54 protein-coding genes (2 of these 54 cut by a window edge) are annotated in these 57,671 nt (G+C 53.3%); 33 read left to right on the plus strand and 21 right to left on the minus strand.

The features are described from left to right. A protein-coding gene (gene rfaD, locus LBW88_RS23935; protein ID WP_224935018.1) for an ADP-glyceromanno-heptose 6-epimerase crosses the window boundary here: on the minus strand, positions 1-96 show its beginning. Its footprint begins 837 nt before the window's first position; only the first 96 of its 933 coding nucleotides appear in the window; it begins with the start codon at positions 94-96; its stop codon lies off the left edge, out of view. A gap of 231 nt (positions 97-327) precedes the next feature. Between rfaD and LBW88_RS23940 the strand changes: the two genes are divergently transcribed. Together LBW88_RS23940 and tdh are read left to right on the plus strand one after the other, a co-directional pair. Next, on the plus strand, positions 328-1,536 hold the full coding sequence (locus tag LBW88_RS23940; RefSeq protein ID WP_224935019.1) for a glycine C-acetyltransferase: 1,209 nt from the start codon (positions 328-330) through the stop codon (positions 1,534-1,536). Next, positions 1,533-2,561: an L-threonine 3-dehydrogenase gene (gene tdh, locus LBW88_RS23945; RefSeq protein ID WP_224935021.1), complete on the plus strand. Its 1,029-nt coding sequence runs from the start codon at positions 1,533-1,535 to the stop codon at positions 2,559-2,561. Before LBW88_RS23940 ends, tdh begins: the two co-directional genes overlap by 4 nt. A 34-nt stretch (positions 2,562-2,595) precedes the next feature. Here the strand turns inward: tdh and LBW88_RS23950 are convergent, their stop codons facing one another. After that, complete coding sequence (locus LBW88_RS23950) at positions 2,596-3,678, minus strand: glycosyltransferase (protein WP_224935133.1); 1,083 nt, start codon at positions 3,676-3,678, stop codon at positions 2,596-2,598. 186 nt (positions 3,679-3,864) lie between these two features. Between LBW88_RS23950 and LBW88_RS23955 the strand changes: the two genes are divergently transcribed. Next, positions 3,865-4,836, plus strand: a complete 972-nt coding sequence (locus tag LBW88_RS23955) for a deacetylase (protein ID WP_224935023.1) — start codon at positions 3,865-3,867, stop codon at positions 4,834-4,836. Here the strand turns inward: LBW88_RS23955 and LBW88_RS23960 are convergent. Then, positions 4,811-5,842 (minus strand): glycosyltransferase family 9 protein, encoded by a 1,032-nt coding sequence (locus LBW88_RS23960; protein ID WP_224935025.1) that lies wholly within the window; start codon positions 5,840-5,842, stop codon positions 4,811-4,813. The genes LBW88_RS23955 and LBW88_RS23960 overlap by 26 nt on opposite strands. Before the next feature lie 177 nt (positions 5,843-6,019). Between LBW88_RS23960 and LBW88_RS23965 the strand changes: the two genes are divergently transcribed. From LBW88_RS23965 to coaD, 6 genes are all read left to right on the plus strand, one after another. After that, positions 6,020-7,009, plus strand: a complete 990-nt coding sequence (locus LBW88_RS23965) for a glycosyltransferase (RefSeq protein WP_224935027.1) — start codon at positions 6,020-6,022, stop codon at positions 7,007-7,009. 73 nt (positions 7,010-7,082) lie between these two features. Further along, on the plus strand, positions 7,083-8,159 hold the full coding sequence (gene rfaQ / locus LBW88_RS23970) for a putative lipopolysaccharide heptosyltransferase III (RefSeq protein WP_224935029.1): 1,077 nt from the start codon (positions 7,083-7,085) through the stop codon (positions 8,157-8,159). Next, on the plus strand, positions 8,152-9,285 hold the full coding sequence (locus LBW88_RS23975) for a glycosyltransferase family 4 protein (RefSeq protein WP_224935031.1): 1,134 nt from the start codon (positions 8,152-8,154) through the stop codon (positions 9,283-9,285). Before rfaQ ends, LBW88_RS23975 begins: the two co-directional genes overlap by 8 nt. A gap of 85 nt (positions 9,286-9,370) precedes the next feature. Next, positions 9,371-10,645 (plus strand): lipid IV(A) 3-deoxy-D-manno-octulosonic acid transferase, encoded by a 1,275-nt coding sequence (gene waaA, locus LBW88_RS23980; RefSeq protein ID WP_224935033.1) that lies wholly within the window; start codon positions 9,371-9,373, stop codon positions 10,643-10,645. Positions 10,646-10,648: 3 nt separating this feature from the next. Then, entirely contained in the window at positions 10,649-11,425 is a 777-nt protein-coding gene (locus tag LBW88_RS23985) for a glycosyltransferase family 2 protein (RefSeq protein WP_224935035.1), read from the plus strand. Beyond that, entirely contained in the window at positions 11,422-11,907 is a 486-nt protein-coding gene (gene coaD / locus LBW88_RS23990) for a pantetheine-phosphate adenylyltransferase (RefSeq protein ID WP_224935037.1), read from the plus strand. The genes LBW88_RS23985 and coaD overlap by 4 nt, the downstream gene beginning before the upstream one ends. Here coaD and mutM read toward each other — a convergent pair whose 3' ends face one another. From mutM to radC, 4 genes are all read right to left on the minus strand, one after another. Then, the gene (mutM, locus tag LBW88_RS23995) at positions 11,908-12,717 is read right to left on the minus strand and encodes a bifunctional DNA-formamidopyrimidine glycosylase/DNA-(apurinic or apyrimidinic site) lyase (RefSeq protein WP_224935039.1); all 810 of its coding nucleotides are present in this window, start codon (positions 12,715-12,717) and stop codon (positions 11,908-11,910) included. 70 nt (positions 12,718-12,787) lie between these two features. Next, positions 12,788-12,955, minus strand: coding sequence for a 50S ribosomal protein L33 (gene rpmG / locus LBW88_RS24000; RefSeq protein WP_001051798.1), 168 nt, complete (start codon positions 12,953-12,955; stop codon positions 12,788-12,790). A gap of 18 nt (positions 12,956-12,973) precedes the next feature. After that, positions 12,974-13,210 (minus strand): 50S ribosomal protein L28, encoded by a 237-nt coding sequence (rpmB, locus tag LBW88_RS24005; protein WP_007885297.1) that lies wholly within the window; start codon positions 13,208-13,210, stop codon positions 12,974-12,976. A 243-nt stretch (positions 13,211-13,453) separates the two neighbouring features. After that, positions 13,454-14,110: a RadC family protein gene (gene radC / locus LBW88_RS24010; protein ID WP_224935042.1), complete on the minus strand. Its 657-nt coding sequence runs from the start codon at positions 14,108-14,110 to the stop codon at positions 13,454-13,456. Positions 14,111-14,299: 189 nt separating this feature from the next. On the opposite strand from radC, the gene coaBC reads away from it, so the two are divergent. From coaBC to slmA, 3 genes are all read left to right on the plus strand, one after another. Beyond that, positions 14,300-15,520: a bifunctional phosphopantothenoylcysteine decarboxylase/phosphopantothenate--cysteine ligase CoaBC gene (coaBC, locus tag LBW88_RS24015; protein WP_224935045.1), complete on the plus strand. Its 1,221-nt coding sequence runs from the start codon at positions 14,300-14,302 to the stop codon at positions 15,518-15,520. Beyond that, entirely contained in the window at positions 15,498-15,956 is a 459-nt protein-coding gene (gene dut, locus LBW88_RS24020) for a dUTP diphosphatase (RefSeq protein ID WP_162288453.1), read from the plus strand. The genes coaBC and dut overlap by 23 nt, the downstream gene beginning before the upstream one ends. A gap of 115 nt (positions 15,957-16,071) precedes the next feature. Further along, entirely contained in the window at positions 16,072-16,668 is a 597-nt protein-coding gene (slmA, locus tag LBW88_RS24025) for a nucleoid occlusion factor SlmA (protein WP_224935048.1), read from the plus strand. Between the two features lie 95 nt (positions 16,669-16,763). Here the strand turns inward: slmA and pyrE are convergent, their stop codons facing one another. Further along, positions 16,764-17,405 (minus strand): orotate phosphoribosyltransferase, encoded by a 642-nt coding sequence (gene pyrE, locus LBW88_RS24030; RefSeq protein ID WP_100702030.1) that lies wholly within the window; start codon positions 17,403-17,405, stop codon positions 16,764-16,766. A 49-nt stretch (positions 17,406-17,454) separates the two neighbouring features. Further along, complete coding sequence (rph, locus tag LBW88_RS24035; protein WP_100702031.1) at positions 17,455-18,171, minus strand: ribonuclease PH; 717 nt, start codon at positions 18,169-18,171, stop codon at positions 17,455-17,457. Positions 18,172-18,317: 146 nt separating this feature from the next. Between rph and LBW88_RS24040 the strand changes: the two genes are divergently transcribed. Next, positions 18,318-19,502 carry a NupC/NupG family nucleoside CNT transporter gene (locus LBW88_RS24040; RefSeq protein WP_224935051.1) on the plus strand — a complete coding sequence of 395 codons (1,185 nt, stop codon included), beginning with the start codon at positions 18,318-18,320 and terminating at the stop codon, positions 19,500-19,502. Positions 19,503-19,569: 67 nt separating this feature from the next. Here LBW88_RS24040 and LBW88_RS24045 read toward each other — a convergent pair whose 3' ends face one another. After that, entirely contained in the window at positions 19,570-20,013 is a 444-nt protein-coding gene (locus tag LBW88_RS24045) for a DUF3574 domain-containing protein (RefSeq protein WP_224935054.1), read from the minus strand. Positions 20,014-20,187: 174 nt separating this feature from the next. On the opposite strand from LBW88_RS24045, the gene LBW88_RS24050 reads away from it, so the two are divergent. The 8 genes from LBW88_RS24050 to LBW88_RS24085 all read left to right on the plus strand — a co-directional run bounded on the left by LBW88_RS24050 (position 20,188) and on the right by LBW88_RS24085 (position 28,180). Then, positions 20,188-21,051: a YicC/YloC family endoribonuclease gene (locus LBW88_RS24050; RefSeq protein ID WP_224935056.1), complete on the plus strand. Its 864-nt coding sequence runs from the start codon at positions 20,188-20,190 to the stop codon at positions 21,049-21,051. Positions 21,052-21,473: 422 nt separating this feature from the next. Continuing rightward, a complete protein-coding gene (lpxP, locus tag LBW88_RS24055) occupies positions 21,474-22,397 on the plus strand; it encodes a kdo(2)-lipid IV(A) palmitoleoyltransferase (protein WP_224935059.1) in 924 nt (307 codons plus the stop codon). A 138-nt stretch (positions 22,398-22,535) separates the two neighbouring features. Next, entirely contained in the window at positions 22,536-23,990 is a 1,455-nt protein-coding gene (locus LBW88_RS24060) for an efflux transporter outer membrane subunit (RefSeq protein ID WP_224935062.1), read from the plus strand. Positions 23,991-24,062: 72 nt separating this feature from the next. Then, entirely contained in the window at positions 24,063-25,205 is a 1,143-nt protein-coding gene (locus LBW88_RS24065; protein ID WP_414004113.1) for an alanine racemase, read from the plus strand. 217 nt (positions 25,206-25,422) lie between these two features. After that, positions 25,423-25,818, plus strand: a complete 396-nt coding sequence (locus LBW88_RS24070) for a polyketide cyclase (RefSeq protein ID WP_224935068.1) — start codon at positions 25,423-25,425, stop codon at positions 25,816-25,818. Between the two features lie 436 nt (positions 25,819-26,254). Next, positions 26,255-26,521, plus strand: a complete 267-nt coding sequence (locus tag LBW88_RS24075) for a hypothetical protein (protein ID WP_224935071.1) — start codon at positions 26,255-26,257, stop codon at positions 26,519-26,521. Positions 26,522-26,595: 74 nt separating this feature from the next. Further along, a complete protein-coding gene (locus LBW88_RS24080; protein ID WP_224935073.1) occupies positions 26,596-27,240 on the plus strand; it encodes an oligosaccharide flippase family protein in 645 nt (214 codons plus the stop codon). Between the two features lie 322 nt (positions 27,241-27,562). Then, a complete protein-coding gene (locus LBW88_RS24085; protein ID WP_034823853.1) occupies positions 27,563-28,180 on the plus strand; it encodes a trimeric intracellular cation channel family protein in 618 nt (205 codons plus the stop codon). Here LBW88_RS24085 and ligB read toward each other — a convergent pair. Continuing rightward, entirely contained in the window at positions 28,118-29,863 is a 1,746-nt protein-coding gene (gene ligB / locus LBW88_RS24090; RefSeq protein WP_224935075.1) for an NAD-dependent DNA ligase LigB, read from the minus strand. The two genes, LBW88_RS24085 and ligB, sit on opposite strands and share 63 nt — an antisense overlap. Before the next feature lie 239 nt (positions 29,864-30,102). Between ligB and gmk the strand changes: the two genes are divergently transcribed. The 5 genes from gmk to recG are packed head-to-tail and all read left to right on the plus strand — an operon-like array spanning position 30,103 to position 35,962. Continuing rightward, the gene (gene gmk, locus LBW88_RS24095) at positions 30,103-30,726 is read left to right on the plus strand and encodes a guanylate kinase (RefSeq protein ID WP_200577810.1); all 624 of its coding nucleotides are present in this window, start codon (positions 30,103-30,105) and stop codon (positions 30,724-30,726) included. A gap of 57 nt (positions 30,727-30,783) precedes the next feature. Next, entirely contained in the window at positions 30,784-31,059 is a 276-nt protein-coding gene (rpoZ, locus tag LBW88_RS24100; protein ID WP_013511051.1) for a DNA-directed RNA polymerase subunit omega, read from the plus strand. A gap of 20 nt (positions 31,060-31,079) precedes the next feature. Further along, entirely contained in the window at positions 31,080-33,188 is a 2,109-nt protein-coding gene (gene spoT / locus LBW88_RS24105; RefSeq protein ID WP_224935077.1) for a bifunctional GTP diphosphokinase/guanosine-3',5'-bis pyrophosphate 3'-pyrophosphohydrolase, read from the plus strand. Positions 33,189-33,191: 3 nt separating this feature from the next. Continuing rightward, the gene (trmH, locus tag LBW88_RS24110; protein ID WP_224935079.1) at positions 33,192-33,887 is read left to right on the plus strand and encodes a tRNA (guanosine(18)-2'-O)-methyltransferase TrmH; all 696 of its coding nucleotides are present in this window, start codon (positions 33,192-33,194) and stop codon (positions 33,885-33,887) included. After that, complete coding sequence (gene recG / locus LBW88_RS24115; RefSeq protein WP_224935081.1) at positions 33,884-35,962, plus strand: ATP-dependent DNA helicase RecG; 2,079 nt, start codon at positions 33,884-33,886, stop codon at positions 35,960-35,962. Before trmH ends, recG begins: the two co-directional genes overlap by 4 nt. Before the next feature lie 63 nt (positions 35,963-36,025). On the opposite strand, the gene LBW88_RS24120 is transcribed toward recG, so the two are convergent. Then, complete coding sequence (locus LBW88_RS24120) at positions 36,026-36,502, minus strand: MarR family winged helix-turn-helix transcriptional regulator (RefSeq protein WP_224935083.1); 477 nt, start codon at positions 36,500-36,502, stop codon at positions 36,026-36,028. Between the two features lie 70 nt (positions 36,503-36,572). On the opposite strand from LBW88_RS24120, the gene LBW88_RS24125 reads away from it, so the two are divergent. The 3 genes from LBW88_RS24125 to LBW88_RS24135 all read left to right on the plus strand — a co-directional run bounded on the left by LBW88_RS24125 (position 36,573) and on the right by LBW88_RS24135 (position 40,779). Next, positions 36,573-37,508 (plus strand): quinone oxidoreductase family protein, encoded by a 936-nt coding sequence (locus tag LBW88_RS24125; RefSeq protein WP_224935086.1) that lies wholly within the window; start codon positions 36,573-36,575, stop codon positions 37,506-37,508. Between the two features lie 92 nt (positions 37,509-37,600). Next, entirely contained in the window at positions 37,601-38,977 is a 1,377-nt protein-coding gene (locus LBW88_RS24130; protein WP_224935089.1) for a nucleobase:cation symporter-2 family protein, read from the plus strand. A gap of 122 nt (positions 38,978-39,099) precedes the next feature. Further along, positions 39,100-40,779, plus strand: coding sequence for an AsmA family protein (locus LBW88_RS24135; RefSeq protein WP_224935091.1), 1,680 nt, complete (start codon positions 39,100-39,102; stop codon positions 40,777-40,779). A gap of 130 nt (positions 40,780-40,909) precedes the next feature. Here LBW88_RS24135 and fabY read toward each other — a convergent pair whose 3' ends face one another. The 5 genes from fabY to typA form a co-directional block, all read right to left on the minus strand. Then, the gene (gene fabY / locus LBW88_RS24140; protein ID WP_224935094.1) at positions 40,910-41,857 is read right to left on the minus strand and encodes a fatty acid biosynthesis protein FabY; all 948 of its coding nucleotides are present in this window, start codon (positions 41,855-41,857) and stop codon (positions 40,910-40,912) included. Positions 41,858-41,916: 59 nt separating this feature from the next. Next, complete coding sequence (gene dtd / locus LBW88_RS24145) at positions 41,917-42,354, minus strand: D-aminoacyl-tRNA deacylase (RefSeq protein WP_224935097.1); 438 nt, start codon at positions 42,352-42,354, stop codon at positions 41,917-41,919. Continuing rightward, positions 42,351-43,205: a virulence factor BrkB family protein gene (locus LBW88_RS24150; RefSeq protein WP_224935100.1), complete on the minus strand. Its 855-nt coding sequence runs from the start codon at positions 43,203-43,205 to the stop codon at positions 42,351-42,353. The genes dtd and LBW88_RS24150 overlap by 4 nt, the downstream gene beginning before the upstream one ends. Before the next feature lie 18 nt (positions 43,206-43,223). Continuing rightward, positions 43,224-43,820, minus strand: coding sequence for a glucose-1-phosphatase (yihX, locus tag LBW88_RS24155; protein ID WP_100702050.1), 597 nt, complete (start codon positions 43,818-43,820; stop codon positions 43,224-43,226). A gap of 183 nt (positions 43,821-44,003) precedes the next feature. Next, on the minus strand, positions 44,004-45,824 hold the full coding sequence (typA, locus tag LBW88_RS24160; RefSeq protein WP_224935103.1) for a ribosome-dependent GTPase TypA: 1,821 nt from the start codon (positions 45,822-45,824) through the stop codon (positions 44,004-44,006). Between the two features lie 440 nt (positions 45,825-46,264). Here typA and glnA point away from each other — a divergent pair, with 440 nt between their 5' ends. From glnA to glnG, 3 genes are all read left to right on the plus strand, one after another. Then, positions 46,265-47,674: a glutamate--ammonia ligase gene (gene glnA, locus LBW88_RS24165; RefSeq protein ID WP_224935106.1), complete on the plus strand. Its 1,410-nt coding sequence runs from the start codon at positions 46,265-46,267 to the stop codon at positions 47,672-47,674. Positions 47,675-47,860: 186 nt separating this feature from the next. Further along, positions 47,861-48,910 carry a nitrogen regulation protein NR(II) gene (gene glnL, locus LBW88_RS24170; RefSeq protein ID WP_034823903.1) on the plus strand — a complete coding sequence of 350 codons (1,050 nt, stop codon included), beginning with the start codon at positions 47,861-47,863 and terminating at the stop codon, positions 48,908-48,910. Positions 48,911-48,917: 7 nt separating this feature from the next. Further along, complete coding sequence (gene glnG, locus LBW88_RS24175) at positions 48,918-50,327, plus strand: nitrogen regulation protein NR(I) (protein ID WP_034823905.1); 1,410 nt, start codon at positions 48,918-48,920, stop codon at positions 50,325-50,327. 36 nt (positions 50,328-50,363) lie between these two features. Here the strand turns inward: glnG and hemN are convergent, their stop codons facing one another. Together hemN and yihI are read right to left on the minus strand one after the other, a co-directional pair. Further along, positions 50,364-51,737, minus strand: a complete 1,374-nt coding sequence (gene hemN / locus LBW88_RS24180) for an oxygen-independent coproporphyrinogen III oxidase (RefSeq protein WP_224935111.1) — start codon at positions 51,735-51,737, stop codon at positions 50,364-50,366. Between the two features lie 235 nt (positions 51,738-51,972). Beyond that, complete coding sequence (gene yihI / locus LBW88_RS24185; RefSeq protein ID WP_224935114.1) at positions 51,973-52,494, minus strand: Der GTPase-activating protein YihI; 522 nt, start codon at positions 52,492-52,494, stop codon at positions 51,973-51,975. 550 nt (positions 52,495-53,044) lie between these two features. Here yihI and yihA point away from each other — a divergent pair. Then, positions 53,045-53,686 carry a ribosome biogenesis GTP-binding protein YihA/YsxC gene (yihA, locus tag LBW88_RS24190; protein WP_224935117.1) on the plus strand — a complete coding sequence of 214 codons (642 nt, stop codon included), beginning with the start codon at positions 53,045-53,047 and terminating at the stop codon, positions 53,684-53,686. Positions 53,687-54,095: 409 nt separating this feature from the next. Here the strand turns inward: yihA and polA are convergent, their stop codons facing one another. Both polA and dsbA read right to left on the minus strand, forming a co-directional pair. Beyond that, the gene (polA, locus tag LBW88_RS24195) at positions 54,096-56,885 is read right to left on the minus strand and encodes a DNA polymerase I (RefSeq protein ID WP_224935120.1); all 2,790 of its coding nucleotides are present in this window, start codon (positions 56,883-56,885) and stop codon (positions 54,096-54,098) included. Positions 56,886-57,252: 367 nt separating this feature from the next. Next, on the minus strand, positions 57,253-57,671 hold the 3' portion of the coding sequence (gene dsbA / locus LBW88_RS24200; protein ID WP_224935123.1) for a thiol:disulfide interchange protein DsbA. Its footprint extends 211 nt past the window's final position; only the last 419 of its 630 coding nucleotides appear in the window; its start codon lies beyond the right edge, outside the window; the stop codon is at positions 57,253-57,255.

Here is a 57,671-nt window from a genome sequence, read left to right on the forward strand (position 1 = left end):
ATTATCCACCACCAGAATATCGGTAAGACCGCGGTCGTTCAGCGCTTTAACAATGTTGCTGCCAATCATGCCAGCGCCACCGGTTACGATAATCATATGCTTTGCCTTTAAACAGTTGGGGTGAAACAGGAGGTTTCACACACGAATGCCTAACATCATAACATTTCAGCCCGAGACAGGCAGCCAGATGACTCCGTAACCGCTGCACAAATTACATCCACCGCGTGAACTATGCTGCAAAACGAAGATTTCTCTGGCGGAAATGTCGGCACGATGCGTCCTGATTAGTAATATGTGCCAAAGATTTGCTATCTGAGGAGCAGAATCATGTCCAGTCAGTTTTATTCGCAAATCCGTCAACAACTTGAGACAACGCGTCAGGACGGATTGTTCAAACAAGAACGTACGATTACATCGGCACAGCAGGCGGAGATCAATGTCGCCAACAGTCCGCCTGTTATTAACTTCTGCGCCAATAACTATTTAGGCCTCGCGAATCACCCAGCGCTGATTCAGGCGGCTAAAGAGGGCATGGATTCGCACGGCTTCGGTATGGCCTCGGTACGCTTTATCTGCGGAACCCAGGATATCCACCAGCAGCTTGAACATAAACTGGCTAAGTTTCTTGGGATGGAGGATGCCATCCTGTTCTCCTCCTGCTTCGATGCCAACGGCGGCCTGTTTGAAACCCTGCTCAGTACGGAAGACGCCATCATTTCCGATGCGCTCAATCACGCTTCAATTATTGACGGTGTGCGCCTGTGTAAAGCACAGCGTTATCGCTATGCCAATAACGATATGGCTGAACTAAGAAGCCGTCTGCAAGAAGCGCGTGATAAGGGTGCGCGCCATATCCTGATCGCCACTGATGGCGTGTTCTCGATGGATGGCGTGATTGCTAATCTGGAAGGCATATGCGATTTGGCCGACGAATTTGACGCATTGGTGATGGTCGATGATTCCCATGCCGTTGGTTTTGTTGGTGCAGCTGGACGTGGTACCCATGAATACTGCGGCGTAATGGATCGCGTGGATATCCTGACCGGCACTCTGGGCAAAGCGCTGGGTGGCGCTTCTGGTGGCTATGTGGCCGCAAAAAAAGAGGTGGTTGAATGGCTGCGCCAGCGTTCGCGCCCTTACCTGTTTTCCAACTCTCTGGCACCCGCCATCGTCGCAGCCTCATTGCGGGTGTTAGACCTGCTCAGTGAAGGCGATGGATTACGCCAGCGTCTGTGGGATAACGCCCGCTTCTTCCGCGAAAAAATGACTGCTGCTGGCTTTACGCTGGCAGGTGCCGACCATGCCATCATTCCAGTGATGCTGGGTGACGCAAAAGTGGCACAACAGTTTGCCAGCCTGCTGCAAAAAGAGGGTATCTACGTCACTGGCTTCTTTTATCCGGTGGTACCGCAGGGCCAGGCCCGCATTCGCACTCAGATATCTGCAGGTCATACACAGGCACAGCTGGAACAAGCCGTTGCCGCCTTTACGCGCATTGGTCAACAGTTGGGCGTGATCGCAGGAGCAGAACAATGAAAGCACTGGCCAAATTAAAAGCTGAAGAAGGCATCTGGATGGTGAAGGATGCGCCGATCCCCGAACCTGGTCACAATGACCTGCTCATCAAAATCCGCAAAACGGCGATTTGCGGTACCGACGTTCACATTTACAACTGGGATGACTGGTCGCGTAAAACCATTCCTGTCCCGATGATTACCGGCCACGAATATGTCGGCGAAGTTGTCGGTATGGGCGAGGAAGTAAAAGGTTTTGCCATTGGCGACCGCGTCTCCGGCGAAGGCCATATCACTTGTGGTCACTGCCGAAATTGTCGCGCCGGCCGCACACATCTGTGTCGTAATACCGTCGGTGTTGGCGTCAATCGCCAGGGCTGTTTTGCCGAGTATCTGGTGATTCCTGCATTTAATGCTTTCAAGATTCCCGACAATATTTCTGACGAGCTGGCGGCGATTTTCGATCCCTTTGGCAACGCGGTGCATACCGCGTTGTCGTTTGATCTGGTCGGTGAGGATGTGCTGATCTCGGGTGCTGGCCCCATTGGTATTATGGCTGCGGCGGTGTGCAAACATGTGGGCGCACGCAATGTGGTCATCACCGATATCAATCAATACCGCCTCGGCCTGGCCCGTCAGATGGGCGTGACGCGCGCCGTGAATGTGGCGCAGGAGAATCTGCGCGATGTGATGACAGAGCTGGGCATGACGGAAGGCTTCGATGTCGGACTGGAAATGTCTGGCGCTCCTCCCGCGTTTCGTACCCTGCTAGAGGTGATGAACCATGGTGGACGTATCGCCTTACTGGGCATTCCACCGGGCGAGATGGCGATTGACTGGAATCTGGTGATCTTCAAAGGACTGTTCATCAAAGGCATCTATGGCCGCGAGATGTTTGAAACCTGGTACAAAATGGCAGCGTTGATTCAATCCGGCCTCGACTTAACACCCATCATCACACATCGCTACCACATCGATGAATTCCAGCAGGGATTTGACGAGATGCGATCCGGGCGTTCCGGTAAAGTGGTGCTGAGCTGGGATTAAGGATTTACAGGGAGGCTTTCGAGCCTCCATCGTCTCACTTAATGAATGCCAGATATTGCTGACAGATTGCCGCAGTATCAAATTCCGCAAAGGCATCCGCTGGCAACAAAGGTGGATGCTGGTAGATGTCTCGCATTGTTTCTGCCAGCGATTCAGGATTGAGATCTGCCAGGCCGCGAGCCAAATCGCCTCGCAACAGCCACTGCGGGCCACCCGGACAACGAGTGCTGACAACAGGTGTGCCACACAACACGGCTTCGATCAGTACATTACCAAAACCTTCGCTATCCGAACTGACGATCAGCATTGTCGCCCGGCTAATCCACGCATAAGGGTTTTGTGTAAAGCCCTGAAAAATCACGCGGTCAGCAATACCTAACGCTTGCGCCTGGGCTTCCAAAGCGGCTTTACGCTGTGACGAACCCTGTCCTAATAACACTAAGGGCAGATGAATATTGCTTAATGCGTAAGCCTTTAACAGGCGGTCATGCCGTTTAGTTTCGTGGAAGCGCCCCACGTGCACCAGAAAACCAGACCCAGGCACCTCAGCGGGTTCTGCTGCCAGCTGCCGAATCATTGCAATGTCGAACGGATTGCCAATCACCGCTTCGCGGGTGAGCTGCACATCAAATTCCGCTTTCAAATCATCCAGCACGGCAGGTGAAACACCGATCACGTTACGCCCCTGATAGACCTGCTGGATCTTACGCGCCTTTAACCAGCGAGATAATCCAGTGCGATGTCCAAGATAGGAGGCTGAAAACACCCCATGCAGGCAAAACCAGGTTTTCTTCGCAGCCAGTGCACGGCTGCGACGCACTATACGGTCAGTTTTGTGCAGGTGAGACACGACCAGATCGAATTCACCCGCCGTCTTCTCCGCCTGCTGTACCGCAACGTCCAGCAAACGGGCTCGCCGACTGAGTTCAGTGATTTTGCGCCAGGGACGACGATTAGTGTCTTCAATGACCTGATAATCCACACCCGGCGGCAAGGGGTACTCACACACTTTTCTCAGGGAAAAAAGGGAAACGCGATGCCCTTGATCCAGCATACCGGTGACCAGCGTCAGAACCACTTTTTCAGCGCCGCCGCCCGGCAAACCATCTATCACCATAAGTATGCGTTTTGACAAAATACCCTACCTGTCTGAATGAAATAACGTGTGAGTGACCGCAGTGCTGGCCTGGATATTAGCGCAGATCCGTCATGATTTTCGCCTGTTTCCTGCTCGGGCAAATAGTTTTGCGTCACTGAATGGCTCAGCGTAACATTGCGATTTTATTGGCTTCAGGCGGCGAACATGACCCGGCACGCGTTCCTCATTACCATCGACACTGAAGGCGACAACCTTTGGCGCAATCATCGTTCAATCACCACCGACAACACCGGTTATCTGCCGCGTTTTCAAAACCTGTGCGAACGTTATGGTTTTAAACCCACCTGGCTAACCAACTATGAAATGGCGATGGATCCTGCGTTTGTGGAATTCGGCAAAGATGTCATCGCGCGTAATCAAGGTGAGATAGGCATGCATCTGCATGCATGGAACAGTCCGCCTGAAGCCCCGCTCACCGATGATGACTGGCGTTGGCAGCCTTACCTGATTGAATACTCCGATACCGTGCTGCGCGACAAAGTCGTTTATATGACTGATCTGCTGGAAGAAAAGTTCCAGACAAAAATGCTGAGCCATCGTGCAGGTCGTTGGGCGTTTGATGAACGCTATGCCGCCATTCTCACCGAATTGGGTTATCAGGTGGATTGCTCTGTCACTCCGCGCGTGAACTGGTCTTACACACGCGGCGCGCCACAGGGAAAAGGCGGTACTGACTATACCGATTTCCCGTTTAAACCCTATTTCATCGATCCGCAGGATATTTCACGTAGCGGCGACTCCTCACTGCTCGAAATCCCTATGAGCATTCAGTACAAATACTCGCCGCTGATGAATACCTTTAAACAGAGCATCTATCGACTGCGCGGCAAGCAGAAAAGTCCTGCGGTGCACTGGCTGCGTCCATCCGGGGGTAATCTTGCGGATATGCAGCGTGTTGTCGAAATGTCGCTGGCAGAAGGGAATAATTACACTGAATTTATGCTGCACAGCTCAGAGTTCATGCCAGACGGCAGCCCAACGTTTAAAAACGAGCCCGATATCGAACAGCTTTATGCGGATGTAGAGGCGCTCTTCAGTTGGTTAGCGCCTCGTTTCGTTGGCCAGACCCTGTCGGAATACCACGACAGTTTTAAGCTACAGCAGTCCGCACGTTAAGTTTCTGCCATGCCTGCCAGACCGTTTCCGGCGCGATATCGCTGCATTCACCGGAATCGGTCTGCATAATCTGGTACTCACCCGACCACGGATGCCACTGACTGGCATCCGTATCGCCAAAGAATACCACCTGCTTTTTATGCAGCCCGGCAGCGAGATGCATCTGCCCGCCATCGCTACACAAAATTTGCTCGCAGCAATCAAAGCCTGCGATGACTTCCCGCACCGATGCGGTGGGATAGCGCGCCACACGTTGTGAATTGACCAAATCCATCAACTCGTCAGCACGCGCCGCATCGCCTTTGTCATGGGGATCCAGCGTGCCCTGCGGTGACCAAAACACCAGAACGCGCGCCTGCTCATCTTCCAGCAGCTTATTAATAAAAGCCGCATAGCTGGCTATCGGCCAGCGACGCTTAGGGCTGCGGCTGCTGATGTGCACGCCATAGACCTGCCCCGGCGAGGCGAAGCTTTGTGCGACACGTGCTTTGGCCGCTTCACGTTCTGCATCTGTGAGATAAAGATTCACGGATGGCACGGCAGGCAAGCTATCAGTCAATGCCGAGAGGTAAGAGAAGGTGTGTTCGACCTGATGACTGCCCTGAAAATCGCTTTTATGGAAGGGATGGTCAAGCTCAACATCGGGCAAAGCTGCACCAATAATATTGTGTGCGCCTGCCATTTTTGCCAGCCGTAGGCTGTATTTGCACGGCACCGGATTGGCCAAAATCGTGGCATCAAAGCGCGTTTTACGCAGTGCCAGCATGATTTTGACCCGCTGCCAGTAAACGCCGAGCGTGGTTTCATTCTTGCCACGATGTTTGGCTTTCTTATAGACATACAGACGATCAACATGAGGATTATGGCTCACCACATCCTGCGCGATCTTATTAACCAATAGGGTGATTTTTGCGTCAGGAAAAGTGCGTTTCAAACCTTCCAGCAGAGGAGTGGTACACACCATATCGCCAATGTTATCGCGGCGGATAACAAGGATGTTTTTCATACTGATGCCCAGGGTAAAAAGGATTGATGCCAAACATTCCGGCCAGAACCGTTCCTAAAAGCGCAAAAATGCTAGCGAGCTAACTACTTTTGACCATTAATGTCCAAAAAGTTCTGAATTTCTTAGCAATAATTAACGTAAGAGAATCGTAAATAATTCATAAAACCCTTAATAACAATGTCGCTTGATAATCCCGCACTTTCCATCATTACTCCCATGTTCAACGCTGGCGCGATGTTCGAGACGTTTATGCAGTCTCTTTTAGCGCAATCGCTGACAGACCTTGAAATCATTATCGTCGATGATGGTTCCACCGATGGTTCCGGTGAACGCGCTGAGGCTTATGCGCGCCAGCATCCTCAGGTGCAGGTTATTCACCAGGCTAATGGTGGTGTATCCCGCGCACGCAATGCCGGATTAGCCGTCGCAAAAGGCAAGTACGTCACATTCCCGGATGCAGACGACACCATGAACCCGGCCATGTATCAAACGCTGGTTGAAATGGCCGAGCGTGACAATCTGGATGCCGCGCAGTGCAACGCGGAATGGTTTTTCAAAGCCAGCCAGACAACCAAACCGTTAATTCCCCTGGATCGCTTGACCAGCACCGGTGTGTTAAGCGGCCCAGAATGGTTGAACACCGCGCTGCAGACGCATCGATACATGCATGTGGTATGGCTGGGTATTTATCGTCGTGAACTGATTCAACAAAACAATCTCACCTTCGAACCGGGATTGCATCATCAGGATATTCCCTGGACCACTGAGTTCATGTTCAACGCCAAACGCGTACGCTACACCGATCACATGCTCTACCGCTATTACCTGCACGATGCCTCCATCAGTAACCGTAAACGCACCGGTCAGCGCAATGTGGAGTATCAGCGTCATTACCTGAAAATCGCGCAGATGCTGGAAGAGATCAATGCACGCTACCGCGATAAAGTGAAAATCTATTCCGCATTCCATTATCAAATTACGCGTGAAGCGCTGAGCGTCTGTCATTCCATTCGCCGTGAACCCGAAGAGAGCGCACGGCAGGCGATGATTGCGGATCTGTTTGCAACGCAAACCCATAAACGGATGCTGCGGAATGCACGCGGCGCGCGGCAGTGGTATCAACTGCTGCTATGGCTGAGCCGGATTTATCGCTGGCGTCACAAATAAGCGCCGCGGCTGGCTTTCGCCCTATAGGGGTTTGCCCTACAATCAGCTCACTGAAATTTGAGATCATTTGAGTATGGCAAGCCTGATTCCAGCCCAATTTGCACCGAAAAATATTCTGTTGATCAAGCTGCGCCATCACGGCGATATGCTGCTGACCACGCCCGCCATCAACGCGCTCCGTCAGCGTTATCCGCAGGCCAACATCGACGTCCTGCTGTACAAAGAGACGCGTCCGATGCTGGAAGCACACCCCGCTATTCGTCAGCTGCATATCATTGACCGTAGCTGGAAAAAGGAAGGCGGCTGGCAGAAATTCCGTCACGAGATGGCCCTGCTTTCTGCTGTACGCGCCTGTGATTATGATGTGGTGATCAACCTCGCCGACCAGTGGCGTAGTGCCATTATCACGCGGTTTTCTGCAGCTCCGGTGCGCATTGGTTTTGCCTTCGCTAAACGTGATAACGCCCTGTGGCGCTGGTGCCACAACCATCTGGTTTCGACTAAAAATCATAATCAGCTCCATACCGTCGAGCAGAATATGGCGGCGCTGGAACCACTGGGTATCAGTGCGCAAGGTGCAAAAGCCTCGATGCACTTCAGTGCGGCAGATAAACAGAAAGTGCAGGATGCATTGGCCCAGCAACAGGTCAGCGGGCCGTTTATCGTGCTGCAGCCAACATCACGTTGGGTGTTCAAATGCTGGGACGATGAGAAAGTCGCGCAGTTGATTGATACGCTCGCCGCCGATGGCCATACCATCGTGCTCACTGCCGCCCCAGATCAAAAAGAACAGGCGATGATTGCCCACATTCAGTCGCTGTGTCATAGCCAGAATGTGGTTTCACTTGCCGGTCAGCTCTCTTTACCGCAACTGGCGGCGCTGATTGATGCCGCGCAGCTGTTTATTGGTGTGGATTCCGCTCCCATGCACATGGCTGCTGCACTCGATACCCCCTGTCTGGCGCTGTTTGGGCCCACCAAATTACAACACTGGCGTCCGTGGGGTGAAAACAATCGCGTGATCTGGGCCGGTGATTATGCGCCGCTACCTTCGCCAGACGACATCGACACCAAAACAGAACAGCGCTATCTCTCGGCCATTCCGGTGGATGATGTGGTGGCCGCCGCAAGGAAATTTTTGCATGACTAAGTTACGCCTGGCGATTGTCCGGCAGAAATATCGTCCAGATGGCGGTGCCGAGCGTTTCATTTCGCGGGCGCTGGAAGCGCTCGACAGTGAGCAGCTCGACCTCAATATCATCACGCGTAGCTGGCAGGGCACACCGAATCCGGCGTGGCATCTGCATATCTGCAATCCGACTAAATTCGGGCGCGTATCGCGTGAACGCGGTTTTGCCCGTGCGGCACGTGAATGCTGGGAGCGTGAAAAATTCGATATCGTACAGAGCCACGAACGTATCGCGGGCTGCGATATCTTTCGCGCCGGTGATGGCGTCCATCGCGTGTGGCTGGAGCAACGGGCGCGCATTGTCTCGCCGTGGCAGCGTTTAAGTGCCACGCTGAGTCCCTACCATCGCTATGTTCTGCAGGCTGAAGCAGAGATGTTCAATGCAGCATCGCTGAAAGCGGTGATCTGTAACTCAGAGATGGTGAAGCAGGATATTTTGCGTCATTTCACGCTAGATGCGAGCAAGATCCATGTGATTCACAACGCCATTGATAGCCAACGATTCCAGCCAGCCACTGAAGCTCAGCGCCATGTCATGCGCGAGCAGTTAAAACTGCCGCAAGACGCCACGGTGATGATTTACGTGGGGTCAGGTTTTGAGCGTAAAGGTTTGAAAGCGGCAATTGAAGCGCTCGCCCATAGCGATCGCTATTTGGTTGTGGTCGGCCAGGACAAACAACTTTCACGCTATCAGCAATTGGCGAATCAGCTTAATTGCCTCGATCGTCTGCGCTTTGTCGGCGTGCAGCAGGATGTGCAGCCCTACTATCACGCCGCCGATGCGCTACTATTGCCAACGCTTTATGATCCTTTTCCGAATGTGGTGCTGGAAGCAATGGCGTGTGGTTTAGCGGTCATCACCAGCACTGGCTGCGGCGGCGCAGAATTTATTACTGCCGGTCAGGAAGGCTTCGTTTGTGATGCATTAGATATCAAGGCATTAAATGATGCCATTATTGCCACACCCGCGCTTTTGCAGAATTCTGCCATGGGCGAAGCCGCACGCCGCAGAATCGAACCTTTCGGTCCGCAGCGACTGGCGCAGTCCCTGACTTCACTCTATCAACATGTGCTGAAGACCAGCTGACGAAGTGGTATGAGCAGGCGGTCAGTTTCTGATAACATGCCGCCTTTCATGTGTTTTTTGACGCGAATCTGTCGTAACGATAACTATGACAACTCTATACACAGCCCTGCTCTATTTAATACAGCCACTGATCTGGCTGCGCCTGTGGCTGCGCGGTCGAAAAGCACCGGCCTATCGTAAACGCTGGGCCGAACGCTACGGCTACTGCGCGGGCAAAGTTGAACCGCACGGCATTGTACTGCACTCGGTTTCGGTGGGTGAGACGCTGGCCGCCGTGCCGTTAGTGCGCGCATTGCGCCATCGTTACCCGATGTTACCGATCACCGTCACGACCATGACGCCAACCGGTTCTGAACGCGCCCAGTCCGCGTTTGGCAAAGATGTGCATCATGTTTACCTGCCTTATGACTTACCCGGCTCGATTAACCGTTTCCTCGATACCGTTGATCCACGCCTGGTGATCATCATGGAAACCGAGTTGTGGCCGAACATCATCCGTATTCTGCACCAGCGCCAAATCCCGCTGGTGATTGCCAATGCCCGTCTGTCAGAGCGTTCGGCCAAAGGTTATAAAAAGCTTGGTGGCTTTATGCGTGATCTACTGCAGCGCATTACGCTGATTGCGGCGCAGAACAACGAGGATGCTGAGCGTTTCCTGAGCCTCGGCCTCAAGCGTACGCATCTCGCCGTCACTGGCAGCCTGAAGTTTGATATCTCCGTGACGCCAGAACTGGCCGCCAGAGCGGTTACTTTGCGCCGTCAGTGGGCATCGCGCCGCCAGGTGTGGATCGCCACCAGCACGCATGAAGGCGAAGAGACCATCATCCTTGATGCGCATCGTCGCCTGCTGCAACAATTCCCCGATCTGTTACTGATTTTGGTGCCACGCCATCCTGAACGTTTCAAAGATGCCTGCGACCTGACACAAAAACGAGGCTTCAGCTTTACTTTGCGCAGTAGTGGCGAGATTCCTTCCAGCGCAACACAGGTGGTGATCGGCGATACCATGGGCGAGTTGATGATGCTCTACGGCATTGCCGATATTGCTTTTGTCGGTGGTAGCCTGGTTGGACGCGGCGGTCACAACCCTCTTGAGCCTGCAGCACACGCCATTCCGGTACTGATGGGCCCACACATCTGGAACTTCAAAGATATCTGCGCCAAGTTGCAGCAGGCTGAAGGCCTGATTACCGTGACAGATGTGGTTTCACTGGAAAAAGAAGTCGCGAATTTGCTGCAAGATGATGATTACCGTCGCTATTACGGCCGCCATGCAGTTGAAGTGCTGCATCAAAATCAGGGCGCATTGCAGCGTCTGCTACAGTTACTCGAACCGCACTTACCGCCACGAGCTCATTAACGCATGCCACAACGCCAACGTCTCTCCGTGGTGATGATCGCCAAAAACGAAGCTGAGCTGCTGCCGGAGGCGCTGGCCTCAGTGAGCTGGGCAGATGAGATTGTGCTGCTGGATTCCGGCAGCCAGGATAACACCGCAGAAGTGGCCCGCACGCATGGCGCGCAGGTGTATCAGGCAGAAGGCTGGGCGGGCTTCGGCAAGCAGCGTCAGCGTGCTCAGGTACATGCTAGCGGCGATATGATTTTGATGCTCGATGCCGATGAGCGGGTTACGCCCGCGTTACGCCGTGCGATTGAAAACGTGCTGGAGCAGGCGCCCTCCAACACCGTTTATAGCCTGGGACGCAGCAATTTGTTTCTTGGCCGCTTTATGCGACACAGCGGCTGGTATCCGGATCGCGTGATGCGCCTCTACCCTCGTGCACTCAACTACAACGACAATCTGGTGCACGAATCTCTGGAAACTCAGGGCGCACCGGTGGTGGCGTTGCCGGGCGATCTCCAGCACCTCACCTGTCGCGATTTAATCGCATTCCAACGCAAACAGATGAATTATGCCGAAGCCTGGGCACAAGAGCGTTTTCAGCGAGGCAAGCGTTGTGGCATCTTCTCGATTTTCAGCCACACGCTGGGAGCATTCCTTAAGACGCTACTGCTGCGTGCCGGATTCCTCGACGGTAAGCAGGGCTGGATTCTGGCGGTGGTGAACGCGCAATACACTTTTAACAAATACTCAGCGCTTTGGGCGCTGCATCACACCTCAACAAAGGGTCGCGTATGAGCACCAAAGCGATTTATCCCGGCACGTTCGATCCCATCACGTTAGGCCATGTGGATATTGTGACGCGCGCGGCGCAGATGTTCGATCATATCGTGGTCGCCATTGCTGCCAGCCCCAGTAAAAAGCCGCTGTTTACCCTCGATGAGCGTGTAGATTTGGCACGACAGGCCACTCAGCACATCGCCAATGTTGAGGTGCTGGGCTTTAGCGATCTGATGGCGAACTTCGCCAAAACGCAAAACGCCAATGTGCTGGTACGGGGATTACGTGCGGTGTCAGATTTCGAATATGAACTGCAGCTGGCGCAGATGAATCGTCACCTGCTGCCTACGCTGGAAAGCGTGTTTCTGATGCCGTCCGAAGGGTTCTCGTTCGTGTCATCGTCGCTGGTGAAGGAAGTTGCACGTCATCACGGTGATGTGCAGGCATTTCTGCCTGCTGCGGTGCATCAGGCACTGCTGGCAAAACTGGCGCAGCCCTGATTAATGCTGACAGCGTGGGCACCAGAAGGTGCTGCGCTGGCCGTGTTTGCCGCTGACAATTAGCGTACCACAGGCACGGCAGGGTTCGCCTGTGCGGCCATACACCTGCAATTCCTGGGCAAAATAGCCGGGCTTGCCATCGGTTTGCAGGAAGTCACGCAGCGTGGTGCCGCCCTGCTCTATCGAGCGCAGCAATACGGCCTTTATTGTCGCCACCATCAACTCCGCTTCATCACGACTCAAACTCATCGCAGGTCGATCGGGTAAGATCCCGGCGGTGAACAGTGATTCGCTGGCGTAAATGTTGCCGACGCCGACCACCACTTTGTTATCCATCAGCCACTGTTTAATGACCGTGCGCTTTCCACGTGACTTCTCAAAAAGATAAGCACCATCAAATTCGCTGCTGAGCGGTTCAGGACCGAGATGTGCCAGTACGCTGCTGCCTTCAAGCTCAGAGGTCCACAGCCATGCACCAAAGCGACGTGGGTCGGTGTAACGCAGCACCTTGCCATTGCTCATCACCAAATCGACGTGGTCATGTTTAGCCGCGGGTTGCTCACCCGGTAACATGCGTAAACTGCCAGACATGCCGAGGTGAATGATAATCCAGCCGTGTGGCAGCTCCAGCAGCAGGTATTTTGCGCGCCGTTGCACACTCAATACCGGCTGGTCACTTAGCGCATGGATTTCATGCGAGACCGGCCAGCGCAGGCGTGAATTACGCACAATCGCATGCAAAATCGTTGCGCCCACCATATGTGGCTCAATACCACGTCGGCTGGTTTCTACCTCTGGTAATTCAGGCATGTCATCTCCTCAACAAAACGCAGAAACAAAAAACCCGGCCGGAGCCGGGTTTTTAGCAAGAACACCAAAATTACTTAATTTTAGCTTCTTTGTAGATCACGTGCTGACGTACAACCGGATCGAACTTTTTCAGTTCCAGTTTCTCTGGTTTAGTACGTTTGTTCTTCGTGGTGGTATAGAAGTGACCTGTACCAGCAGAGGAAACCAGCTTGATCTTCTCACGAATACCTTTAGCCATGATTCAATTCCTTAGTACTTAGTACTTCTCACCACGGGCGCGGATTTCGGTCAGAACCGTATCAATGCCCTTTTTATCAATAACACGCATACCTTTAGCAGATACACGCAGAGTAACGAAGCGCTTTTCGCTCTCAACCCAGAAACGGTGAGAGTGCAGGTTCGGCAGGAAACGGCGTTTCGTCGCGTTCATTGCGTGGGAACGGTTGTTACCCGTTACCGGACGCTTTCCAGTTACCTGGCAGACTCGTGACATTTCTATTCTCCAAAAATCAAATCAGCTCGAGCTTTAAAAACTAGGTTTTGGCCGCCTCGTCAGGCCTTAGCCCGCCCAAGCGAGTTCAATGTGAACCCGCTAAGCTGGCCCAAACGCCAAACCCGAGATTCTCAAAGGTGGCGTAGTATACGCCGCTCAGCCCAAGTGCTCAAGTCCCGAACAAATAAAGATCCCGCCGGATCGCGCGAAAATGCATCATTTCTGCTCAATCGGATGGTTATTTTACAGCCAACCGCGCTCAGCGAATGAGGTATACTCGCCGTGACCGATCACTAAATGGTCAAGTAAGCGAATATTCAGCAAGGCGCAAGCCTGCCCGACTTTACCCGTGATATCACGATCGGCGCGACTGGGCTCGGCTATGCCGGAAGGATGATTATGCGCCAGAATCACAGCAGCAGCGTTAAGTTTTAACGCTTCGCGCACAATTTCACGTGGATGCACTTCAACACTGGCAATGCTACCGGTAAACATCTTTTGCGCCTGCAAAACCCGATGTTGATTATCCAGAAACAGCGCCATAAAAATCTCTCGCTCCTGATGCGCCAGCACGCTTTGCAGGTAATGCCGTGTCACCTGCGGATTCTCCATCACATTTTCTCGCGCCAGCTGGCTAGCGAAAAAACGTCGTCCCAATTCAGCAATTGCATGCAGTTGGGTAATTTTGGCCATTCCTACGCCTTTAATCACGCTCAGTTCTGTTTCATTTGCAGTCATGATGCGATACAGCGAGCCAAACTCGTTAAGCATTTGCCGCGCCAGCGCCATGACCGGAATACCGTGGCTGCCAGTGCGCAAAAAAATCGCCAGCAATTCTGCATCGCTCAATGATTCAGCGCCTGTAATCGCCAGTTTTTCCCGTGGTGCCAGTTCCGTCATCGACTTATCCTCCCTGCGAAAGGGAGATTGTGCGCGTGTGCCATCGTGCAAACCAGCCAGCCGATTACATTTTCAGAGCTGTCTCGCAAAGGGCGCAGGCGCTGAAAAGGCGGCCAGTGGATTTTGTGATAAAGTTGCCTGCATCTGCCGCGTGACTGCGGCAATTCGTTTTGAGTTGAGGCAAAGAACATGACGGGATTAGCCGGAAAAAAAATTCTGCTCGGCGTCAGCGGCGGCATTGCTGCTTATAAAACACCCGAGCTGGTGCGTCGTCTGCGCGATCGCGGCGCTGACGTGCGTGTCATGATGACCGACGCAGCCAAAGCATTTATCACCCCGCTCAGCTTACAAGCCGTTTCCGGCTATCCGGTGCTGGATGATTTACTCGACCCCGCCGCCGAAGCCGCGATGGGCCACATCGAACTGGCGAAATGGGCTGATCTGATTGTATTGGCCCCGGCAACTGCCGATTTGATTGCACGCATCACTGCTGGGATGGCTAACGATTTGGTCACCACAGCTTGTCTCGCCAGTGCAGCGCCTCTGGCCATCGTGCCGGCCATGAACCAACAGATGTATCGCGCTGCTATCACCCAGGAAAATCTTCAGCGTCTGGATCAGCGAGGCGTTCTGATTTGGGGGCCGGATAGCGGCAGCCAGGCCTGCGGCGATATTGGTCCTGGTCGCATGCTCGATCCGCTGGCGATTGTCGCGCATGCGCTGGAATGGGCCGCGCCCGTCAACGATCTGCAACATCTCAACATTATGATCACCGCCGGCCCCACCCGTGAGGCACTGGACCCGGTTCGTTACATCAGCAATCACAGCTCCGGTAAAATGGGCTTTGCTATTGCTGCCGCGGCGGCAAAACGTGGCGCAACGGTGACGCTGGTGTCCGGACCGGTCACGCTGCCTACGCCCGCTGGCGTGACGCGCGTTGATGTGGGGAGTGCACTGGAAATGGAAGCGGCGGTGATGGCGCAAATCAGCCAACAACATATTTTCATTGCCAGCGCTGCCGTGGCAGACTACCGGGCGGCAAACATTGCCGCAGAGAAAATCAAAAAACAGGGTGGCGATGATAACGTCACGCTGCAGTTGGTGAAGAACCCGGATATTGTCGCAGGCGTAGCGGCATTGCAGAAACATCGCCCTTATGTGGTGGGATTTGCTGCCGAAACCCAGAATGTGGAAGAATACGCGCGGCAAAAACGGGTGCGAAAAAACCTCGACCTGATTTGCGCGAACGATGTGGCGCAGGCAGGACAGGGATTCAATAGCGACACCAATGCTCTTCACCTTTTTTGGCAGGAAGGAGAGAAAGTCTTACCGCTCAGTGATAAGACGCTCCTTGGCCAACAATTAATAGACGAGATTGTCAGCCGTTATGATGAAAAAAATCGACGTTAAAATTCTTGATGCGCGTGTGGGTAACGAATTCCCACTGCCGACTTATGCAACCTCGGGATCTGCGGGCCTTGATCTGCGCGCCTGCCTTGATGGCGCACTGGAGATCACCCCAGGCATGACCACGCTGGTGCCAACCGGTCTGGCGATTCACATTGCTGACCCTTCGCTGGCCGCCGTGATTCTGCCGCGTTCAGGTCTCGGCCATAAGCACGGTATCGTGCTGGGCAACCTGGTGGGCTTAATCGATTCCGATTATCAGGGCCAACTGATGGTTTCCGTCTGGAACCGTGGTCAGGATAGCTTCACGCTGCAGCCTGGCGACCGTTTGGCACAACTGGTCTTTGTTCCGGTGGTACAAGCCGAATTCAACCTGGTGGAAGATTTTGACACCAGCGATCGCGGCGCAGGCGGTTTCGGCCACTCTGGTCGTCAGTAATACGCGACACTTTTCGCAAGCCATCTTTTTATCTCTCGTCGCCACGGGCCAAGTCGCTTGTGGCTGACGAGGCTGTATTGCCTGTTTTTGGTGAATTTCAGGGGTCTTGAAGGTCATGGCAGAAAAAAAAGCCGCGAAACGGAATCGTCGCGAAGAGATTTTGCAGGCGCTAGCGCAAATGCTGGAGTCGGGCGATGGCAGTCAGCGTATCACCACCGCCAAGCTGGCCGCCAATGTAGGCGTTTCGGAAGCGGCACTCTATCGTCACTTCCCCAGCAAAACGCGTATGTTCGACAGCCTGATCGAGTTTATTGAAGACAGTCTGATTACCCGCATCAATCTAATCCTGAAAGACGAGAAAGAGACGCTCGCGCGACTGCGTTTAATCGTGCAGCTGATTCTGGGATTTGGTGAGCGTAATCCGGGGCTGACGCGTATTTTGACCGGCCACGCGCTGATGTTTGAACAGGATCGCCTGCAAGGGCGTATCAATCAGTTGTTCGAGCGCATCGAAATGCAGCTGCGTCAGGTGATGCGTGAGAAGAAAATGCGGGATGGCGAAGGCTTCCAGACCGACGAAACGCTGCTGGCGAGCCAGTTGCTGGCGTTCTGCGAAGGGCTACTGTCCCGCTATGTGCGCTCTGAATTCCGCTATCGCCCAACCACTGATTTTGACATTCGCTGGCCACTGATTGCTGCACAGTTAGTGTAGCGATGCATCAGGTGCGCGCATTCACGGGCGCCCGATAAAACGCAGTGGCGCATTCCACGGTCGTCAGCGATGGCGACCGTGTAAAAGCCGCGGTGTTAGATACCGTACTCTTTACGATACGCCCGCACTTTCGCCAGATGGTCCGCCATTTCCGGCTTCTCTTCCAGGTAATCAATCAGTTCCGCCAGCGTAATGATCGCCGTAACCTTACACTGATAGTCACGTTCCACTTCCTGAATGGCGGAGATATCACTGCGGCCGCGCTCCTGGCGATCCAGCGAAATCATTACGCCCGCCAGCGTGGCATTGTGCGCGCTGATGATGTCCATGGATTCACGAATAGCGGTACCGGCGGTGATCACATCATCCACCAGCATCACTTTGCCCTGCAGCGGGCTACCCACCAGCAAGCCGCCTTCACCGTGGTCTTTGGCTTCTTTACGATTGAAGCAGTAAGGCACATCGCGGTCGTGATGATCGGCCAGCGCAACGGCAGTGGTGGTGGCAATCGGAATGCCTTTATAGGCCGGGCCAAACAGCAAATCGAAATCAACGCCGCCATCCACCAGCGCCTGCGCATAGAAACGTCCCAGCAGCGCTAAGTCACGTCCGGTGTTGAACAAACCAGCATTAAAGAAGTACGGGCTTTTACGACCCGATTTCAGGGTGAATTCACCAAACTTCAGCACCCCTTTGTTCAGGGCGAATTCAATAAACTGACGCTGCCAGGCTTTCATTTCTCACTCCTCAAATAAAGAAAAGGCGACTCTATGGTCGCCTGTTATATCAATTTGTTAGCGCTGCTTTTTGCGCCTGAATCAACTGCTCAATGCCGCCTCGCGCTATCGCCAGCAGCTGCAGCAATTCCTCATGACTGAACGGCTCGCCTTCGGCGGTGCCCTGTACTTCAATCATGCGGCCATCTTCGGTCATCACCACGTTCATATCAGTATCAGCCGCAGAATCTTCCACGTACTCCAGATCACACAGCGCTTCACCGCCAACGATACCGACTGAAATCGCCGCCACCATGCCTTTTAACGGGCTGGCTTTTAATTTACCCGCAGCAACCAGCGCATTCAGCGCGTCGGCTAACGCGACGCAAGCACCGGTAATCGACGCGGTACGCGTGCCGCCATCGGCCTGAATCACGTCGCAGTCCAGCGTGATGGTGAACTCGCCCAGCGCGTCCAAATCCACAGCGGCACGCAGCGAGCGGGCAATCAGACGTTGAATCTCTAATGTACGTCCGCCCTGCTTGCCTTTGGCTGCTTCACGCGCCATACGGCTATGGGTGGAACGTGGCAGCATGCCGTATTCGGCGGTGATCCAGCCCTGGCCTTTACCTTTGAGGAAACGTGGCACACCTTCTTCAACGGTGGCGGTGCACAGCACTTTGGTTTCACCGAACTCAACCAGCACAGAACCTTCTGCATGTTTGGTGTAGTGACGAGTGAGGGTGACGGGACGCACTTCAGATGCGTTACGGCCTGCTGGACGCATGGTTTCTCTCCGGCTTGCTTAGGTTTGGCTGCGCATTATACGGACTTCGTGCGCGGCTGTCCTGCCTACATGCGGCACTTTTCCCGGATGAAATTTCGCCCCAGCTGTGGCTAAATGCGCCCTTTCCTCCCATAAAAAGACAAATGATGACAGCGATACTCCATTTCCTGCTGGCGCTGGTGGTGATCTTCGCCCTTGCGCTGTTGGTCAGCCATGACCGCAAACTGATTCGTCCGCGTTTTATTATTCAATTGTTGGTTGTCGAGGCTGCTCTGGGTTGGTTCTTCCTGCATTCAGCGGGCGGCCAATCAGTAGTGACCGCTGTCGGCGGCTTTTTCGAGACCTTATTGACCTTCGCTGCCCAGGGCACCGATTTTGTCTTCGGCAATATGGCGAAACAGGGGCTGGCGTTTATTTTCCTCGGCGTACTCTGCCCGATTGTGTTCATTTCTGCCCTGATCGGTATCTTGCAGCACTGGCGCATTCTGCCGCTGTTGATTCGTCTGGTGGGCACCTTGCTGTCGAAAGTGAACGGGATGGGCAAACTTGAATCGTTCAATGCCGTGAGTACGCTGATTCTGGGTCAGTCGGAGAACTTCATCGCCTATAAAGGCATCCTTGGCGATATCTCCGCACCGCGCATGTACACCATGGCCGCGACCGCGATGTCGACGGTGTCACTGTCGATTGTCGGTGCCTATATGTCGATGATTGATGCGAAATATGTGGTTGCCGCGCTACTGCTGAATATGTTCAGTACTTTCATCATCCTGTCGATCATCAATCCGACGCGCCCGGAAAATGAAGAACACATTGCGCTGGATAAGCTGCACGAAGACCAAAGCTTCTTTGAAATGCTGGGCGAGTACATCCTTGCCGGTTTTAAGGTAGCGATGATTATTCTGGCAATGCTGATTGGTTTTATCGCCCTGATTGCCGCCATTAATGCTCTGTTCGCCGCGGTGTTTGGTTATAGCTTCCAGCAACTGCTGGGCTATGTCTTCTATCCGTTTGCGTGGTTGATTGGCATCCCTTCCGCCGATGCCCTGCATGCAGCAAGCATCATGGCGACTAAGCTGGTGGCCAATGAGTTCGTCGCCATGATTGAGCTAAAGAAAGTCGCCGCTGAAATGACACCACGTGGTCTCGGCATTCTGTCCGTGTTCCTGGTGTCATTTGCTAACTTTGCTTCAATTGGCATTGTGGCGGGAGCGATTAAAGGTCTGAACGAGCGCCAGGGCAATGTAGTATCGCGCTTTGGCTGGAAGCTGGTTTATGGTTCCACGCTGGTGAGCCTGCTGTCAGCAGCGTTTGCGGGATTGTTTATTTAATGACAGCCGAGCGGCTAGCAAGCCGCTCTAAACAGGGCCGCGCTCATCAAAGCGGCCCCGTTCTGATTCAGAACGCGACACACACCAGCGAATCCACGCGCATCACCGACTCCTGATCGAAGCGCTTTTTATAAATATCGCGCAGCGCATTGATGCTGTCAGAACTTGTGCGGTCCGGCTGATGAATCAGCATCAACGCTTTGCTGTTTTCTCGTGCCAGCTTTCCACCCTCTCCCAGCCACTGGCCTTTGCCGTCATACACTGAAAGCCCGTCTTTAAATCGTGGCGTGACATCATTATCAACAAATTGCTGCCATTCGCTGCTGCTGACGACGCCGCCTTTCGGCTTGTTCATCCCAAACCACAGGGTGGTTTGCATCATGATGTCTCCTGAGCCGCACACGGCAACAGGAGCGGTATTGGGTGGGATCTGTTCACGAGGTGTAGCGGGTGTCTGGCATCCGGCCAGAAAGAAGACGAGCGCCAACGGCATCGCCAATTTATTCAGCATCATAGCCTCAGACTGTTTAGGTATCACACAGGACATCATAGGGGGTGAATGGATGAAACGTCACCCTTTTCACCAAAAGTTGCGCGCTGCGTTAGCTCATTGCGCTTATGCCTATCATGGTTTGGCTGCCGTCACTATAATGCGAGGAACATTCCTGAAAATGAGTACTAGCTTATGATCCGCAGCATGACCGCTTATGCCCGCCGAGAAGCAAAAGGCCACTGGGGCAGCGCCGCCTGGGAACTTCGCTCGGTAAACCAGCGCTATCTGGAAACCTACATCCGTCTGCCGGAACAATTTCGTAGCCTGGAGCCGGTGATTCGCGAGCGTATTCGTAATCGCCTGACGCGCGGTAAAATCGAGTGCAATCTGCGCTTCGATGCTGACCCAAGTGCGCAAGGTGAGCTGCAACTGAATGAAGCCTTAGCGAAACAGCTGGTGCGATCCGCCAACTGGGTCAAGATGCAGACCGATGAAGGCGCGATTAATCCGCTGGATATTCTGCGCTGGCCTGGCGTGATGTCGGCTCAGGAGCAGGATCTTGATGCGATTAATACCGAGTTGCTGGCCGCACTGGATGGCGCTTTGGATGATTTCATCGAAGCACGTGAAAGCGAAGGTACTGCGCTCAAGTCTCTGATTGAGCAGCGTTTAGAAGGCGTGTCGCTGGAAGTTAGCAAAGTTCGTGCGCAAATGCCAGAAGTGGTGAAGTGGCAGCGTGAGCGTCTGGTCAGCAAGCTGGAAGAAGCTGAAGTGCAGCTTGAAAATACGCGCCTTGAGCAAGAACTCGTTATGATGGCGCAGCGCATTGATGTGGCGGAAGAGCTGGATCGCCTGGATGCGCACGTCAAAGAGACCTACAACATCCTGAAGAAGAAAGAAGCCGTTGGCCGCCGTCTCGACTTTATGATGCAAGAGTTCAATCGTGAGTCGAACACACTGGCTTCTAAGTCGATTAATGCGGATATCACAGCATCAGCCATTGAGCTGAAGGTATTGATCGAGCAGATGCGCGAGCAGATTCAGAACATTGAGTAACACCCCATTCGGATGGTGTTAAAAAAGCCCGGTGATCCGGGCTTTTTTGCCCGCCGTCACGCCCAGCACGTTTCGCTTATTCTTTAGACCAATTTGCAGACTTTTCAATGTAAAGATTGTGAAAGCTTTGATGATTATGCATGTCAATGGCTGACCAAACATGACTGTGAATCAACCTTATGGACTCTCACAGCAAGAAATTATGATGTTGTTTTTCATTAATTATTTGTTTTCATTCCATGGATATTCCGTTGAAAATACGCTTCCTCAATGAAACCTCTCAATCCTAAAGATTGCAGAGATTACGTTTCTTTGAGGGCACTATTTGCTAATCTACTGGTCGTAATTAGCACAGCCGTACCGCCAGGAATTCATGGACACCCTTCTTTGTGCGATACACCCACTCTTTCCCTGAAGGCGTTATGAAGAAAAACGGGCAGTTCAATTCCAAACTTTTACACCCCCGCTACTGGTTCACCTGGTTTGGACTTGGTGTGCTGTGGCTGCTGGTGCAACTCCCTTATCCCATCTTGATCCGGCTTGGCGCGTCTGCTGGCAAGCTGTCACGCCACTTCCTTAAGCGTCGTGAGGGTATTACCCGCCGCAATATAGAACTCTGCTTCCCGAATATTAAAGAGGAAGAAACTGAGGTATTGATCGCCGGTAATTTTGAATCGCTGGGCATGGCGCTGGCAGAAACTGGCATTGCCTGGTTCTGGTCTGATGCACGCGTGCGCCGCTATTTCCAGGTTGAAGGCCTGCACAATCTGCAAAATGCACAAAAAAACCATCGCGGCGTGATGGCGATTGGTGTGCATTTTATGTCGCTTGAGTTGGGCGGCCGCATCACTGGCCTGTGTCAGCCCATGATGGCAATGTATCGTCCGCACAATAATCAGGCAATGGAGTGGGCGCAGACTAAAGGTCGTATGCGATCAAACAAGGCGATGATTGATCGTCGCGATCTGCGCGGTATGGTACAGGCGTTGAAACAGGGCGAAGCGGTCTGGTTCGCACCGGATCAGGATTACGGCCCGAAAGGCAGCGTGTTCGCACCGCTGTTTGCCGTGGAAAAAGCCGCCACCACCAACGGCACCTTTGTGTTATCACGTCTGGCTAAGCCAGCCATGCTGACCATTGTGCTAATCCGTAATGCCGATAAGAGCGGCTATCAGCTGATCATCCAGCCGGAGTTGCAAAACTATCCGTATGAAGATGAGGCAGCGGCTGCGGCTTACATGAACAAAGTCATTGAGAAAGAGATCCTGCGCGCGCCAGAGCAGTATCTTTGGCTACATCGCCGCTTTAAAACCCGTCCACCGGGTGAAGCCTCGCTTTACATCTAATCTGTTGATGCAGCAGGTGCTCGCCTGCTGCTCCTCTCTACCGCTCACATTTACCAACCATTCTTAACGAAAAACAGGTTTGTCAAAATTTGCACAGACTCATGTAATGGTCGGCTCTCTCCTCTTCTGACCGAAAACATGACTTTGCTATTTACCTCCAAACCACGCGCGCTGTTGGCGCTTGCCGTGGCCAGCGCATTGCTGGCCGGTTGTGCCAATCCGCACGGCTTACACCCTCATAATTCACCGCTCGATGCTAACTCTCTTCAAGCCAATAAATCGCTGAAAGGCGCGCGCTTCAGCGCAGCGAACTGGCCAAAAACGGAATGGTGGCAAAGTTTTAATGATGCACAGCTGAACCGGCTGATCGCCGATGCCATGACATCCAGCCCGGATTTACAGGTAGTTAACGCGCAGGCGGACAAAGCTAACGCACAAGTCATCGCCGCCGATGCTGAACGCTATCCCGATGTGGATCTCAATGCCGGGATTACGCGTTCGCGTGTGGCAAAAGTCGACGACCCACTTCTGCAAGGTAAAACTTACAGCACGCTGCGCACGGCCAATATTGGTATGAGCTACACGTTTGACCTGTGGGGCGGCAAAAAAGATGCGGCAGAAGCTGCGCTGGGTCAGGCGCGCGCCAGTGAATTAGATCGTCAGGCCAGCCAGTTGACGCTCGCCGTCAACGTAACGCGTGCCTGGAATAACCTCAATCTGGCCTGGTCCAACGCTGAACTGGCAAAACAGAATGCCGATCGTTCCAGTGGCATCGCCAAAATTCAGCAGCAGTATGTTAGCGCCGGTTTAACGTCGGACTATCAATATAAGCAGGCGCTGTCACAGCAAAAAACCGCTGAAGCGACCCTGACCGAAGCCAAACAGAATGTCACCGATGCGGGCATTCAACTCTCCACGCTGATTGGTAAAGGGCCGGATTACTGGCACCAACTGAAACCGGCGAAAATGGATGTCCCGATTGCCGCCACGCTGCCGGGTAACATTCCGGCGGAGCTACTGGGTCGTCGTCCGGATGTGGTGGCGGCGCGCTGGCGCGTTGAAGCGGCATCAAAGCAAATTGCCGCAACGAAAACCGAGTTCTATCCCAACATCAACCTGGTAGCGGAAGCGGGTACCCGTTCACTGCTCGGCGATGCATTCTTCGGTGCACCCAGTCAGTTCTTTAATGTTGGCCCAAGTCTGTCTCTGCCAATCTTCGATGCCGGTCAACGCCGCGCCGATTTAGCAGAAAGTGACGCTAACTATGATCTGGCCGTGGCGCAGTACAACAAGCTGCTGATTGGCTCCCTGGGTAATATCAGCGATACCATCACGCAACTGCAGTCGATTCAGGATCAGCTGGCGCAGCAGCAGAGCGCCAATCAGCTGATTCACAGTGCATGGGATGATTTAAACCGCGAATACACCGCCGGGTTGCGTCCGTACCTTGATGTGCTGACCATTCAGAACCAACTTATCGAGTCCGATCAGAAGCTGGTGGCGTTGCAGGCTCAGCAGATCAATCTGGCTGTGGTGCTGATTGAAGATCTGGGCGGCGGATTCCAGAATTCAAACGCTACGATCAAGGGATAAGCTGGCGGCTGGCATTCTCAAGCGCATTGATGAATGATAGTCCGCACCTGGAATACTCTGCGGACTATCATGATGGAACAGAATGCCAATGCTGGCTGGTTACGGCCTCTTATCGCTGACCGACTGACGCCTTATCTCGAAATTGATGCGGCGCGCCTGCACCGCAATCTGCAACATATGCAGCAAAAAGCCGATGCCGCTGGCGTCACGTTGCGCCCACATATCAAAACCCATAAAAGTGTCTGGATTGCCGAACAGCAACGCCAGTTAGGTGCGCGTGGGATTACCGTTTCAAAACCCAGTGAGGGCATTGCCTTTATCCTCGGCGGGGAGCGTGATTTGCTGCTGGCTTATCCGGTGGTTCACGCCGATACGCTGACGGAATTACTGGCCGTGGCACAGCAACATCAGGCGTGTATAACCTGCATTGTCGACTGCGATCTCGGTGTTGTGGCCATTGCTCAAGCCCATCAACTGCAGCCTGGCTGTGCATTGTCGATCGCCATTAAAGTGGATGTCGGATTGCATCGGGTGGGTATCGATCCACACAGAGATGCCGCCGTGGCATTGGCGCAGCAGATTAAAGCAGCGGGGTTACCTTTTGCCGGGCTGGTTTCGCACGCCGGCCATGCTTACGGCGCAGGTCATGCCGCGGCTATCGCTGAAGTTGCACAGCAAGAAATCATCTTGATGCGTCAGGTTCAGCAGCAATTGATCGCTGCAGGCTTTGCGCCTTGCCCCATTTCCGTTGGCTCCACGCCTACAGCACTGGCCGCGCCGGTGGCTGAAGGCAGCGACGAAATTCGCCCAGGAAACTATGCGCTGTTAGATCTCACCGCCTGGCGTCTGGGATTATGCACACCCGATGCGCTGGCGCTCAGCGTGGTAACGCGTGTGGTGACGGTGAATCCGCATTTCGCGATTATTGACGCCGGCTCCAAGATGCTCAGCTCCGACAAAGGTCCGCACGGCACCAACGCCAGCGGTTTCGGCATTGCCGTGGATGAACAGGGCCACCAATACGAAGTCCTGAAGCTATCGGAAGAACATGGTTTTCTGCAGTACGGAGATCATGCCCCGGCGCGGGGGACTCTGCTGCGCATCTTCCCCAATCACAGCTGCGCGGTCGTGGCTCAATCCGATGGCTTTGTTTTACGTCATGAGGACGGCACCGCAGAGACAATGGATATTCAGGGACGCGGCAAGTTTATCTAAGGATGAGGTTTTCACTGGAAACCTCTTATGCAGCACACTTCCACTATCCCGCCATTTGCAGCGGAATGCCCTTCAGTTAAGGTAATCTTTGCTGTAGGCAGTCTCATCATTCTGTAGGGTACGGCCTCAAGGCCGCCAATTTATTGTGGCGGCCATCATTCATCTCCTGAAGCCAGCTCTACAGACCCCTGCCTTTCTTTCGCTCAACGGAGGTTCCATGCTGCCATCTCAGACAGTCACGCTGACCATTCCCCGCAACTGGTTAGATTTATATGAAACCATCTGGAAACCTGAATGCTTTGCCAAGTGGGCAAGTGGGCTGAGTGCCAGTACGCTCACACAAGAAGGAAACTACTGGAAAGCCAAAGGGCCTGAAGGTTCAGTGAAGATTCGCTTCACGCCGCACAATCCTTTTGGTGTCATGGATCACTGGATTGACACCGGCAGCGGAAAAGAGATTTATATGCCGATGCGCGTGATTGCTAACGAAAAGGGAGCCGAAGTGGTGATAGTGGTTTATCGCCAACCCCTTATGTCTGATGAAAAGTTTGCTCAGGATGTTGCCTGGGTGAAACGCGACCTGGATCAACTTCTCCACCTGTTAACTCATTAGAATCAATGCATTATAAAAATCGTACTGCTTTAACTTTCGCTGGAAGCAATCAATAAAAAAGTCATCGTTTTCCACGCAATAGCGTTTAACTGTTTAACGATAATACCTGCTGCTTTTCGTGCTAATCACCAGTCTGGCTAAAGTCTTCTCACCAGGAAAATTCCTGGTGAGAGCACCGTTCGCGAATCTTAGTCCCTCTGATTTATCGGTGTTTTTTTTATCTTGTTCAACTCACTTGTTTGATCGCCTGCCAAAATGTCTGACAGGACTTATTAATCGTTAATCAATCGTCTTATCTATTCTGATGCAAAGTCTGAAACCATTTATTCCTGAAGTTCATTTATAGGAGTTTTCTTATGGTGTTAATTTAATTAAAACACGGTATAACTCATTCACACACAGCAATACCCGATAATAACAACAGCAGGGAAATAACATGGATCGCTCAACCTATCCTTTGTTGTCAGAAAAAGAATTTGTTGAGATTGCCAGTAGGATACTGGCCGGGGAATATAACAACTCAAAGGGATTTTATAATGATCTTGCGGATTTCCTCCGAGCAGGAGGAGATACCGCTGAGACAATTAAATATTTACGCGCCAGGGGCATCTCTTTAAATTCAGAGCATCATTTAATTGAATGCATCTTTACGTGGCAAACTCTGAAAGGCATTTCAGGGCTGCGTCAGGAAACGCTGCATTGATGTGATCTGTACTCTGGGCAGGCGCCCGGGTGAACCCTTAATTGCATTGGTACATGTACCATAACGAGCAGAACATGGCGATAAGAGAAAAAAGTTTGGCCAGTGCCAAATGGTCAATTTTGTCATCCATAAAAATCGTCGGCATTGGTGTTTTACAGCTTTCACTTCTGGCACAAATACTACAGGCAAACGAGTTAGATTTACTCGCGATTGCCATTGTTATTTTACTGATTATTGATACGCTTGCCGACCGTGGATTTGGTAATTCAGTTATCAGAAATATAAATCTCAATAATAGCGAGCTTTCCATTCTGTACTGGGGAAATGTGTTAAGCGGCATGATGATATTCGCCGTGCTATTTATTGGTAGTGATTTATACAGCAGAATAATGAATCAACCTGAAATGGCGATTATGCTGGAAATGATTTCTGTGATTTTCATTATTATCCCGCAGGGGCAACACTATCGCGCCATATTACAGCGTGAGAAACAATTCTCGCGTATCGCCTTCACAGAAACCTCATCGGTGCTGGTTGGCCTGGGTGTCACACTGTTTACCGTATGGCTGACCCCTTCAGTGTTGTGCGCTATCTGGGGTTACCTTGCCATGGTATCCATCAGAATGCTGGTCTACTGCTACTACGGTCGTTCCTGGTTCCAGCCAGAATACCGTTTTAGCCTGAAAAGTTTCGCCAACGTGCGAGCAAGAAACGGATAATAAAAACAAGTCTGTATGGTGGGCTCTGGGCATCTGAGAAGATGCGTTCGCGTGCTGGTCGCCAGCACGCTTTTTTCTTTTTTGATGTTGTTACACCCTCCTCAGCCTCACGTTCGAACTCCCACAAACTTGCACTACCGTACTCCTCACATCACATTTTTTTATGCGAATACGTAGCGCACTCACGATTTATCAAGCGGGTTAAGCCTGTTAGCATGTGCGGCATCAACACGGCTAATCCGATGGCGCATTTCTTAGAAAAACTCAGTGTTCGATAACTGAGGAAATCTTTAGGCTGGCCGCCAATCTTTTGGAGTGCTCTATGTTATTAACCGTTCTCTATATTATTGGTATCACCGCCGAAGCCATGACCGGCGCGCTGGCCGCTGGCCGCCGCAAAATGGATCTGTTTGGCGTCATCATCATTGCTTCCGTCACCGCAATCGGTGGTGGCTCGGTGCGTGACATCCTGCTCGGGCATTATCCATTGAGTTGGGTTAAAAACCCGGAGTACATCATGATTGTGGCGGCTGCTGCAGTGGTGACCACTTTTGTTGCCCCTTTGATGAATCATCTGCGTAAAGTGTTTCTGGTGCTGGATGCGCTGGGCCTGGTGGTGTTCTCCATTATTGGCGCGCAGGTCGCACTGGATTCTGGCCATGCCTCGATCATTGCCGCTATTGCCGCCGTGATCACCGGCGTATTTGGTGGCGTGCTGCGTGATATGTTCTGCAACCGCATCCCGCTGGTGTTCCAAAAAGAGCTGTACGCCGGTATCGCGTTTGCCGCAGGTTGGCTCTATATCCTGTTGCTCAAAACGCCGCTTCCGCATGAAGCTGTGGTGATCATTACCCTGCTGGCCGGTTTCTTTGGCCGTTTATTGGCGCTGCGTTTCCGCCTTGGCCTGCCGATCTTCAACTATCCCCACCCCGAGCATTAAAGATGCAGCAGGAATCTCCTGCTGCTGTAAATAACGGATAAGCTCAAGCAATTCATCATCCTGCAGCATTTTGACAATCCGCTCAGCCAGCGTGCGTCCGACACCGGGCAACTGCTGCCACTCCTCTGCTGAGCGAGCCAGCAACGTTGCCCAGTCATTATCCGGCAAGGCTTGTAATGCGGCTCGAGGTAACGGCAAACCTAATGCGCTCACCCAGCGCCGAAAGGGTTGTTGACGTGTCTTTTGGAAACGCTGCCAGATCTCTTGTGCCCGCGCGGCGGATATCCCGCTGGCCTGCGCGATCTCTTCAGGTGTTAACGTCAGCCAGGAGAACAGATGGGTGATCGCGCCACTGTTCAGTAACCGCTGCCAGCCGCTGCGCTGCACGCCAGGAATATCCAATACCGCTTTCTGACTAAGCCAGCTTAAGCGTGATAAAAATTGCAGGCGGCAATCGTGGCTGAAATGTAAACAAGACAGTGGATTAAATTCGCCCTGCTGCGGTGCGGCTGGATAATCACGCCCTGCCACACGCCAGATCACTCGCTCTAAGCGGGGAATTCCCTGACCGGCTAATGTCACTATCACCTGATCGCCAGCGATGACATCCAGCTCCCGCCAGCGCCGCAGCGACCCAAGATTCACTCTGCGCACGGTTTTATCATCGAGCTGAACGGGGATGAGGTTGAGCACCACGGCAATTTTCCCGGTGCGCCCAACGTTGAAATCTACGGACAACACTTCGCTGCTCACTTCAACAGGCTGATATTTCCACGCGGCCGACCAATGTCCCTGGCCAGGCTGCCAATCGCGCCCGGCACTGGCCGGTGATTGATGGATTACAACGCCATCGGTGACAAACGGCAACGAGGCACGGAACCAGCGGTCGCGCCATACTTCCGCCTCCTCTTCATTGTTGATCTGCCGACTCCAGGTCTGAGACAAGCCCAATCCCCAGCGGGATAGCTGCGCCAGTCGAACCGGCATCGGGTTTGGACCATCAGGCCATGCCCAGATAAAAATGCCCAGTTCGGCCAGCAGCGGGGAAGCTTCATGGCGCATCATCGCGCCCGCGACCTGCGCTCTGGCGTTTCGCCCCCCATCACGGGCCTGCTGATGATCGGTCATAAGCAGAAACAGCTCGCCTTGCAGCACTACCTCTTCACGATCGGTTTCAATCTTCGTCGGAATCATTGGAATATGGCGGGCTTTGGTTATCCACTCTTCGCCACGCAAGCCATCGCCGCGACTCACCAGGGAAACCAGTTGCCCGCGCCGATACACCAGCGTCACGGCTACGCCATCGACTTTCGGCTGAATCCACAGTGGGGATTTATCCTGCATCCAGTACGCCACCGCCAGTTTATCGCGCAGTTTACGTAACCCGGTATGTGCTACCGGATGGCGGGTGCTGCCGTCCGTTGTGAGCTGAGCCTGGTCAGGCAATTGATTCGGTGTGAAACAGCGCTGCCACTGCCGTAAGCGCTGCTGCAGGCTGTCATAATCCCCATCGCTAACCAAACTCGTGCCCTTGCGATAGTAGGCATCATCCCAGTGCCGTAACTGGCTTTGTAATTGAACAATTTCCTGCTCGGCACGCACCGGGGACCAGTTAGGGCACAGTGCTTTAGCTCCGCAAGCCGCAGTGAAAAACCAGCAGCATAGAAACCCCCATCCTTTCATCGTTGCTCTCCTTTTTGTCTATTGGAGAGTGCGGCAACGACGATGACCAGTGTTGAAGGTGAAAAAGTACAGGCGGATTCCCTGCGTTTTGAGGTGTTTGCAACGGCTTAACATGCTGCCTGGCGCGGGTTCACAGAAAAAGAATTACCTTAGCCCAACGGCAAACGCTGCGTGGCACCGTTAAGCCGTGTATACTGTGCAGGAAATCGACTCCGCTCTTTACTCAATTCAAGATAAACATGGCTCAAGGCACGCTTTATATTATTTCCGCTCCAAGCGGCGCGGGTAAATCCAGCCTGATTCAGGCGCTGTTAAAGACACAACCGCTGTACGATACGCAGGTGTCTATTTCTCATACCACCCGTGGCGTGCGTCCCGGTGAAGCCCATGGTGAACACTACTTCTTCGTCTCCAAGCCCGAGTTCGAGACCATGATTGCCGCTGACGACTTCCTCGAACACGCGGAAGTGTTTGGCAATTACTACGGCACCTCACGCGCGGCCATTGAGCGCGTGCTGGCGACTGGCGTTGATGTGTTTCTGGACATCGACTGGCAAGGTGCACAGCAAATTCGTCAGAAAATGCCCGCAGCACGCAGCATTTTTGTGTTGCCGCCGTCGACTGAAGAGTTAGATCGTCGCCTGCGTGGCCGTGGTCAGGATAGCGAAGAGGTTATCGCCCGCCGTATGGCGCAAGCCGTGGCGGAAATGAGTCATTACGCTGAATACGATTATCTGATCGTGAATGATGATTTCGACCTGGCATTGACAGACCTGAAACACATTATTCGCGCAGAACGTCTGCGTATGAGTCGCCAAAAATCGCGACATGATGCTTTAATCAGCAAACTATTGGCAGTCTGAAGTCACTTTCAGTATTATGCCCAGTCATTTCTTCATCATCTGTGGAGTAGCACACCTATGGCACGCGTAACCGTTCAGGACGCAGTAGAGAAAATTGGTAACCGTTTTGACCTGGTGTTGGTCGCTGCACGTCGTGCACGTCAGATGCAGGTTGGCGGCAAAGATCCGCTGGTTCCAGAAGAGAACGATAAAGCCACCGTTATCGCCCTGCGCGAAATCGAAGAAGGCCTGATCACCAACCAGATTCTGGATGTCCGTGATCGTCAGGAGCAGCAAGAGCAGGAAGCCGCTGAGTTACAAGCCGTTACCGCTATCGCTGAAGGTCGTCGTTAACAGCACTTCGCAGGTCAACCTTGTATCTGTTTGAAAGCCTCAATCAACTGATTGAAAAATACTTGCCTGAGGAGCAGATTAAGCGCCTCAAGCAAGCTTATCTTGTCGCGCGTGATGCCCACGAGGGTCAAACACGCTCCAGCGGTGAACCCTACATCACCCATCCTGTTGCTGTTGCCTGCATTCTGGCCGAGATGAAACTCGACCATGAAACGCTGATGGCCGCACTACTGCATGACGTGATCGAAGATACACCCGCCACCTACCAGGATATGGAACAGCTGTTTGGCAAAAGCGTTGCAGAACTGGTGGAAGGCGTGTCGAAACTCGACAAGCTGAAGTTCCGTGACAAGAAAGAAGCGCAGGCTGAAAACTTCCGCAAAATGATCATGGCGATGGTGCAAGACATCCGCGTCATTCTGATCAAACTGGCTGACCGCACGCACAACATGCGCACGCTCGGTGCGTTACGACCGGATAAAAAACGTCGTATCGCACTGGAAACGTTAGAGATATACAGTCCTCTGGCGCATCGCCTCGGTATTCATCACCTGAAAACAGAACTGGAAGAGCTCGGCTTTGAAGCGCTCTATCCTAATCGTTTCCGCGTGATCAAAGAGGTGGTGAAAGCGGCGCGCGGTAACCGTAAAGAGATGATTCAGAAGATTCTTTCTGAAATCGATGGGCGCTTACAGGAAGCAGGCATTCCCTGCCGTGTCAGTGGCCGTGAAAAACATCTCTATTCGATTTACCGAAAAATGCACCTGAAAGAGCAGCGATTTCACTCGATCATGGATATTTACGCCTTTCGCGTTATCGTGAAAGACCTGGATACCTGTTATCGCGTGCTCGGTCAGATGCACAGTCTGTACAAGCCGCGTCCCGGACGCGTCAAAGATTACATCGCGATTCCCAAGGCCAACGGCTATCAATCTTTGCACACCTCGATGATTGGCCCGCACGGCGTGCCGGTCGAAGTGCAGATCCGTACTGAAGATATGGATCAGATGGCAGAGATGGGGGTAGCGGCACACTGGGCCTATAAAGAGGCCGGTGAAAACGGTACAACCGCCCAGATTCGCGCCCAGCGCTGGCTGCAAAGCCTGCTGGAGCTGCAACAAAGCGCCGGTAGTTCGTTTGAATTTATCGAAAGCGTGAAATCCGATCTCTTCCCTGATGAGATCTACGTATTCACGCCGGAAGGCCGTATCGTCGAACTGCCTGCTGGCGCCACGCCAGTAGACTTTGCCTATGCTGTGCATACCGATATCGGCCATGCCTGTGTGGGTGCTCGTGTCGATCGCCAACCTTATCCGCTGTCACAATCGCTGACCAGCGGTCAAACTATTGAAATCATCACCGCGCCTGGCGCACGTCCTAATGCGGCGTGGCTTAACTTTGTCGTCAGCTCAAAAGCGCGCGCCAAGATTCGTCAGCTGCTGAAAAATCTGAAGCGTGAAGACTCCGTCAACCTTGGTCGTCGCCTGTTGAGCCATGCGCTCGGCGGCAGCAAGAAGTTAGCTGAGATCCCGCCAGAAAATATTCAGCACGAGCTGGAGCGCATGAAGCTGGCCGGCATTGAAGATTTGTTGGCGGAAATCGGCCTTGGCAATGCCATGAGCGTGGTGGTGGCGAAGAACCTGCTGCAGTCTGGCGCTGAGCAACCGCAAAGCAACAGCAAACGCAAAAAGCTGCCGATTAAAGGTGCTGATGGCGTGCTGATTACCTTTGCCAAGTGCTGCCGCCCTATTCCAGGCGATCCGATTGTCGCGCACGTCAGCCCGGGTAAAGGTCTGGTGGTGCATCACGAATCCTGTCGAAACATCCGCGGCTATCAGAAAGAGCCAGAGAAGTTCATGCCGGTTGAGTGGGACAAGGTTATCGACCAGGAGTTCGTCGCTGAAATTAAGGTGGATATGTTCAACCACCAGGGCGCACTGGCGAACCTGACGGCGGCGATCAACACAGCCGGTTCCAATATTCAGAGTCTCAACACGGAAGAGCGCGATGGCCGTGTTTACAGCGCCTTTATCCGCCTCACCGCGAACGATCGCGTCCATCTGGCCAATATTATGCGTAAAATCCGCGTAATGCCGGATGTGATTAAAGTTCACCGTAACCGTAATTAGTGCATGAACGCTCAACGTTTTGCTCGTATCCAGGAAATGCTGGCCATGCGCCAGCACGATCTCACCGTCTGCATGGAGCAGGTGCATAAGCCGCATAACGTCTCAGCGGTGATTCGTACGGCTGACGCAGTCGGTATCCACGAAGTACACGCCGTCTGGCCTAGCGTGCGCATGCGCACCATGGTGTCTGCATCTGCAGGCAGCAATAGCTGGGTGAAAGTACAGACGCATCGTCATATCGCGGAAGCCGTACGTCACCTGAAAGATCAGGGTATGCAGGTGCTGGCCACCAATCTGTCGGCGAACGCGGTGGATTTCCGCGAGATCGATTACACCAGACCAACCTGCATTCTGATGGGTCAGGAAAAAACCGGGATTACCGCTGAAGCGCTGGCGCTCGCCGATCAGGACATCATTGTGCCGATGGTCGGCATGGTTCAGTCGCTCAACGTGTCCGTCGCTTCCGCGCTGATTCTGTATGAAGCGCAGCGCCAGCGTCAAAACGCTGGTATGTATAAACGCCAGCACAGCTTGCTGGACGCTGATGAACAGCAGCGTTTACTCTTTGAAGGCGGTTATCCGGTGCTAGCGCGGGTGGCGAAGCAAAAAGGTCTGCCTTATCCGCATATCAACGCCCAGGGCGAGGTGGAAGCCGATGCCGACTGGTGGGCCACCATGCAATCCACAGGTAAAAAATGAAAGGCCGTCTGCTGGATGCCATACCGCTCAGTACCCTGACCGGCGTCGGCGCCAGTCAGGCGGGGAAACTGGCTAAACTTAGCCTGTTCACCATTCAGGATTTATTGCTGCATCTGCCGCTACGCTACGAAGATCGCACCCAACTCTACAAGATTAATGACCTGCTGCCGGGCGTCTGGTCCACGGTGGAAGGTGAAGTGCTGCACAGTGAGATCACGTTTGGCCGCCGCCGCATGCTGGTGTGCCAAATCAGCGATGGCAGCGGTGTGCTCACCATGCGCTTCTTCAATTTTAATGCCGGGATGAAAAACAGTCTGGCGCCAGGCCGCCGCGTCACCGCTTACGGTGAAATCAAACGCGGCCAGCGCGGTGCTGAAATCATCCATCCCGAGTATCGCGTGCAGGGCGAACAAGGCGGCGTGGAGCTACAGGAAACCCTGACACCGGTTTATCCCACCACCGAAGGTATTCGCCAGGCAACGCTGCGCAATCTCACCGATCAAGCGCTGACATTGCTGGAGAGCTGTCCGATTGCCGAGCTGCTGCCGTCAGAACTGAGCGGCGGCTTGATGAGTTTGCCGGATGCATTGCGCACGCTGCATCGCCCGCCACCCGATTTACGTCTCAGCGAGCTGGAAACCGGTCGCCATCCCGCACAAAAGCGCTTAATTCTCGAAGAGCTGCTGGCGCACAATCTCAGCATGTTAGCCGTGCGCGCCGGTGCACAACGTCATCATGCGTTGCCAATGCCTGCAAAGCATAAACTGGCGGATCAATTGCTGGCCGCGCTACCCTTCTCACCCACTGGCGCGCAAAAGCGTGTGGTTGAGGAGATTGAGCGCGATTTAGCCAATGATTTCCCGATGATGCGTCTGGTGCAGGGCGATGTTGGATCGGGTAAAACGCTGGTCGCGGCGCTGGCAGCGCTGGATGTCATCGCGCATGGCAAACAGGTGGCGCTGATGGCACCAACCGAATTACTGGCCGAGCAGCATGCCAACAATTTCCGTCAGTGGTTTGCGCCGCTAGGCATTGAGGTGGGTTGGCTAGCTGGCAAGCAGAAAGGCAAAGCGCGTGAAGCCCAGCAGGAAGCGATTGCCAGCGGACAGGTGGCGATGGTGGTCGGCACCCATGCGTTGTTCCAGGAGCAGGTCAAATTCAACGGCATGGCGCTGGTGATCATTGATGAACAGCATCGCTTTGGCGTGCATCAACGCCTCGCACTGTGGGAAAAAGGCGAAGAGCAGGGTTTCCATCCGCACCAGCTGATCATGACCGCCACGCCGATTCCACGTACCCTGGCGATGACCGCCTATGCCGATCTCGATACCTCCACCATCGATGAATTGCCGCCCGGCCGCACACCGGTCACCACGGTGGCCATTCCGGATACCCGCCGTGGCGATATCATCGAGCGAGTGAAAAATGCCTGCCATGAAGGTCGCCAGGCTTACTGGGTGTGTACGCTGATTGAAGAGTCGGACGTATTGGAAGCCCAAGCGGCGGAAGCCACCTGGGAAGAGTTAAAAGTCGCGCTACCAGGCTTGCAAGTTGGGCTGGTGCATGGCCGCATGAAACCGGCAGAAAAACAGGCGGTGATGGCGGCCTTCAAAGCCAATGAGATTCAGTTGCTGGTCGCTACAACGGTGATTGAAGTCGGGGTTGATGTGCCCAATGCCAGCCTGATGATCATCGAAAACCCGGAACGCTTGGGTCTGGCTCAGCTGCATCAGCTGCGTGGCCGCGTCGGTCGTGGCGCAGTGGCCTCGCATTGCGTGCTGCTGTACAAAGCGCCGCTCAGCAAAACTGCGCAGAAGCGGTTGCAGGTGCTGCGTGACAGCAACGATGGCTTTGTCATCGCTCAACACGATCTGGAAATTCGCGGGCCTGGTGAAATGCTCGGTACGCGCCAGACCGGCAACGCGGAATTTAAGGTCGCAGATTTACTGCGCGATCAGGGCATGATCCCGGAAGTGCAGCGTGTGGCGCGCCATATCCACCAGCACTATCCAGAACAGGCGCAGGCGTTAATTGAACGCTGGCTCCCAGAGACCGAGCGTTACAGCAACGCTTAACGGTAGGCGCACCTGACCGTGCTCAAGCGTGATAAATATCTCGCACTCCACGCCTGATCGACCCTACGCGTTACGATCAATCGCCATAAAATCCCCGACAAACTTCTGCAACAGGCGCGCCAATTCGGTGCGCTCGCTGTCCTGCCAGTTCTCAAACAGATGCTGATAAATCTGCGCTCGTGCGGCATCGATTTTATCGGTCATCGTCTTACCCGCTGCGGTAATCACCGCTTCGTTCACCCGCTTGTCTCTGGCATTTTTCTGCCGCTGCGCCAGTCCCAGCTCTTCCAGTTTCGCGACCTGACGGCTGACGGTGGTGTAATCACGCCCGGCGCGCTCGGCCAGTTCCACTACGCCAATCGGACCAAAGCGACCAATCTGAATCAGCAGCGGGAATAAGGCCCGATCGAGCTGAATGTTGGACTCTTTTATCAGTAACTCATCACGTTGCGGGCGATTGAAGGTGCCCACAATCATTAACAGCGCGTTATGCAGATCATCAAACTCTGCACTATTATGTGTATTTTGCACACTTTTCATTGACGTTATCCCGAGGCAGAACTAATGTGTGCATATTACACATATTATCCGATTACCCAAAGGTGAAAACATGAAAGCAGCAATCGTATCTGCAGCAGGCGAACGGCCGGTTTACGGTGATTTTCCAGAGCCTCAGGCCGAGGGCGATCACGTTGTGGTATCCGTGAAAGCCGCGGCTATCAGCCAACTGGCAAAATCACGCGCGGCCGGCACTCACTACAGCGCAGACTCACACTATCCCTTTATCACCGGCATTGATGGCACGGGCACCCTGAGTAATGGCGATCCGGTCTATTTCCTGGCTTTCAAAGCCCCGTGGGGCAGCATGGCCGAGAGAACTTTGGTACCCGCCGCCGCCGTTGTGCCGCTGCCAGCCACGCTGGATCCTGTATTAGCGGCAGCCATTGCCAATCCCGGCATGTCCTCATGGGCAGCACTCACTCGGCGCGCCCAGTTAGCGGAAGGGGAAACGGTGCTGATCAATGGCGCAACCGGCACGTCAGGTGGATTGGCGGTACGCATTGCACGACATCTCGGCGCGGGAAAAATCATCGCCACCGGACGTAATCGTGAAGTGCTGGAACAACTGCGTGGCCAGGGAGCGGACATCACCCTGACGCTCGATGAACTGCCCGGAGCACTGCCTGCCCTGATGAAAGAAGGCATCGACGTGGTGCTGGATTACCTGTGGGGCCAGAGTGCGCTCGATATCATGCAGGCAGCTGTAGCGGGCGAGGAAAAAGTGGTGCGCTTCGTGCAAATCGGCTCGCTGAGCGGTCAGGAAATCTCGCTGCACAGCAAGCTGCTGCGCTCATCCGGCCTGACATTGATGGGCAGCGGATTAGGCAGCGTGTCCGATGCGGAACTGATTGCCTGTATTAGCGAGATGCTGAATGCCGCCGCTGAAAGTGATTTCTCTATCGCCTTCCAGATGCGCCCACTGAGCGACGTGGCACAGGCCTGGCAGGAAGATGACAGCCGAAGCCGCACCGTGTTTACGCTCTAAATCAATGTAAGTGAAAAGGGGCATTGCAAACGATTGCTTTCACAACGCAACCGTTTAAAATCGCCCCTTTGTTGTTATTGAGAACGCCCACCATGTCCGTCAATACTGCTGAATCTCATCAGCCAATCACTGCAAAAAGTGAACTGATTTACCGCCTCGAAGATCGTCCACCGCTGCCGCAAACGCTGTTTGCTGCCTGCCAGCATCTGCTGGCGATGTTCGTAGCGGTGATTACGCCCGCGCTGCTGATCTGCCAGGCGCTGGGTTTACCGGCTCAGGATACGCAGCACATCATCAGCATGTCGCTGTTTGCTTCGGGCGTCGCCTCGATTCTGCAAATCAAAACCTGGGGGCCGGTGGGCTCAGGCCTGCTGTCGATTCAGGGCACCAGCTTTAACTTTGTGACGCCGCTGATTATGGGCGGTATGGCGCTGAAAAATGGCGGTGCCGATGTGCCGACCATGATGGCCGCACTGTTTGGCACGCTGATGGTGGCGTCCTGTACCGAAATGGTGTTGTCTCGCGTGCTGCATCTGGCGCGTCGCATTATCACGCCGCTGGTATCCGGCATTGTGGTGATGATTATTGGCCTGTCACTGATTCAGGTTGGCCTGACCTCGATTGGCGGTGGTTTCGCGGCAATGAGCGATCACACCTTCGGCGCGCCAAAAAATCTGTTGCTGGCTGGCGCGGTGTTGGTGGTGATTATTCTGCTTAACCGCCAGCGTAATGCGTATCTGCGCGTTGCCTCACTGGTGATTGCCATGGCAGTCGGTTATGCACTGGCCTGGGCGCTGGATATGCTGCCTGCTGCCCCTGCTGTCACTTCTCAGCCACTGGTCGCCGTGCCAACCCCGCTCTACTACGGCCTGGGATTTGACTGGAACCTGCTGATCCCGTTGATGCTGGTGTTTATGGTGACCTCACTGGAAACCATCGGCGATATCACCGCGACTTCTGACGTTTCAGAGCAGCCCGTTACCGGCCCGGTGTATATGAAGCGCCTTAAAGGCGGCGTGCTGGCTAACGGCCTCAACTCATTTGTATCCGCATTGTTCAATACGTTTCCGAACTCCTGCTTTGGGCAGAACAACGGCGTGATTCAGCTGACCGGCGTTGCCAGCCGTTATGTGGGTTTTGTCGTGGCGCTGATGCTGATCGTACTCGGCCTGTTCCCGGCAGTGAGTGGTTTTGTGCAGCACATTCCTGAGCCGGTGCTGGGTGGCGCGACCATTGTGATGTTTGGCACTATTGCCGCATCGGGCGTGCGTATCGTTTCGCGCGAGCCGCTGAACCGTCGCGCCATTATGATCATCGCACTGTCGCTGGCCGTTGGTCTGGGTGTTTCGCAGCAACCACTGATTCTGCAATTCGCTCCGGACTGGCTGAAAACCCTGCTCTCCTCGGGCATTGCTGCCGGTGGTATCACCGCAATTGTACTTAACCTCGTCTTTCCACAGGAAAAGTAACCCATAAGGCAGGCTGCGGCCTGCCTGTTATTTATCCGCTTTTACATCCAGGCTGTTGAGGTGTAACGGTAATTCAGGCATAACAACCTCTTACCGGATAAATATCGGGATGGATGGATGCGATGAAATTTTTAGGCAAGTTTTTCCTTACCTTACTGCTGCTGATTCTGCTGGGGCTGGTAGTCCTCTATGTCTTGCTGCAGACACAGTGGGGCGCAGGTTGGTTTAGCCGTTGGGTAAGTGATAAGACCGCCTGGCATCTCTCTCTTAGCAAGATTGAACACAACTTCTCTTCTCCCTCGCACATCATGCTGGATGATTTCAGCTTCGGTCATGATGGTCAGCCAGCCGTTTTAGTGGCTAAACGCGTCGACCTCGGACTGGCACTGGTGCAATTCAGTGACTGGCTGCATTTTGATAGCATCGATGTGCGTGATGGCGAGATTAATCTCGCGAATCAGACGCCCGATACCACACTGCCCATTCAGGCCAATCGCCTGCAACTGAATAACGTGCGCATTGATAGCCCGCACAGCATGCTGCCGATGATCGCTGAGCGAGTTAACGGCGGAATTATCCCATGGAAACCGACCCCGACAGATATGCTGGGCAGCGATGCACAGTTCCAGATGAGTGCGGGCATGCTGACTCTGGATGGGGTTCCCGGCAATAATGTGCTGCTGCAGGGGAGTGTTAAGCAGCATCGTATGATATTCAGCAATATCGGGGCCGATCTCGCGCGCGGTTCGATGACCGGCAACGCCGAGCGCGACGCGCAAGGCAACTGGAAGATTGATCAGTTACGCCTTAACGATATTCGCCTGCAGACCCATCAAAATCTGAGTGATTTCCTCAATCCTCTGCGCGATGTGCCGTCAGTGAGCATCAACCGGCTGGATATGACCGATGCACGCCTGCAGGGACCTGATTGGGCCGTCACCGACCTCGATTTAACCCTGAAGAATATTACACTGCGTGGGGATGACTGGCAGAGCGATGATGGCTCGCTGTCGATGAATGCCGGCAACTTCATTAATGGTGGTTTTGAGCTTAACGATCCGATTGTGAATGCCAACTTCTCGGCGCAGGGCATTGAGTTAGCCCAGTTCAGTTCACGTTGGGCCAATGGCGTAATCCGTGCCAGCGGCAACTGGACGCGCAGCGATAAACGCCTGACGCTGAGTGATTTAGCCATTGCCGGGCTGGAATATACCTTACCGCAGAACTGGCGCGATCGCTGGCAGCAAGCGTTGCCCTCATGGCTGGATAGCGTGCTGGTGACGCACGCAACAGCCAACCGTAATCTGGTGATCGATATCAACCCGGCCTTCCCGTTCCAGATGACCGCGCTGGATGGTAACGCCGATAACCTGCTACTGGCGCGTCAGCATCAGTGGGGAATCTGGGGCGGTAAAGCGAGCTTTAACGCGGCGGAAGCGACCTTTAATCGCACCGATCTGCGCCATCCCTCCATTGCCTTTAATGCTAACGATCAGCAGATTCAGGTGACGGAAATGAGCGCCTTTAACGGCAACGGTTTGCTGGAAGGGACCGCGAGTGTTGGGCAGGATGCACAGCGCCCATTGACGCTGAATCTCAAAGGCCAGGCGGTGCCAGCCAATGTGTTGCAGAACTGGGGCTGGCCTGCGTTGCCTCTCAGCGGCAACAGTAATTTGTTGCTGCAAGCGAAAGGCTCACTGAGTGCTGCAGCACCATTGCGCCAGAGCGTTGAGGGTAATTTATCCGTGACCACCGATACGCAATCGGTGCAGCAGACGATGCATGCGGGGCAGGTTCAATAGGTATTCAGCAACGGTCGCGGTGAGGGTTATCGCGCGTAACGGTTAGCGGCGTCCTGCCGCTGGCCGAGCTGCAATACAATGCGCCGCCACCGTTTGAGGTCCAACAGCTGCACAATGTAATGCGCCAGAACTAATTAATGCGCGCGCCCGAACCACCTTCTTCTAATGGGCCGTCTGAGTCGGCTGGCAAGACGATATACACCCCTTCAAACACCGCACCCAATTCATCATCACCAAACAGTTCCACTTCCATCTGCACACGTGCTTTACGGCCGCGCGCCAGACGATCAAGGTCGCCACTCAGTGAACCGAGATCGGCTATCGCCCCAGGACGCCCACTGATTGGCTTACTGTAACGAATGTGCGCATCGGCAAGGATGATGGTGCCGCCCAGATGGCGCTCGCGCAGCAACAGCCAAATCAGCCCCCAGCCAGTGAGCGTGGCCAGTGAGAACAGGCTGCCAGCAAATAAGGTGTGATGTGGGTTCTGGTTGCCCGTTTCAGGCATGGTGGTGACGAACTTCTGCCCGGTATATTGCAGAATGCGCACGCCCATTTTCTCACTGAGCGGAATATGTTCGTACCAGGCTTGCTGCAACTGACCACACCAGTCAGCTCGGTGCAGAATGTCATCCAGCGTCACCACCGGTTTAATCATCAGGAAATGGCGCACCGGCGTGGTTTGTGGCGCAGTAATTTCACCCTGGTTGACGTAGCCCAGCTTGGCAAAGAACTCCACGGCGTCTTCACGGGCGCTACAGGTCACGCGTTTCGCCCCTTCCTGACGCGCAACGGATTCCAGCGTCATCGCCACCAGCGTCCCTAATCCTTTGCCCTGCACCGAAGGGTGCACGGCCAGGAAGCGGATGGCGGCTTCGTTTTCGGCATTGATATAGAGGCGGCCAATCGCAACAGGAGCGCCCTGCTCATCGACCACCATCTGATGATGCGCCAGTGCATCCCACGCATCACGCTCAGAACCCTGCGGCTGACGCAGCGGCTTACGTAACATTTCCCAGCGGAACTGATAATAAGTATCCAGCTCTTCCGCCGTTTGCGGCACACGAAGATGATACATAAAGTGATTCTCTCGTTCGGAGCTTGCGTGGCTGATCCCTGGCCGCTCGGCTGAAAACCTCACACCTGCAACCAGAAGGTCACTGGACCATCATTCACCAGTGAAACCTGCATGTTGGCAGCAAAACGACCGTTCGCCGTGGTCACACCCTGTGCCCGGCAACAATCGCTGAAATTGTGATAGAGACGCTCGGCTTCCGCCGGTTCGGCACCACCCGAGAAAGAGGGACGCATGCCTTTGTTGGTGTCGGCGGCAAGTGTGAATTGTGAAACCACCAGCACGCTACCACCGGCCTGCTGTACGTTCAGGTTCATTTTGTCGTTCTCATCACCAAAGATGCGATAACCCAGCACGCGCTCAGATAAGCGCTGTGCCTTTTGCTCGTCATCGCCCTTCTCCACCCCTAATAACACCAGCAAACCGGCGCCAATCTCGCCCACCGTTGTGTCATCAACCACAACGCTGGCGCGACTGACGCGCTGAATCAAAGCAATCATGTTTCCTCTCGTTCTTTTTCGCGTTCCTGCTGTTTTAGCTGGCGATAGTCATCCAGGGTGACGGTGATTTCCGCGCCTAACAACACAATACACCAGGTCCAGTAAACCCATAAAAACAGAATCGGGATGACTGCCAGTACGCCGTAAATTAATTGATACGAAGGGAACATCGTAACATAGAGCGCAAACCCTTTTTTGCCCAGCTCAAACAGTAGCCCGGCGACAATCGCGCCGATCAGCGCATCACGCGTTGGCACCCGGCGCGTCGGGACGATGCTGTAGAGCAACCAGAACGCGAGGATGGCGAGCACCAGAGGGAAGATACGTAACACCTGATCGATAAGGCTGGTGACGCCGGTGACATTGACCCAGCGTAGCGATAGTAAGTAAGAACTGATGGCCAGACTGGCACCCGCCAGAATCGGGCCCAGCGTCAGGATCATCCAATAGACGGCAAAGGAGTAAACCATTGGTCGTGGTTTATCGCTGCGCCAGATCGCGTTGAGCGCACTGTCCACCGAGTGCATCAGCAGCAGTGCGGTAACGATCAATCCGACAATACCAACCGCCGTCATTTTATTGACGTTGGCCACAAACTGATCGAGATAGCGTTGGATGACGTCACCGGCTGCCGGCATAAAGTTGCTGAAGATGAAGTGCTTAAGTTGGACGCTAATCTCCGAAAACATAGGGAAAGCGGCGAAAAGGGCAAACACCACGGCAATCAGCGGCACCAAAGCCAGCAATGAGACGTAGGCCAGATTCCCGGCCTGCGTCGTCATGTTGTCTTCATCAACGCGGCGCCACAGCAGTTTGACCCACAGGAAAAACGCGTGCGCCGAATGGCGCATATGGTTACGTGTTACCACTCAGCGACGGCTCGCAAACCAGTCCGGCACGGTTTTCGCGTCTTCCACTAACACGCTCTCAATACCCAACGCGCGCGCGGCATCGATATTGGCACGGTTATCGTCAAAGAACACCGCCTGATCGGCGGTATAGCCTTCGTGCTCAAGCACATATTGATAGATGCGTGCCTCTGGCTTGCGCATACCGATATCCTGCGACATATAGACGTGGTCTGCCGCTTGCTGTACGTCAGGATATTGTGTTGGCCAAAATTCAAAATGCAGCTGGTTGGTGTTAGAGAGGATAACCACCCGTTCACCTTTTGCGCGTAGGGCGTTCATGATGGCCAGCGTTTCCGGACGAACATCCACGAACACCGCCTGCCAGCCCGCAGTGAATTGCGGGTAGCTCAAAGCGATATCCAGTTGATCACAGATACGTGCCGCAAACTCAGGATCGCTGATTTCACCACGCTCGTGTTTCTCGAACGCTTCATCCATCTGGAAGCGACTTTGTAAGGTCGCCAGCGGCACGCGTCCCAGGTCACTCCAGACGCCGAGCACACGATTAAAATCGATATCAACAATCACATTGCCTAAATCAAAGATGTACAGCATGACGCCTCTCCTTCTATTCCCTGGATCATTCACTCTAGCGGCAAAACTCAGTGCTGAACAGGTACGATGAGGGGGTAATCAGGATTTTGGAAGCGGGAACAATATTCAGAAAGCGAGGGTTGCAGCGGGTTGCAGGCATAAAAAAGCCCCGCAGTGCGGGGCTTAAATATCAGACTGTTTCGCTTAGTCTTTGCTGCCGCGAGAAGAACGCTTACGGTCGTTCTCGGTCAGGTGACGTTTACGAATACGTACTGACTGCGGAGTCACTTCTACCAGTTCGTCATCATCGATGAACTCGATAGCCTGCTCCAGCGTCATTTTCTGCGGTGGAACCAGAGTGGTCGCTTCGTCAGTACCTGACGCACGCATGTTGGTCAGTTTCTTACCGGTCAGGCAGTTAACTGTCAGGTCGTTAGAACGGCTGTGAATACCGATGATCTGGCCTTCATACACTTCCGCACCGTGACCCAGGAACAGCTTACCGCGATCCTGCAGGCTGAACAGGGCGAACGCTACCGCTTTACCCTGGCCGTTAGAGATCAGCACGCCGTTCTGACGCTGACCCACTTCGCCCTGACGAACGTCGTCGTAATGGCTGAAGGTGGAGTACAGCAGACCAGTACCAGAAGTCATGGTCATGAATTCGTTACGGAAGCCGATCAGACCACGGCTTGGGATCATGTAGTCGAGACGTACACGGCCTTTGCCATCTGGATCCATGTTTTTCAGATCGCCTTTACGCTCACCCATCGCTTGCATCACAGAACCCTGGTGGGTTTCTTCGATGTCGAGGGTCACGTTTTCGAATGGCTCTTGTTTACGGCCTTCGAATTCGCGGAAGATAACTTTCGGACGGGATACCGCCAGTTCGAAACCTTCACGACGCATGTTTTCGATCAGAACTGACAGGTGAAGCTCACCACGACCAGACACACGGAATGCATCAGAATCTTCAGTTTCTTCAACGCGCAGTGCCACGTTGTGTACCAGCTCTTTATTCAGGCGCTCCAGGATCTGGCGCGACGTCACGAACTTACCTTCTTTACCGCAGAAAGGTGAGGTGTTGACGTTGAAGAACATGGTTACGGTTGGTTCATCGACGCTCAGGGCTGGCAGCGCTTCCACTTTCTGCGTGTCGCAGATGGTGTCAGAGATGTTCAGCTCGCCCAGACCGGTGATAGCAATGATGTCGCCTGCTTCCGCCAGGGTGCTTTCGATACGTTCCAGACCGAGGTGGCCCAGTACTTTACCGACTTTACCGTTACGGGTTTTGCCTTCGCTATCAATGATAGTGACCTGCTGGTTCGGCTTAACCGTACCGCGCTTGATGCGGCCGATACCGATAACACCCAGGTAGTTGTTATAGTCCAGCTGCGAGATTTGCATCTGCAGTGGTGCTTCAACTTCAACCTGTGGTGGAGAAACGTGGTCGACGATCGCCTGATACAGCGGGGTCATGTCGTCAGCCATGTCGGTATGTTCCAGACCAGCGATACCATTCAACGCTGAAGCGAAGATGATAGGGAAGTCCAGCTGCTCGTCAGTCGCGTCCAGGTTAACGAACAGGTCGAATACCTGATCAACAACCCAATCAGGGCGCGCGCCCGGACGGTCAACTTTGTTGATTACTACAATCGGCTTCAAACCATGAGCAAACGCTTTCTTGGTTACGAAGCGGGTTTGCGGCATAGGGCCATCCATCGCATCTACAACCAGCAGCACCGAATCCACCATGGACATAACACGTTCCACTTCACCACCGAAGTCGGCGTGTCCTGGGGTATCAACGATGTTGATACGGTAGTCGTTCCATTTGATGGCGGTGTTTTTTGCGAGGATGGTAATCCCACGCTCTTTCTCCAAATCGTTGGAGTCCATTACGCGCTCAGTCGCTTCGGTACGAGCATCAAAAGTACCGGACTGTTGCAGCAGCTTGTCAACCAGGGTGGTCTTACCATGGTCAACGTGCGCGATGATGGCGATGTTACGCAAATTTTCGATCACAGCTTTGCCTCAGGCATTATAGAAATAACGCGGTATTGTACACGGATTAAGCGAAAGACTGAACATGATCACAGTATTCCCTTAAAGTTTCTCTTAGTGCTGTTTTTTAGCACCAATAACGGTGCATTAATCTGCACTGCGGTGGTGTTTTGCACCTTTTTGGGGCGATATTTGATCTATGAAGCACCAAATTAGTGCGCGTCATCCATACTGGTGCAGTGACCGACTCACGAAAGAGCGCGTCACAGCGCCATTTTTAACATTGTAATAAAGTTGGCACAGAATTCGCTTTATATCTTTCAAGCGAAAACGACAGTTCTACAACGGTTGAAAAGAGCTTGCCGAGATCTTGGTTAGGGGTGGTCAGAAAGCGTGACACATTCCAGGCAACGAAGTTCTCTCACCATGACGATTATGACCATTTCCAGGAGAGTTTAAGTATGTCCGCTGAACACGTCCTCTCGATGATGAACGAGCACGAAGTTAAGTTTGTTGACCTGCGTTTTACCGATACCAAAGGTAAAGAACAGCACGTTACTATCCCTGCTCACCAGGTTAACGCTGACTTCTTCGAAGAAGGCAAAATGTTCGATGGCTCATCCATCGGTGGCTGGAAAGGCATTAACGAATCAGACATGGTACTGATGCCGGATGCTACCACTGCGGTTATGGATCCGTTCTTCGAAGATTCTACGCTGATCATTCGCTGTGACATCCTTGAGCCAGGCACTCTGCAGGGCTACGATCGTGACCCACGCTCCATCGCTAAACGTGCAGAAGAGTTCCTGCGTTCTTCAGGCATCGCGGATACCGTGCTGTTTGGACCAGAGCCAGAGTTCTTCCTGTTCGATGACATTCGTTTCGGTTCTTCTACTGCAGGTTCACACGTTGCTATCGACGATATCGAAGCAGCATGGAACACCGGTAAAGCTTACGAAGGCGGTAACAAAGGTCACCGTCCAGGTCTGAAAGGCGGTTACTTCCCAGTACCACCGGTTGATTCAGGACAAGACATCCGTTCTGCCATGTGTCTGACCATGGAGCAGATGGGTCTGGTGGTTGAAGCCCATCACCACGAAGTAGCAACAGCTGGTCAGAACGAAGTGGCAACCCGCTTCAACACCATGACCAAAAAAGCTGACGAAATTCAGATTTACAAATACGTGGTGCACAACGTTGCTCACGCGTACAACAAAACTGCGACCTTCATGCCTAAGCCAATGTTCGGCGATAACGGCTCTGGTATGCACTGCCACATGTCCCTGTCAAAAGGCGGCGTGAACCTGTTCTCTGGCGACAAATACGGCGGCCTGTCTGAAGCTGCGCTGTTCTACATTGGTGGTGTTATCAAGCACGCTAAAGCGATCAACGCCCTGGCGAACCCAACCACCAACTCTTACAAGCGTCTGGTCCCAGGCTACGAAGCACCGGTCATGCTGGCTTACTCAGCACGTAACCGTTCAGCTTCAATCCGTATCCCAGTGGTTGCGAGCCCGAAAGCACGTCGTATCGAAGCGCGCTTCCCGGATCCAGCGGCTAACCCATACCTGGCATTCACCGCGCTGCTGATGGCGGGTCTTGACGGCATCATCAACAAGATCCACCCTGGCGATGCGATGGACAAAAACCTGTATGACCTGCCACCGGAAGAAGAAGCTGAGATTCCAAAAGTTGCAGGTTCTCTGGAAGAAGCACTGAACGCACTGAACGAAGACCGCGAGTTCCTGACCCGTGGCGGCGTGTTCACTGATGACGCTATCGACGCGTACATCGAACTGCTTAAGCCAGACGTTGACCGTGTGCGTATGACTCCGCACCCAGTTGAGTTTGAACTGTACTACAGCGTTTAATTTAAAAAATTTCAGCGCATTTCACGCCGCTTATTTGGCGGCGTAAATAACCTGAACGTTTTTTGTTGCCGTGGAAACTTTAGCCCATCTCCGGATGGGCTTTTTTCACCGCGAATTCATCGTTCGAATGATAGTTATCAGTCCCAAAAGGCTATAATGCACTAACTTAGTGCAGAGGAACGCTGTATGGCAACTGGCACACTGCCCGACGCGGGGCAGATTCTTAACTCTCTCATCAACAGTATTTTGCTGGTCGATAACGATCTGGTTATCCATTACGCCAACCCGGCGGCTCAGCAATTACTGGCGCAAAGCTCACGCAAATTGTTCGGCACGCCATTACCGGAATTAACCGGCTATTTTTCGCTGAATATTGAGGTGATGAGCGAGAGTCTTGGAGCAGGCCAGGGCTTTACTGACAGCGAAGTGACGTTAGTGGTCGATGGCCGCGCGCACATTATGTCGCTGACGGCTCAACGTTTACCCGATGGCCTTATTCTGCTGGAAATGGCGCCGATGGATAATCAACGCCGTCTTAGCCAGGAACAGTTGCAACATGCTCAGCAAGTCGCCGCTCGTGATTTAGTGCGCGGACTGGCGCATGAAATTAAAAACCCGCTGGGAGGATTACGCGGCGCCGCGCAGTTATTAACGCGTGCCCTGCCCGATCCTTCGCTGCATGAATATACCCGGATTATTATCGAACAGGCGGACCGCCTGCGTAATCTGGTTGATCGTTTACTGGGACCACAACAGCCCGGTATGCACGTCACACAAAGCATTCATCAGGTGGCTGAGCGCGTGGTCAATCTGGTGTCGATGGAGTTACCGGACAATGTCTCGCTGGTGCGTGATTACGACCCGAGTCTGCCCGAGCTGCCACACGATCCCGATCAGATTGAGCAGGTGCTACTCAACGTAGTGCGTAATGCGTTGCAGGCGCTGGGTGACGAAGGTGGCACTATCGTGATCCGCACCCGTACCGCGTTCCAGCTGACGCTGCACGGCACCCGTTATCGCCTGGTGGCACGTATTGATATTGAAGATGATGGCCCTGGCATTCCTGCTCAGCTACAGGACACGCTGTTCTATCCGATGGTGAGTGGTCGAGAAGGAGGCACCGGTTTAGGTCTCTCCATCGCCCGCAGCCTGATCGATCAGCATTCAGGAAAAATAGAATTTAACAGTTGGCCAGGACACACCGAATTCTCGGTTTACCTGCCTATTCGCCAGTGAGGTTTCTATGCAACGAGGGATAGTCTGGATCGTCGATGACGATAGCTCCATCCGCTGGGTGCTTGAACGTGCGCTCACTGGAGCCGGTTTGAGCTGCGCCACATTTGACAGCGGCAATGAGGTGCTGGATGCACTCTCAAGTAAAACCCCAGATGTATTGTTATCGGATATTCGCATGCCGGGCATGGATGGACTGGCGCTGCTGAAACAGATTAAACAGCGTCACCCGATGCTGCCGGTCATCATTATGACCGCACATTCGGATCTTGATGCCGCCGTCAGCGCTTATCAACAAGGCGCGTTCGATTACCTGCCTAAGCCGTTTGATATTGATGAAGCCGTCGCGCTGGTTGAACGTGCGATCAGTCACTATCAGGAACAGCAGCAGCCGCGTAATCAGCCGGTGAGCGGCCCGACAACCGATATCATTGGCGAAGCGCCAGCGATGCAGGATGTGTTCCGTATTATCGGTCGTCTGTCGCGCTCTTCCATTAGCGTGCTGATTAATGGTGAATCCGGTACCGGTAAAGAGCTGGTGGCGCATGCGCTGCATCGTCATAGCCCACGCGCCAAATCACCGTTTATCGCGCTGAATATGGCGGCCATTCCGAAAGACCTGATCGAATCCGAACTATTTGGTCACGAGAAAGGGGCGTTTACCGGGGCCAACCAGATTCGTCAGGGCCGCTTTGAGCAGGCCGATGGCGGCACGCTGTTCCTCGATGAAATTGGTGATATGCCGCTCGATGTGCAAACCCGCTTGCTGCGCGTATTGGCCGATGGCCAGTTCTATCGCGTGGGCGGCTATGCACCGGTGAAAGTGGATGTGCGTATTATCGCGGCAACTCACCAGAACCTTGAGCTGCGCGTGCAGGAAGGTAAATTCCGCGAGGATCTGTTCCATCGCCTGAACGTGATTCGTGTGCACTTGCCACCGCTGCGTGAGCGTCGCGAAGATATTCCACGTCTGGCACGCTACTTCCTGCAGGTAGCGGCACGTGAGCTGGGCGTTGAAGCGAAGATTCTGCATCCGGAAACTGAAACGGCACTGACGCGTCTGCATTGGTCCGGTAACGTGCGCCAGCTGGAGAACACCTGCCGCTGGTTAACCGTGATGGCTGCAGGCCAGGAAGTGTTGATTCAGGATCTGCCGCCGGAGCTGTTTGAATCGAGCACGCCGGATAACCCGGTGCAGTCTCTGCCGGATAGCTGGGCCACCCTGCTGGCACAATGGGCGGACCGCGCACTGCGTTCCGGTCATCAAAACCTGCTCTCTGAAGCGCAGCCGGAGATGGAGCGCACGCTGCTCACCACTGCCCTGCGTCACACTCAGGGACACAAGCAGGAAGCGGCTCGTTTACTGGGTTGGGGTCGTAATACTCTGACGCGTAAACTGAAAGAGCTGGGAATGGAATAAGTGATAATCAGGGGAGCACGATGCTCCCCTGGATTTTTATATCACCCGCGAGAACTGCTGCTGGCGCGCCTTTTGACGCAGATAGCGATCAAAGCACATGCAGATATTCCGAATCAGCAAACGTCCAATTCCTGTGACATGCAGACTGCGCCCGCGAAGTTCCAGCAAACCATCCGCCATCAAAGGCGCCAGTAACGCTAAATCTTCCGCAAAATACGCTTCAAAAGTGATGGGCCATTGCGCTTCAATCGCCGCGAAATCTAATGAGAAATTGCAGATCAGCGTTTTGATGACATCACGGCGCAGACAGTCATCATCACTCAGTGTTAAACCTCGCCAGAGCGCGCTCCCACTCTGCTCCACACTGGCATAGTAGTCCTTCAATTCTTTTTGATTCTGCGCGTAACTGTCTCCCAGCATACTGATCGCCGAGACACCGAATCCCACCAGCTCGGTCTCGCCTTGCGTGGTGTAACCCTGAAAATTACGGTGCAGCTCACCTGCATGCTGCGCGATGGCCAGTTCGTCATCGGGTTTGGCAAAGTGATCCATACCGATGAACTGATAGCCTGCATCGGTTAAGGTGCCAATGGTTTGCTGCAGGATCTGCAGCTTCTGTTCCGCACCGGGTAGCTCTTCATCTTTGATTTTGCGTTGTGCAGCGAACAGCGTCGGCATATGCGCGTAATTGAATACGCTGAGACGATCGGGATTCAGCGCGATCACTCGTTGTAAAGTGAAAGCAAAACTTTCGGGCGTCTGCAGCGGCAAACCGTAAATCAGATCCAGGCTCACTGAGCGGAATCCTCGCGCACGCGCACGTTCGACCAGCCCAAAAATAGTCTCTTCATCCTGCACGCGATTGACGCGCTCCTGCACCGCTTTATTGAAGTCCTGCACACCCATACTCAGGCGATTAAATCCTTCAGCACGCAGATGATCGATCATCGCCAGCTCAATTTCGCGTGGATCAACTTCGATCGACATCTCAACATCATCCGCAATGTCAAAATGGCCACGCAGCAGCGCCACCAGCCGGCTGACCTGAGCCTGATTGAGGAAGGTTGGCGTACCACCGCCCCAGTGCAACTGCGTGACGCGGCGTCCGGCAAACAGCGGCGCGCGCTGACGGATCTCCTGTTCCAGCACATCCAGATAACGGTCAGCTTTGTGCAGCTGGCGCGTCACAATCTTATTGCAGCCGCAGAAGTAGCAGAGACGATGGCAGAACGGAATGTGGACATAAAGCGACAGAGAGCGTTCAGGGTAACGTTCAACCGCAGACTGGAAGCTTGCTTCGCCAAAGTTCTCATTGAACTCCAGCGCAGTGGGATAAGAGGTGTAGCGCGGACCCGCGTAATTGTATTTTTCAATCAGCCGCTGGTCCCATTCAATCTGCTGCGATGACATGCTCACTCCTTACGGTGACGTCGTCTGAGAGAGGGTCGCGTGGCAGAAGAGGAGAGATTGCGGTGAGCCGTACGCCGGCGTAAACGCGACTTCAGACGCGACAGGCGACGAAGTTTAAACAATAACCACAGGAGATAACATGTCAGCAGCAGCGCTAAAATTGATCCAGGCCAAAGCATCAGCGAATACCTGTTTAGCGCGGCATGCGCAAAAGCGCATGCCGATCAAAAATGACTCAGTTGCCTTTTAACAAGCGCATCATATCGACTTCGGCTTGTTCATCTTCAGCACCGTCATCCAGCGCGATACCGAGGGTTTCCATCAGCTCGTCAATGCGATCCAGTGTCTGATCCAGCCATGCCTGATCTTCAGCGCTGAGGGTCTCACCGCTTTCCAGACGATCCAGCAAGGTGTCCAGGCGTTCATCGTTTTCCAGCTTCGCTAACTCTTCTTCTGGCGTCAGACGCACCTTTTCCGCTTTCGGTTTGGCTTTTGCTACCGGCTTTTTCTCCGGTACTGTTTTGCCATCGGCCACCAGCGCTACGGGTTTTTTACTGCCGGTGCGTGGATCGGCATTTTTCTGACCCTGGCCTTTGCCAGCGCCTTTAGTTTCCGGGTTAGCACGGTTGCCCGCTTTGAGGCCACTGTGCTTTTTATCGCGTTTGCGATCGCGCGCTTCCTGATTCAGGTCTTCACGCGATTTGCGTTTGGCTTTAGCAGCAGGTTTGCCACGCTGGGCTGGTGCAGGTTGCTTCATGGTGTCCGGTCTCGGCGATTTTTCTTCAGTATAGAATTGCGGCGAAATCTAGCAGAAAGATGACAAAGAAAAAAGGCGATAGCCTATGCTATCGCCTTATTTCGCACCTTCTACTGAAGGAATAACGGTATAAATCCTTTACAGCTCACAACGTCCCGGTTGCTCCTTCGCCTCATCGCTCCTGCGAGTAATCCTTTTCCCTGTCCGACTCATACCTGAATCACATCCTGCCATGCTCCTGGTCATCCCCGACACTCCTGAGCGCATCATCCTGATGGGTGCTGCCTTGCACTGACACCAAATGTAGACCAATCAGTAAAATGAACAAGTGAGGCGTGAGGTTAATTTGAAGGCGTAATTCACATGGCGAACATAACCAATTGAAAATAGTTAATTTAATTAGTTATGAAGATTCTATTAAACGGTAATGACTGGCAGTAATCATCGTTGATCTCTTACAAAATGACGCGTTAAGACGCTATCGGATACTTTTGCGCCATAACAGGTATAATCAGCCCAATTGATCGAATCACTCTGCTGGAGTTTTACTTTGTCTGCTTTGAATTATCACATGACCCATTTCGTGCTCAGCGCCCCGGATATTCGCCATTTACCGGCGGATGTGGGCATTGAGGTTGCCTTTGCCGGGCGCTCTAACGCAGGCAAATCCAGCGCGCTGAATACTATCACCAACCAGAAAAGCCTGGCGCGTACCAGTAAAACGCCGGGTCGTACTCAGCTGATTAACCTTTTTCAGGTCGTCGAGGGGAAAACCCTGGTCGATTTACCGGGCTATGGCTACGCCGAAGTTCCGGAAGAGATGAAGCGCAAATGGCAGCGTGCGCTGTCTGAATATTTGCAGAAGCGTCAGGCATTAAAAGGTCTGGTGGTGCTGATGGATATTCGCCATCCACTAAAAGACCTCGATCAGAATATGATTGAGTGGGCAGTTCAGAGCGGTATTCCGGTGCTGGTGCTGTTAACCAAAGCGGATAAGCTGGCATCAGGTGCACGTAAAGCGCAGCTCAAACTGGTACGTGAAGCAGCACTGGGCTTTGTGGGCGATGTGCAGGTAGAGATGTTCTCATCACTCAAGAAGATCGGCGTTGATATCGTTCGTCAGAAACTCGATAGCTGGTTCAGTGAGCTGGAGCCGGCGCAGGAAGATGATGGCGAAGCGCCATCTGAATGATTTTTTGAAGCGGGTTTACAGCCCGTTTTTCAGATAAAGCCCAATAAAAAACGCCCCAGTCATAAATGACTGGGGCGGCTAAATATTCAGCCAAATCCGATTACGTGAAGTAAAAGGTCTGAAAGATAGAACATCTTACCTCTGTACCCTACGCGATGAACTTTACCTGATTTTCCCCGACCTACAAAGGGTTTTTTGTTGTTAAGTTTCAGGATTCGACATCTTTTTTACCGGGTTCGTCACACTTTGGCTTAAGGCATGTAGTTTAATTACTAAAAAAATGCTTAGCAGTGAGGCAGTTACAAAACGCGCATTTAATCAGCGCCTTTGCTGTTTTGCTGAACCGATTAAGTAAACTTTTTTCTTATGACGTTGCCAGCGGTTTAGATAAACCGCCGACAGCGTTTCCTTAGTGCGCCTGATCCCAGTTATCGCCCATTCCCACTTCAACTTGCAGCGGCACATCAAGCTTCATGCTGCTCTCCATCAGCTGGCGGATCGTCGCACTCGCACTCTCTACTTCGTCTTTGTGGATCTCAAACACCAGTTCATCGTGTACCTGCATGATCATCTTCACGGCATCATTCTGCTGTTGCAGTAGCCAGCCATCCACGGCGATCATCGCACGTTTGATAATGTCCGCTGCTGTACCTTGCATCGGGGCGTTAATCGCCGCGCGCTCTGCCGCCTTACGACGAATAGCGTTGCTGGAACTAATGTCCGGTAGCCACAGGCGGCGACCATCCAAAGTCTCCACATAGCCCTTCTCTGCCGCCTGAGTGCGCGTCTCTTCCATATAACGCAGTACGCCTGGATAGCGCTCAAAGTAGAGATCCATATACTTTTTCGCTTCGCCTGCGCCAATATTGAGCTGGCGCGACAGACCGAATGCGCTCATGCCGTAAATCAGGCCAAAGTTAATGGCCTTGGCACTGCGACGTTGCTCACCGGATACCTTGCTCAGCGCGACACCAAAGACTTCTGATGCAGTGGCGCGGTGAATGTCTTCACCCTGCGCAAACGCATCCAGCAGGCCTTTATCCTGCGACAGATGCGCCATGATGCGCAGCTCAATTTGTGAGTAGTCCGCCGCGACGATACGATTATCTTTACCTGCGATAAAGGCCTGGCGAATACGACGGCCTTCTTCATTACGCACTGGGATGTTTTGCAGGTTGGGATCGGTAGATGAGAGACGTCCGGTGGCCGTGACCGCCTGATGATAGGAAGTATGCACGCGGCCAGTAATCGGATTGATCATTAAAGGCAGTTTGTCGGTATAAGTCGACTTCAGCTTAGACAGACCACGATGTTCCAGAATCACTTTGGGCAGCGGATAATCCAGCGCCAGTTCAGCCAGCACTTCTTCGCTGGTTGAGGGTGCGCCGCCCGGTGTTTTCTTGGTCGGCTTGATACCCTGCTTTTCAAACAGAATGGTTTGCAGTTGTTTGGTGGACGATAGATTAAACGGCTCGCCGGCTAAATCATGCGCTTTCAGTTCCAGTTCCGCCAGACGTGTAGTCAGCTCCTGCGAGTGTTTGCCCAGGATGTTTTGATCGATTAAGACGCCGTTACGCTCAATGCGTGAAATCACGGTCACCAGCGGCATCTCGATATCAGTAAAGACCTTCTTCGGACCCGCTTCCTGCTCCAGCCTTGGCCACATCTGCAAATGCAACTGCAGTGTGACGTCTGCGTCTTCCGCAGCGTAATGAGCGGCCTGCTCAATAGCAATCTGGTTGAAGGTCAGCTGATTTTTGCCCTTACCGGCAATCTCTTCAAAAGTGACGGTTTTGTGGTTCAGCCAGCGCGCCGCCAGGCTGTCCATATCATGTTTACCGCCAACGCTGCTCAGGCAGTAAGACTCCAGCATGGTGTCGAATTTGATGCCCTGCAGTTCAATATCGTAGTTTTTCAGTACGCCGCGATCGTATTTGAGGTTCTGACCGACTTTTGCGGCTTTGGCGTCTTCCAGTAACGGTTTTAGCTGCTTGAGCACGTCGTTGCGATCGAGTTGGTCTGGTGCATCAAGATAGTCATGAGCCACCGGAAGATAAGCCGCTTCACCGGGCGCAATCGCAAAGGAGAGACCGACAATGTTGGCACTCCAGCTATCCAGAGAATCGGTTTCCAGATCGAAGGCAAAGAGTTCTGCCTTTTTCAGTTTTTGTAGCCACTCGTCGAAGGTCGCCTGATCCAAAATGGTCACGTAGCCTTCAGATGACAGCACGCTAGCTGTTTCTGCCGCCGCAATTGCAGGTTCAGTAGCCAGTGATTTCTGCGCCTGCACATTGCTCTTTTTGCCTTGCAGCCAGGTGCCGTCCTGCAGATCGGTGATCCAGCGTTTGAACTCATAGCGGCCGAAAAGGTTTTGCAGCGTTTCAACGTCCGGCTCGTTGACGGTCAGTTGCTCACAACCCAGTTCAAGTTCGACGTCCGTTTTAATGGTCGCCAGCTGATAGGACAGGAATGCGACCTCGCGGTTCTGCTCCAGCTTGGCTGCCATGGTCTTCGCACCACGGAACGAGAGATCCGCTACTTTATCCAGGTTATCGTAAATCGACTGCATGCCGCCCAGGCCTTGTAGCAGCGCCTGTGCAGTCTTCTCCCCCACGCCAGGCACACCAGGAATGTTATCCGAGCTGTCACCCATCATGGCGAGGAAGTCGATGATCAGTGAAGGTGGCACACCATATTTCTGCTCGACCTCTTCCGGGCCCAACACGGTATTGGTCATGGTGTTAATCAGCGTAATACCCGGCGTGACCAGCTGCGCCATATCTTTATCGCCGGTGCTGATCAGCACCGCACGGCCCTGCTTCTCTGCTTCGAGTGCCAGGGTGCCAATCACATCGTCAGCCTCGACGCCGGTCACCGCCAGCAGCGGTAATCCCATCGCTTTGACCATCTCGTGCAACGGTTCAATCTGTGCACGCAGATCGTCGGGCATTGGCGGGCGGTGCGATTTGTAGTGCTCGAATAATTCATCGCGGAAAGTTTTGCCTTTCGCATCGAAGACTACGGCCACATGACTCGGCTGATACTGCATCAGCAAACTTTTCAGCATGTTGAGCACACCGTACATGGCGCCCGTGGGCTCGCCTGCACTGTTAGTCAGCGGCGGAAAGGCATGATATGCCCGGTAGAGATAAGAGGATCCGTCTACCAGAATCAGGGGGTTTTCTGCAATTTGCGCCATAGGTTCGTATTTTCTTCGTTGCGATAATGAGGGCTATAAGGATGCCACAACCAGAGAGGAATGTTGAATCAGAGCGGGGATGTCAGGATCTTTTTCGTCGTTACGCGGTGTGGATCGCAAGGATCATTCTGTGGATAACTTTGTGCGTAAAATTCATAACGTATTGTTATTTACGCCGATTACAATCATTTCACTTATAAAAGTTATTATTTTTCAATTTGTTATTAACTTACCGTGATGAAAGGCGCCTTTTTGAAAAGGTGATCGTCCATGTGGATATTAAGCGGAGGGTTAACAGGGATATCATTATTACGTCATGGGGAAGGAAATAAAAACGCCGACATCGCCGGCGTTTATTCGAGCTTAATTACTTCTTCTCAACCAGGAATTTCACTACGTTGGCATAATCGGCAACGAAATTGTCCATTGAGCTGGTGTCCAGACCGCCGTTATTCACCATGTATTTGCCGTTAACGAAGATGGCTGGCACGCCCTGCAGATTAAGATCGGCTGCCGCTTTCTGCTGCTGTGCAACCAACGCTTTTACCGCAAAGCTATTCCAGGCCGCATCATAATCTTCTGATGAGATGCCCGCAGCCTGGATGAAAGTGGCTTTCAGGCTCGCCGCATCGGTAACGGTTTGGGTTTTCTGAATACCGTCAAAGATTGGTGCAGTGACCTTGCTTTCCACGCCCAGCGCCATCGCAACAGCCCAGGCTTGTGTAACGACAGGACCGAAGTCACCACCCAGGAAATCAACGTGGTATTTGGTCACTTTGGTGTCTG

It is taken from the genome of Pantoea sp. alder81 (genome assembly GCF_020179835.1).
In the GTDB taxonomy this organism is placed as follows: Bacteria; Pseudomonadota; Gammaproteobacteria; order Enterobacterales; family Enterobacteriaceae; genus Pantoea.

Excerpts from the sequence above, each read along its gene's own strand:
- LBW88_RS23940 (WP_224935019.1), top strand. The coding sequence starts at position 328 with ATGTCCAGTCAGTTTTATTCGCAAATCCGTCAACAACTTGAGACAACG.
- tdh (WP_224935021.1), top strand. The coding sequence starts at position 1,533 with ATGAAAGCACTGGCCAAATTAAAAGCTGAAGAAGGCATCTGGATGGTG.
- LBW88_RS23950 (WP_224935133.1), bottom strand. The coding sequence starts at position 3,678 with ATGGTGATAGATGGTTTGCCGGGCGGCGGCGCTGAAAAAGTGGTTCTG.
- LBW88_RS23955 (WP_224935023.1), top strand. The coding sequence starts at position 3,865 with ATGACCCGGCACGCGTTCCTCATTACCATCGACACTGAAGGCGACAAC.
- LBW88_RS23960 (WP_224935025.1), bottom strand. The coding sequence starts at position 5,842 with ATGAAAAACATCCTTGTTATCCGCCGCGATAACATTGGCGATATGGTG.
- LBW88_RS23965 (WP_224935027.1), top strand. The coding sequence starts at position 6,020 with ATGTCGCTTGATAATCCCGCACTTTCCATCATTACTCCCATGTTCAAC.
- rfaQ (WP_224935029.1), top strand. The coding sequence starts at position 7,083 with ATGGCAAGCCTGATTCCAGCCCAATTTGCACCGAAAAATATTCTGTTG.
- LBW88_RS23975 (WP_224935031.1), top strand. The coding sequence starts at position 8,152 with ATGACTAAGTTACGCCTGGCGATTGTCCGGCAGAAATATCGTCCAGAT.
- waaA (WP_224935033.1), top strand. The coding sequence starts at position 9,371 with ATGACAACTCTATACACAGCCCTGCTCTATTTAATACAGCCACTGATC.
- LBW88_RS23985 (WP_224935035.1), top strand. The coding sequence starts at position 10,649 with ATGCCACAACGCCAACGTCTCTCCGTGGTGATGATCGCCAAAAACGAA.
- coaD (WP_224935037.1), top strand. The coding sequence starts at position 11,422 with ATGAGCACCAAAGCGATTTATCCCGGCACGTTCGATCCCATCACGTTA.
- mutM (WP_224935039.1), bottom strand. The coding sequence starts at position 12,717 with ATGCCTGAATTACCAGAGGTAGAAACCAGCCGACGTGGTATTGAGCCA.
- rpmG (WP_001051798.1), bottom strand. The coding sequence starts at position 12,955 with ATGGCTAAAGGTATTCGTGAGAAGATCAAGCTGGTTTCCTCTGCTGGT.
- rpmB (WP_007885297.1), bottom strand. The coding sequence starts at position 13,210 with ATGTCACGAGTCTGCCAGGTAACTGGAAAGCGTCCGGTAACGGGTAAC.
- radC (WP_224935042.1), bottom strand. The coding sequence starts at position 14,110 with ATGACGGAACTGGCACCACGGGAAAAACTGGCGATTACAGGCGCTGAA.
- coaBC (WP_224935045.1), top strand. The coding sequence starts at position 14,300 with ATGACGGGATTAGCCGGAAAAAAAATTCTGCTCGGCGTCAGCGGCGGC.
- dut (WP_162288453.1), top strand. The coding sequence starts at position 15,498 with ATGATGAAAAAAATCGACGTTAAAATTCTTGATGCGCGTGTGGGTAAC.
- slmA (WP_224935048.1), top strand. The coding sequence starts at position 16,072 with ATGGCAGAAAAAAAAGCCGCGAAACGGAATCGTCGCGAAGAGATTTTG.
- pyrE (WP_100702030.1), bottom strand. The coding sequence starts at position 17,405 with ATGAAAGCCTGGCAGCGTCAGTTTATTGAATTCGCCCTGAACAAAGGG.
- rph (WP_100702031.1), bottom strand. The coding sequence starts at position 18,171 with ATGCGTCCAGCAGGCCGTAACGCATCTGAAGTGCGTCCCGTCACCCTC.
- LBW88_RS24040 (WP_224935051.1), top strand. The coding sequence starts at position 18,318 with ATGACAGCGATACTCCATTTCCTGCTGGCGCTGGTGGTGATCTTCGCC.
- LBW88_RS24045 (WP_224935054.1), bottom strand. The coding sequence starts at position 20,013 with ATGCTGAATAAATTGGCGATGCCGTTGGCGCTCGTCTTCTTTCTGGCC.
- LBW88_RS24050 (WP_224935056.1), top strand. The coding sequence starts at position 20,188 with ATGATCCGCAGCATGACCGCTTATGCCCGCCGAGAAGCAAAAGGCCAC.
- lpxP (WP_224935059.1), top strand. The coding sequence starts at position 21,474 with ATGAAGAAAAACGGGCAGTTCAATTCCAAACTTTTACACCCCCGCTAC.
- LBW88_RS24060 (WP_224935062.1), top strand. The coding sequence starts at position 22,536 with ATGACTTTGCTATTTACCTCCAAACCACGCGCGCTGTTGGCGCTTGCC.
- LBW88_RS24065 (WP_414004113.1), top strand. The coding sequence starts at position 24,063 with ATGGAACAGAATGCCAATGCTGGCTGGTTACGGCCTCTTATCGCTGAC.
- LBW88_RS24070 (WP_224935068.1), top strand. The coding sequence starts at position 25,423 with ATGCTGCCATCTCAGACAGTCACGCTGACCATTCCCCGCAACTGGTTA.
- LBW88_RS24075 (WP_224935071.1), top strand. The coding sequence starts at position 26,255 with ATGGATCGCTCAACCTATCCTTTGTTGTCAGAAAAAGAATTTGTTGAG.
- LBW88_RS24080 (WP_224935073.1), top strand. The coding sequence starts at position 26,596 with ATGGCGATAAGAGAAAAAAGTTTGGCCAGTGCCAAATGGTCAATTTTG.
- LBW88_RS24085 (WP_034823853.1), top strand. The coding sequence starts at position 27,563 with ATGTTATTAACCGTTCTCTATATTATTGGTATCACCGCCGAAGCCATG.
- ligB (WP_224935075.1), bottom strand. The coding sequence starts at position 29,863 with ATGAAAGGATGGGGGTTTCTATGCTGCTGGTTTTTCACTGCGGCTTGC.
- gmk (WP_200577810.1), top strand. The coding sequence starts at position 30,103 with ATGGCTCAAGGCACGCTTTATATTATTTCCGCTCCAAGCGGCGCGGGT.
- rpoZ (WP_013511051.1), top strand. The coding sequence starts at position 30,784 with ATGGCACGCGTAACCGTTCAGGACGCAGTAGAGAAAATTGGTAACCGT.
- trmH (WP_224935079.1), top strand. The coding sequence starts at position 33,192 with ATGAACGCTCAACGTTTTGCTCGTATCCAGGAAATGCTGGCCATGCGC.
- recG (WP_224935081.1), top strand. The coding sequence starts at position 33,884 with ATGAAAGGCCGTCTGCTGGATGCCATACCGCTCAGTACCCTGACCGGC.
- LBW88_RS24120 (WP_224935083.1), bottom strand. The coding sequence starts at position 36,502 with ATGAAAAGTGTGCAAAATACACATAATAGTGCAGAGTTTGATGATCTG.
- LBW88_RS24125 (WP_224935086.1), top strand. The coding sequence starts at position 36,573 with ATGAAAGCAGCAATCGTATCTGCAGCAGGCGAACGGCCGGTTTACGGT.
- LBW88_RS24130 (WP_224935089.1), top strand. The coding sequence starts at position 37,601 with ATGTCCGTCAATACTGCTGAATCTCATCAGCCAATCACTGCAAAAAGT.
- LBW88_RS24135 (WP_224935091.1), top strand. The coding sequence starts at position 39,100 with ATGAAATTTTTAGGCAAGTTTTTCCTTACCTTACTGCTGCTGATTCTG.
- fabY (WP_224935094.1), bottom strand. The coding sequence starts at position 41,857 with ATGTATCATCTTCGTGTGCCGCAAACGGCGGAAGAGCTGGATACTTAT.
- dtd (WP_224935097.1), bottom strand. The coding sequence starts at position 42,354 with ATGATTGCTTTGATTCAGCGCGTCAGTCGCGCCAGCGTTGTGGTTGAT.
- LBW88_RS24150 (WP_224935100.1), bottom strand. The coding sequence starts at position 43,205 with ATGCGCCATTCGGCGCACGCGTTTTTCCTGTGGGTCAAACTGCTGTGG.
- yihX (WP_100702050.1), bottom strand. The coding sequence starts at position 43,820 with ATGCTGTACATCTTTGATTTAGGCAATGTGATTGTTGATATCGATTTT.
- glnA (WP_224935106.1), top strand. The coding sequence starts at position 46,265 with ATGTCCGCTGAACACGTCCTCTCGATGATGAACGAGCACGAAGTTAAG.
- glnL (WP_034823903.1), top strand. The coding sequence starts at position 47,861 with ATGGCAACTGGCACACTGCCCGACGCGGGGCAGATTCTTAACTCTCTC.
- glnG (WP_034823905.1), top strand. The coding sequence starts at position 48,918 with ATGCAACGAGGGATAGTCTGGATCGTCGATGACGATAGCTCCATCCGC.
- hemN (WP_224935111.1), bottom strand. The coding sequence starts at position 51,737 with ATGTCATCGCAGCAGATTGAATGGGACCAGCGGCTGATTGAAAAATAC.
- yihI (WP_224935114.1), bottom strand. The coding sequence starts at position 52,494 with ATGAAGCAACCTGCACCAGCCCAGCGTGGCAAACCTGCTGCTAAAGCC.
- polA (WP_224935120.1), bottom strand. The coding sequence starts at position 56,885 with ATGGCGCAAATTGCAGAAAACCCCCTGATTCTGGTAGACGGATCCTCT.